46 protein-coding genes, 1 tRNA gene and 1 pseudogene (1 of these 48 running past the window's edge) are annotated in these 57,671 nt (G+C 58.0%); 22 read left to right on the top strand and 26 right to left on the bottom strand.

Translation table 11 applies throughout. The annotated features are described in order from the left end of the window. The 3 genes from LAN61_05050 to LAN61_05040 all read right to left on the bottom strand — a co-directional run. On the bottom strand, positions 1-473 hold the start of the coding sequence (locus LAN61_05050) for a carboxypeptidase-like regulatory domain-containing protein (GenBank protein ID MBZ5539872.1). It extends 3,025 nt beyond the left edge of the window; 473 of the gene's 3,498 nt are visible here — the first part of the coding sequence; it begins with the start codon at positions 471-473; the stop codon falls past the left edge of the window. Positions 474-546: 73 nt separating this feature from the next. Next, positions 547-1,224: an isochorismatase family protein gene (locus LAN61_05045; GenBank protein MBZ5539871.1), complete on the bottom strand. Its 678-nt coding sequence runs from the start codon at positions 1,222-1,224 to the stop codon at positions 547-549. Positions 1,225-1,236: 12 nt separating this feature from the next. Next, complete coding sequence (locus LAN61_05040) at positions 1,237-2,193, bottom strand: hydroxymethylglutaryl-CoA lyase (protein ID MBZ5539870.1); 957 nt, start codon at positions 2,191-2,193, stop codon at positions 1,237-1,239. Between the two features lie 252 nt (positions 2,194-2,445). Between LAN61_05040 and LAN61_05035 the strand changes: the two genes are divergently transcribed. Beyond that, positions 2,446-3,405, top strand: coding sequence for a GntR family transcriptional regulator (locus LAN61_05035; GenBank protein MBZ5539869.1), 960 nt, complete (start codon positions 2,446-2,448; stop codon positions 3,403-3,405). 15 nt (positions 3,406-3,420) lie between these two features. On the opposite strand, the gene LAN61_05030 is transcribed toward LAN61_05035, so the two are convergent. From LAN61_05030 to LAN61_05020, 3 genes are read right to left on the bottom strand one after another with little or no spacing between them, the layout of a single operon-like run. Continuing rightward, entirely contained in the window at positions 3,421-4,662 is a 1,242-nt protein-coding gene (locus LAN61_05030) for a CoA transferase (GenBank protein MBZ5539868.1), read from the bottom strand. Positions 4,663-4,701: 39 nt separating this feature from the next. Continuing rightward, a complete protein-coding gene (locus tag LAN61_05025) occupies positions 4,702-6,540 on the bottom strand; it encodes a hydantoinase B/oxoprolinase family protein (protein MBZ5539867.1) in 1,839 nt (612 codons plus the stop codon). A gap of 38 nt (positions 6,541-6,578) precedes the next feature. Next, positions 6,579-8,657, bottom strand: coding sequence for a hydantoinase/oxoprolinase family protein (locus LAN61_05020; protein MBZ5539866.1), 2,079 nt, complete (start codon positions 8,655-8,657; stop codon positions 6,579-6,581). A 515-nt stretch (positions 8,658-9,172) separates the two neighbouring features. Between LAN61_05020 and LAN61_05015 the strand changes: the two genes are divergently transcribed. The 10 genes and pseudogenes from LAN61_05015 (at position 9,173) to LAN61_04970 (ending at position 24,123) form a co-directional block, all read left to right on the top strand. Further along, positions 9,173-10,423: an FCD domain-containing protein gene (locus tag LAN61_05015; protein MBZ5539865.1), complete on the top strand. Its 1,251-nt coding sequence runs from the start codon at positions 9,173-9,175 to the stop codon at positions 10,421-10,423. 166 nt (positions 10,424-10,589) lie between these two features. Continuing rightward, entirely contained in the window at positions 10,590-13,742 is a 3,153-nt protein-coding gene (locus tag LAN61_05010; GenBank protein ID MBZ5539864.1) for a TonB-dependent receptor, read from the top strand. Between the two features lie 179 nt (positions 13,743-13,921). After that, positions 13,922-14,332 (top strand): hypothetical protein, encoded by a 411-nt coding sequence (locus LAN61_05005; GenBank protein MBZ5539863.1) that lies wholly within the window; start codon positions 13,922-13,924, stop codon positions 14,330-14,332. A gap of 216 nt (positions 14,333-14,548) precedes the next feature. Continuing rightward, positions 14,549-16,171 (top strand): NAD(P)/FAD-dependent oxidoreductase, encoded by a 1,623-nt coding sequence (locus tag LAN61_05000; GenBank protein MBZ5539862.1) that lies wholly within the window; start codon positions 14,549-14,551, stop codon positions 16,169-16,171. After that, positions 16,164-18,269 (top strand): hydantoinase/oxoprolinase family protein, encoded by a 2,106-nt coding sequence (locus tag LAN61_04995; GenBank protein ID MBZ5539861.1) that lies wholly within the window; start codon positions 16,164-16,166, stop codon positions 18,267-18,269. Before LAN61_05000 ends, LAN61_04995 begins: the two co-directional genes overlap by 8 nt. A 12-nt stretch (positions 18,270-18,281) precedes the next feature. After that, positions 18,282-20,444, top strand: coding sequence for a hydantoinase B/oxoprolinase family protein (locus tag LAN61_04990; protein ID MBZ5539860.1), 2,163 nt, complete (start codon positions 18,282-18,284; stop codon positions 20,442-20,444). Positions 20,445-20,477: 33 nt separating this feature from the next. Then, entirely contained in the window at positions 20,478-21,239 is a 762-nt protein-coding gene (locus LAN61_04985; GenBank protein MBZ5539859.1) for a glucose 1-dehydrogenase, read from the top strand. Positions 21,240-21,264: 25 nt separating this feature from the next. Next, entirely contained in the window at positions 21,265-22,050 is a 786-nt protein-coding gene (locus tag LAN61_04980) for an alpha/beta hydrolase (protein MBZ5539858.1), read from the top strand. 55 nt (positions 22,051-22,105) lie between these two features. Continuing rightward, a pseudogene (locus LAN61_04975) lies at positions 22,106-23,591 on the top strand (NAD(P)/FAD-dependent oxidoreductase). A 22-nt stretch (positions 23,592-23,613) separates the two neighbouring features. After that, complete coding sequence (locus LAN61_04970; protein MBZ5539857.1) at positions 23,614-24,123, top strand: VOC family protein; 510 nt, start codon at positions 23,614-23,616, stop codon at positions 24,121-24,123. Between the two features lie 235 nt (positions 24,124-24,358). Here LAN61_04970 and LAN61_04965 read toward each other — a convergent pair. Both LAN61_04965 and LAN61_04960 read right to left on the bottom strand, forming a co-directional pair. After that, a tRNA-Arg gene (locus tag LAN61_04965) sits at positions 24,359-24,435 on the bottom strand. 138 nt (positions 24,436-24,573) lie between these two features. Beyond that, a complete protein-coding gene (locus LAN61_04960) occupies positions 24,574-24,915 on the bottom strand; it encodes a hypothetical protein (GenBank protein MBZ5539856.1) in 342 nt (113 codons plus the stop codon). 123 nt (positions 24,916-25,038) lie between these two features. Here LAN61_04960 and LAN61_04955 point away from each other — a divergent pair, with 123 nt between their 5' ends. After that, on the top strand, positions 25,039-25,887 hold the full coding sequence (locus LAN61_04955) for a mechanosensitive ion channel family protein (protein MBZ5539855.1): 849 nt from the start codon (positions 25,039-25,041) through the stop codon (positions 25,885-25,887). Between the two features lie 26 nt (positions 25,888-25,913). Beyond that, the gene (locus LAN61_04950) at positions 25,914-26,369 is read left to right on the top strand and encodes a hypothetical protein (GenBank protein MBZ5539854.1); all 456 of its coding nucleotides are present in this window, start codon (positions 25,914-25,916) and stop codon (positions 26,367-26,369) included. 39 nt (positions 26,370-26,408) lie between these two features. Here the strand turns inward: LAN61_04950 and LAN61_04945 are convergent, their stop codons facing one another. The 8 genes from LAN61_04945 to LAN61_04910 form a co-directional block, all read right to left on the bottom strand. Continuing rightward, positions 26,409-27,347, bottom strand: a complete 939-nt coding sequence (locus tag LAN61_04945) for a diguanylate cyclase (GenBank protein MBZ5539853.1) — start codon at positions 27,345-27,347, stop codon at positions 26,409-26,411. A 4-nt stretch (positions 27,348-27,351) separates the two neighbouring features. Further along, positions 27,352-31,983: a PAS domain S-box protein gene (locus tag LAN61_04940; protein ID MBZ5539852.1), complete on the bottom strand. Its 4,632-nt coding sequence runs from the start codon at positions 31,981-31,983 to the stop codon at positions 27,352-27,354. After that, the gene (locus LAN61_04935; protein MBZ5539851.1) at positions 31,977-32,543 is read right to left on the bottom strand and encodes a YfiR family protein; all 567 of its coding nucleotides are present in this window, start codon (positions 32,541-32,543) and stop codon (positions 31,977-31,979) included. The genes LAN61_04940 and LAN61_04935 overlap by 7 nt, the downstream gene beginning before the upstream one ends. Before the next feature lie 739 nt (positions 32,544-33,282). Next, complete coding sequence (locus tag LAN61_04930; protein MBZ5539850.1) at positions 33,283-33,474, bottom strand: hypothetical protein; 192 nt, start codon at positions 33,472-33,474, stop codon at positions 33,283-33,285. Beyond that, complete coding sequence (locus LAN61_04925) at positions 33,475-34,944, bottom strand: type I restriction-modification system subunit M (protein ID MBZ5539849.1); 1,470 nt, start codon at positions 34,942-34,944, stop codon at positions 33,475-33,477. It lies immediately after the preceding gene. A 23-nt stretch (positions 34,945-34,967) separates the two neighbouring features. Further along, on the bottom strand, positions 34,968-35,195 hold the full coding sequence (locus LAN61_04920) for a hypothetical protein (GenBank protein MBZ5539848.1): 228 nt from the start codon (positions 35,193-35,195) through the stop codon (positions 34,968-34,970). 749 nt (positions 35,196-35,944) lie between these two features. After that, a complete protein-coding gene (locus LAN61_04915; GenBank protein MBZ5539847.1) occupies positions 35,945-37,501 on the bottom strand; it encodes a restriction endonuclease subunit S in 1,557 nt (518 codons plus the stop codon). Further along, a complete protein-coding gene (locus LAN61_04910) occupies positions 37,498-40,359 on the bottom strand; it encodes a DEAD/DEAH box helicase family protein (protein MBZ5539846.1) in 2,862 nt (953 codons plus the stop codon). The genes LAN61_04915 and LAN61_04910 overlap by 4 nt, the downstream gene beginning before the upstream one ends. A gap of 147 nt (positions 40,360-40,506) precedes the next feature. Here LAN61_04910 and LAN61_04905 point away from each other — a divergent pair, with 147 nt between their 5' ends. Beyond that, a complete protein-coding gene (locus LAN61_04905) occupies positions 40,507-41,508 on the top strand; it encodes a hypothetical protein (protein ID MBZ5539845.1) in 1,002 nt (333 codons plus the stop codon). Between the two features lie 512 nt (positions 41,509-42,020). Here the strand turns inward: LAN61_04905 and LAN61_04900 are convergent. Together LAN61_04900 and LAN61_04895 are read right to left on the bottom strand one after the other, a co-directional pair. After that, positions 42,021-42,989 carry a patatin-like phospholipase family protein gene (locus tag LAN61_04900; GenBank protein ID MBZ5539844.1) on the bottom strand — a complete coding sequence of 323 codons (969 nt, stop codon included), beginning with the start codon at positions 42,987-42,989 and terminating at the stop codon, positions 42,021-42,023. A gap of 499 nt (positions 42,990-43,488) precedes the next feature. Further along, entirely contained in the window at positions 43,489-44,640 is a 1,152-nt protein-coding gene (locus LAN61_04895) for a nucleotidyltransferase (GenBank protein MBZ5539843.1), read from the bottom strand. 139 nt (positions 44,641-44,779) lie between these two features. On the opposite strand from LAN61_04895, the gene LAN61_04890 reads away from it, so the two are divergent. Together LAN61_04890 and LAN61_04885 are read left to right on the top strand one after the other, a co-directional pair. Next, positions 44,780-45,190, top strand: a complete 411-nt coding sequence (locus LAN61_04890) for a helix-turn-helix transcriptional regulator (protein MBZ5539842.1) — start codon at positions 44,780-44,782, stop codon at positions 45,188-45,190. Next, entirely contained in the window at positions 45,187-46,224 is a 1,038-nt protein-coding gene (locus LAN61_04885) for a hypothetical protein (protein ID MBZ5539841.1), read from the top strand. Before LAN61_04890 ends, LAN61_04885 begins: the two co-directional genes overlap by 4 nt. Here LAN61_04885 and LAN61_04880 read toward each other — a convergent pair. The 3 genes from LAN61_04880 to LAN61_04870 form a co-directional block, all read right to left on the bottom strand. After that, positions 46,139-47,098 (bottom strand): hypothetical protein, encoded by a 960-nt coding sequence (locus LAN61_04880; GenBank protein ID MBZ5539840.1) that lies wholly within the window; start codon positions 47,096-47,098, stop codon positions 46,139-46,141. The two genes, LAN61_04885 and LAN61_04880, sit on opposite strands and share 86 nt — an antisense overlap. A 145-nt stretch (positions 47,099-47,243) precedes the next feature. Next, on the bottom strand, positions 47,244-47,609 hold the full coding sequence (locus tag LAN61_04875) for a hypothetical protein (protein ID MBZ5539839.1): 366 nt from the start codon (positions 47,607-47,609) through the stop codon (positions 47,244-47,246). 76 nt (positions 47,610-47,685) lie between these two features. Then, positions 47,686-48,345 (bottom strand): hypothetical protein, encoded by a 660-nt coding sequence (locus tag LAN61_04870; protein MBZ5539838.1) that lies wholly within the window; start codon positions 48,343-48,345, stop codon positions 47,686-47,688. A gap of 120 nt (positions 48,346-48,465) precedes the next feature. Between LAN61_04870 and LAN61_04865 the strand changes: the two genes are divergently transcribed. Together LAN61_04865 and LAN61_04860 are read left to right on the top strand one after the other, a co-directional pair. Then, positions 48,466-49,125: a helix-turn-helix domain-containing protein gene (locus tag LAN61_04865; GenBank protein ID MBZ5539837.1), complete on the top strand. Its 660-nt coding sequence runs from the start codon at positions 48,466-48,468 to the stop codon at positions 49,123-49,125. 19 nt (positions 49,126-49,144) lie between these two features. Then, complete coding sequence (locus tag LAN61_04860) at positions 49,145-49,657, top strand: hypothetical protein (protein ID MBZ5539836.1); 513 nt, start codon at positions 49,145-49,147, stop codon at positions 49,655-49,657. 188 nt (positions 49,658-49,845) lie between these two features. On the opposite strand, the gene LAN61_04855 is transcribed toward LAN61_04860, so the two are convergent. Genes LAN61_04855 through LAN61_04835 form a run of 5 tightly spaced genes read right to left on the bottom strand, consistent with a single transcriptional unit; the run spans position 49,846 to position 53,879 of the window. Continuing rightward, positions 49,846-50,385: a hypothetical protein gene (locus LAN61_04855; GenBank protein ID MBZ5539835.1), complete on the bottom strand. Its 540-nt coding sequence runs from the start codon at positions 50,383-50,385 to the stop codon at positions 49,846-49,848. After that, entirely contained in the window at positions 50,382-51,917 is a 1,536-nt protein-coding gene (locus LAN61_04850; GenBank protein ID MBZ5539834.1) for a phosphotransferase, read from the bottom strand. Before LAN61_04850 ends, LAN61_04855 begins: the two co-directional genes overlap by 4 nt. Next, entirely contained in the window at positions 51,914-53,251 is a 1,338-nt protein-coding gene (locus LAN61_04845; GenBank protein MBZ5539833.1) for a ThiF family adenylyltransferase, read from the bottom strand. Before LAN61_04845 ends, LAN61_04850 begins: the two co-directional genes overlap by 4 nt. Further along, a complete protein-coding gene (locus tag LAN61_04840) occupies positions 53,248-53,631 on the bottom strand; it encodes a hypothetical protein (protein MBZ5539832.1) in 384 nt (127 codons plus the stop codon). Before LAN61_04840 ends, LAN61_04845 begins: the two co-directional genes overlap by 4 nt. After that, positions 53,628-53,879, bottom strand: coding sequence for a hypothetical protein (locus LAN61_04835; protein MBZ5539831.1), 252 nt, complete (start codon positions 53,877-53,879; stop codon positions 53,628-53,630). Before LAN61_04835 ends, LAN61_04840 begins: the two co-directional genes overlap by 4 nt. A gap of 1,048 nt (positions 53,880-54,927) precedes the next feature. On the opposite strand from LAN61_04835, the gene LAN61_04830 reads away from it, so the two are divergent. The 4 genes from LAN61_04830 to LAN61_04815 all read left to right on the top strand — a co-directional run bounded on the left by LAN61_04830 (position 54,928) and on the right by LAN61_04815 (position 57,489). Continuing rightward, the gene (locus tag LAN61_04830) at positions 54,928-55,254 is read left to right on the top strand and encodes a hypothetical protein (protein ID MBZ5539830.1); all 327 of its coding nucleotides are present in this window, start codon (positions 54,928-54,930) and stop codon (positions 55,252-55,254) included. A 245-nt stretch (positions 55,255-55,499) separates the two neighbouring features. After that, a complete protein-coding gene (locus LAN61_04825; GenBank protein ID MBZ5539829.1) occupies positions 55,500-55,754 on the top strand; it encodes a hypothetical protein in 255 nt (84 codons plus the stop codon). After that, on the top strand, positions 55,747-55,986 hold the full coding sequence (locus tag LAN61_04820) for a hypothetical protein (GenBank protein MBZ5539828.1): 240 nt from the start codon (positions 55,747-55,749) through the stop codon (positions 55,984-55,986). The genes LAN61_04825 and LAN61_04820 overlap by 8 nt, the downstream gene beginning before the upstream one ends. 474 nt (positions 55,987-56,460) lie before the next feature. Further along, positions 56,461-57,489: a hypothetical protein gene (locus tag LAN61_04815; protein MBZ5539827.1), complete on the top strand. Its 1,029-nt coding sequence runs from the start codon at positions 56,461-56,463 to the stop codon at positions 57,487-57,489. Positions 57,490-57,671: the final 182 nt, after the last annotated feature.

The raw sequence follows: 57,671 nt of genomic DNA, 5'->3' as shown, positions 1-57,671 counted from the left end.
TGGAAGTTCCGCCCGTTCAGCGGCAGCGTCACGATGCGCTTGTTCTCGATCACGTCGCCGATCGTGGCCGTCGTCGTGTCCGCCAGCGGGGGCGCGCTGCTGACTTCGATCTGCTGGCTGACCTCGCCGAGCTGCATGGTCACGTCTATGCGCGCCTCCTGGTCGATCTGCAGCACGATCCCCGTCAACACCTGCCGGCGGAAACCCGTCTTCTCCACCGTCACCGTGTACGTTCCCGCCGGCAGCAGCTCCAGCCGGTAATAGCCGGAACTGTCGGTCGTCGCGGACCGCTCGAGGTTGGTGGCCGCGTTTTTCGCCGCCACGCTCGCTCCGCTGACCGCCCCGCCTTGCGCGTCGGCCACCGTGCCCAGAATCGTGCCCGTCGTTTTCTGCGCCTGCGCCGGCGCTGCCATCAACACCACCGCCACGAGAATCGCTATGAACCCCAGCCACCGCTTCGTGTTTCCGTGCATTGCCACCCCTCCGCTGCCCCTTGCGGGGAAGAATTTCTTGCTCACCCACCAAACTCGGTTTCCTGCCCGGACCTTACTGCGCGCCTGAACGAATCTTTTGCCCCTCTTTTTTCCCCAGCCGCCCGAGATACTCCAGCACCGCCGCCAATGCCACCACATCGCCGTATTTCGCATCCATGTCAAAAAGACTGGCCGCATGCGCCGCTTCCGCGCGGTCCCCCACGGCCTCTTCCGGCACGATCGCCCGCAATCCGTTCTGCAGCGCATCCACCACCGTGGCCCGTACGCAGCCGCTCGTCGTGCACCCCGTCACGATCACCGTATCCACTCCCAGCGCGCGCAGCCGCTCCGCCAGATCCGTCCTGAAAAATGCCGAAGCATAATGCTTTTTGATCACCGGCTCGTCCGCCCGCCGCCCCAACCGCGGATCCAGTTCCACCCATCGTGACCCCACCACCAGTATCTTCAGGCTCGGCACCTTCGCGAAAAAATGGCCGCCTTCGTGCAAATCCGCGCTGTATTCCACCACCGTGAACAGCACCGGCACATGCGCCTGCCGCGCCGCTTCCAGAATCCGCACGGTCGCCGCCAGCGGCTTCTCCAGGTCGCACCCCAGCGGCGACTGCGCATCGAGCGAGCCGCGGTAAAAATCCACCACCAGCACCGCCGGCGCGCTGCCGAAGCCCACCCGGCCCGCCAGCCCGCGCTTCTCGTAAAAGCTGCGCATCTCGTTGTAGCCGCTACCGCTCATGCGCTTCCCGCTTCAGCTCCCCTGCGCGGCCTTCCGCGCCTCGTCTTCCCGCACCCGCTGGTAGAACTGCGCCGGTGTCCCGTTGTTCAGGATGTGGCTCGGCAGCGGCCGTCCGATGATCTCCTGCGCCAGCCGCGCCGCTCCCTGCAGCTTGCCCATGTCCACGCCTGTCTCCACGCCCATCTCCTGGAACATGTTCACCAGGTCTTCCGTCGTGATGTTTCCCGTCGCTCCCGCCACCACCACAGCCGAGCCGCCCAGCCCGCCCACCGAGGCATCGAACATGTCGATACCCTCTTCCCAGGCCACTAGCACGTTGGCCAGACCCAGCCCGCGCGTATCGTGCAGATGCAGCGAAAAATGGGCCTGCGGATATTCCCGCCGCAGTCGCCGCATCATGCTCCGCACCTGTCGGGGATTTGCCAGACCCATGGAATCAGCAATGGAGATTTCCGTGTAGCCCATCTCCGCCACACGGCCCGCCAGTGCGATCACCTTATCCTCCGGCACGGGCCCTTCCAGGGGGCAGCCGAACGACAGCCCGATCACCACTTCCGCGATTTTTCCCGCTTGCCGCGCCGCCGCCAGCACCTCCACGCAGCTCTTCAGCGAATCCTCCAGCGACATCCCCACATTTCGCCGGTTGTAGGTGTCGCTCGTGCAGATGACGATCTTTACGGAGTCCGCGCCGCAGGCCAGCGCGCGCTCCGTCCCTTTCAAATTCGGCACCAGCGCCACGCAGACGCCGCCCGCCACGCGCTCGATCCCCGCCATCACCGCCGCGGCATCGCTCAACTGCGGGATCACCTTGGGGCTCACGAACGAGGTCACTTCCATGCGCCGGATCCCCGCCCGCGTCAGCGCGTTGATCAACTCAATCTTCCGCGCCGTGGGCACAAAGGACTTCTCCAGCTGCAGGCCGTCGCGCGGCCCCACTTCCACGATCGTGACTCGGGAGGATGCGCTCATGCCGGGGGGAAGAAACACTCCGTGGGTTGCGCCGTGCGGTTGGGTGCTGCGGTCATTCTAGTTCCACCCCGTTCCCTGATTGCGCCAGGCCCTGCGGCCACTCCGCAGGTTGTTCTTGACTACTGTTTGAAAATCGTGACAATTGGTGTGTATATATGTCACATGCTACGCGCTGTCAAGCTTTTTCCCGCCGTTCCCCCACCCACTTCGGGCACAATGCCCTACGCCTTTCATTCCCTGGCCGGAGTTTCCATGGAATTTATTCTTGATGCCCACAGCACCCTGCCGCCTCATCTCCAGCTCCAGGAGCAGATCAAGCTCGCCTTGCTCCTCGGCCGCCTGCGCCCCGGCGATACCCTGCCCTCCATCCGCGACGTTGAGAAACAGACCCGTCTCAGCCGCAACATCGTCCGCAAGGCCTATCTCGGCCTGCAGCGCTCCGGCATCCTTAGCCTGCGCCACGGCAAGGGCGTCCTCGTCGAAAAGGACCTCAGCTACAGCGAGCGTGGCAGCATCATGGAGCAGTGCGAAAGCCTCTCCACGGAAATTCTCTCCCGCGTCGAGCGCCTGGGCATCACTCCCTCGGCCTTCGCCCGCTACCTCTACCAGCAGGCCCGCGAGCGCGAGCGCACCCTGCCCTCGCTCGTCTTCGTCGACGCCTCCGAATCCACCGCCCGCCAGCGCGCCGCCAAGATCTCTTCCTACTGGCACGTCAACGTCCCCGGCCTCTCCATGGACGAACTGGCAGCCCTGCAATCCTCCGGTCTCAAGGGCATCCGCACCATCCTGACCAACTACCTGCGCCTCGATCAGGTGCGCCAGATCGTCGGCCGCGACCGGGCCGACGTCATTCCCCTCAGCCTGGTCTTCACCCCGGAAATGCGCGAGCAGTTCCGCAAGCTCCCCGCCAACGCAAATGTCGTCCTGGTCGTGGACGACCGCGACCACCCCTCCCTCACTCTCATCCTCGAAAGCTACCGCAAGATCCTCGTGGAATCCTCGGTGAAAATGGTCGCCATCCGCAAAAGCGAAATCCCCGATCTGGAAAAATTCGTGCGCTCCGGAAAATACCAGCTGGTCATCTTCAGCAACCGCATCTGGAATCAGGTGCCCGACAAGGTGAAGAAGCTCCCCCGCGTCACCCGCCCCTTGATGGACATGGACCTGTCCTCGCTCGAAAGCGTGCGCATCCGCGCCGGCGTGGTCCTCTGATCCCCCGCCGCGCCATCAGATGACCCCTTCGTCCTTCAACTGCTTTAACTGCTCGTCCGTATACCCCAGCATTCCGCTATACACCTCGCGGTTGTGCGCTCCCAACGCCGGCCCCACCCAGTCCATGCCCCCAGGCGTTTCGCTCAACTTGGGCACCAGCGTCGGCAGCTTCACCGTGTCCCCGTCGCCCAAGTCCACGTCCTCGAACAGCCCGCGCGCCTGGAAGTGCGGATCCTTCAGCATGTCCGCCACGGAATAGATCGGCCCCACCGGCACCGTGGCTCCCTCGAGGATACGCACCACCTCTTCTGAAGGATGCTGCCGCGTCCAGTTCTCGATGGCCTGATCGATCTCCTCCACATGCTGCGCCCTGTCGTTGTTGTGCTCGAAGCGCGGGTCCGCGGCCATATCCGGCCGCCCCATGGCCAGCATCATGCGTTTGAAGATGCTGTCGCTGTTTCCGCCGATGATGATGTAGATGTCGTCCTTGCAAGGATACGTCCCCGTCGGCACGATCCCGCTCAGTCGCGTGCCCTCGCGCTGCCGGATCACGCCGGCCTTGTCGTACTCCGGCACTATTCCTTCCATCATGTTGTACACAGCTTCGTAGATGGCCACGTCCACCATCTGCCCCTGCCCCGTGCCCTTCACGTCCCGGTGATACACCGCCATCAGGATCCCCAGCGCTGCGTGCAACCCCGCCAGCGAATCCCCAAGGCTCAGATTCGGCCGCACCGGCGGCCGGTCCGGGAACCCGTTCACATACCGCAGCCCGCCCACGCCTTCCGCCACCGACGCAAACCCCGGCTTGTGCGAATACGGCCCCGTCTGTCCCCAGCCGGAAATCCGCGCCATGATGATCTTCGGGTTGATCTTCTTCAGGTCCTCATAGCCCAGGCCCCACTTCTCCATCGTTCCCGGCTTGAAATTCTCCAGGACCACGTCCATGTCCTTCACTAGCTCGCGCACGATGTCGTGGCCCTTGGGCGTGCGCAGATTCAGCGTCACGCACTTCTTATTCCGCCCCAGGATGTACCACCACAGCGCCGTGCCCTTGTGCATCGCCCGCCACGTGCGCAGCGGATCCCCGATGCCCGGCGGCTCGATCTTGATCACCTCGGCCCCGAACCACGCCAGCATCACCGAGGCGAACGGCCCCGCCAGCAACTGGCCCATCTCCAGCACTTTCAGGCCTTCCAGCGGCTTCGCCTTGTGTTTCGCGCCCCCGCTTTTCGGATTGCTTGTCGTATCGTCCATGAACTCGAGCCTGCTCTCCTTTCCCGCTCTGCCCGTCTCTTACTTCGCCGCCTGATTCCCGGCGCCGGCTTTGCGCACGCCGATCGCCTCGGGTACCGGCCCGAACGTGAACTTCTCCACCGCACCGCGTTCCCTGCGCATCTTTTCCCGCAGTTGCTTTGTTCCGCTGGCATCCGGCGCCAGCGTTTTCGCATCGAGGATCACCCCGTAATCGCTGCGCGCCTTTTCGTGCGACACCAGCCGCCGCTGCACGTCCGCCTGCACCCGCTCCGCCGGCCGCTCCAGCGGGTCCTTCCACCCGCCTCCACCCGCCGTGCGGTAGATCAGCCGGTCGCCCTTCGCAACCTTCACCCCGGTGATCTTCGACGGCAGGTTGACCTTTTCCCCGTTCGTCCGCAGCAGCACCTTCGTGCTCGTCTGCCCCGGCTGTCCGCCGAGAATCCCCCACGGCTGCGAGCGCTCCCGGTCATCATGAATCGCGATCTCCCCGTCGGCCTCGAAGCGGTAGACCTTGTGCACCCCGTTGCCCCCGCGGTAAAAACCAGCTCCACCGGAATCCATGAGCGAGCCGTACTCCAGGACCGTGATCGGGTAATAGGTCTCCAGATACTCGCTGGGAATGTTTTCGAACAGCGGCCACCAGGAGTGCGCGTCCATCCCGTCGCCAAACGGGCGGCCCGGGATCCCCCCGAAACTGATCTCCATCAGGTGGAAGAATTCGCCGCGCTCGTCCGTGCCGTTATAGAGCAGGTACGGCGATGTGCCGTACCCGGCCGCCGTGGTCAGGTCCGGCGCCTGCTGCCCCAGCGCCCCGCCCAGCACGTCGAAGAGCCGCGTCAGCGCGTGCGTCCGGCAGCCCAGCGCCGCCGGAAACTTCGGCTGAATGAGGCTGCCCGCGGGCTGCGTGACGTGCAGCAGCGGGTAAAACCCGTCGTTGAAAAGAATCTGCGGGTCGAAGACCATGATCAGGTACACGCCGATGAACATCTTGAACATCTCTTCGTTCAGGAAGAAGTTGATCGGGCCGGGCGCTTGCGGGTCCGTGCCGGTCCAGTCGAAGTGCCCGTGTTCGCCTTCCCGCCAGATCGTCAGCTTCATCTTGTACGGCCCGTTACCCCGGCCGTCGTCGTCAATGTAATCCTCGAAGCTGATCTTCTTCTCCGGCAGGTTCTTGACGATCAGCTGCGCCATCGCCCGGTGCGTGCGCTCCAGCAGCGCCTCGCAGGCCGAGAGATACAGCGTTGTGCCGAAGCGCTCGCACAGCTCCTTCACCCGCTTGTCCGCCGTGCGGCACGCCGCCACGATGGCCATCAGGTCGAAATAGTTCATCGTCGGCATGCGCGAGTTGTTCAGCAGCAGGTCCAGCACGTCCTCGTTCAGCTTGCCGCGCTCGAACAGCTTCACCGCCGGTATGCGCATGCCTTCGCCGAAGATCGTCGTCGCGTCCGTCGGCAAACTCCCCGAAACCGGCCCGCCCACGTCGATCGTGTGCCCGAACTGCGAGCTCCACCCCACCTGCTCCCCGCCATGGAAAATCGGGATGAGCACCATCCAGTCGTTGATGTGCGAGATCGCGCCCTTGCACTGGTACGGGTCGCTCATCAGGAAGACGTCGCCGTCAAAGATCCCGCGCTTCCACCCCTCGATGAACCCACTGATGTACGACCCGAACTGCCCCACAACCATGCGCCCGTCCGGCGTGCAGATCATCGGGAAGCCGTCGTGCTGCTCGCGGATCACCGGGGACATCGCCGAACGGAACAGCACTGTGTCCATCTCGAAGCGCGCGTTGCGCAGCGCGTTTTCCACGATGTCCAGCGTGATCTTGTCCACCGGCACAAGCTTGCGCTTGCCCGCCCCGCCCGCCTTCTTCTTCATGCTTTTCGCCATGGCTCGCTCCTGCGCACGAATTTCGTCTAACGTTTCCCGCGGGAAGCTGCGCGCTTGCCCTTCGGCCAGATCAGAATGTTGAGGTACTGGTCCACCTCGCCGATGTGCCCCGGGAGGATGAGCGTCGTGGTGTCGCTCTGCGTGACGATCGCCGGCCCTTCGATCTTGCAGCCCGCCCCGAGCCCGGCGCGGTCATACACCGCCGCGTTGATCCACTTCCCCCGGAAGTAGATCTTCCGCGAGCCGCTGCGCGCTTTGGCCGCCGTCTGCCCCGACTTCTTGTGTTTGCGGATCTCCACCTTGGGCACCACCCCGATGGCCACCGCCCGCAGGTTCACCACTTCCACTTCGTGATCGATATTGAAGGAGTAGTTCTGGTAATGAATCTGGCGGAACTTCTCGATCATCCGCTGCACGCCGGCGGGAGAATCCAGCCAGCCCGGTTCGACGTCGATGGAAAATTCGTAGCCTTGCCGGTAGTAGCGCATGTCGATCTGAAACTGGATCTTCTGGTGTTTCGTGGCGATGTGCTCGGAATTCAGCCATTCGCGGGCCTGCTCACCCAGGGTTTCCAGCGTCGCGCGCATCTGCTTGAGGTCGATCTGGCTCACCGGCCGGATCACCGTCCGCGAAAACTCGCTCTTGATGTCCGAGTGCAGGAAGCCCTGCGCGGAGAGCACGCCGGGCATGGGCGGAATGATCGACGGCCACGATCCGATCAGAATCGACAGCGCGTTGGCATGCAGCGGGCCCGCGCCTCCCAGTCCGACCAACGCGAATTCCCGCGGGTCATAGCCGCGCTGCACGCTCACCAGACGCAGCGCCCCGAACATGTTCTCGTTGACGATGTTGTAGATGCCTTCGGCCGCGACGTGCAGCGAAAGCCCCATGGCGTCGGCGATCTTCTGCACGGCTTTGCCGGAGAGGCTTTCGTCCAGCGTCATTTCCCCGCCCAGCAGCGTGGGCGGGAGATAACCCAAAACGATGTTGGCGTCGGTCACCGTCGGCTCGCTGCCGCCCTTGCCGTAGGCCGCCGGGCCCGGTTCCGCGCCGGCCGATTGCGGGCCCACGCGCAACGCTCCGGTGAGCGGCACGTGCGCGATCGATCCGCCGCCCGCGCCTACCGTGTGCACGTCCAGGCTGGGAACTTTGATCGGGTACTGCCCGACCCGGGTGTCGCGCACCACGTTGGGTTTGCCGCCGCGCGAGAGCGCCACGTCCGTGGACGTGCCGCCCATGTCGAACGACAGCACGTTGGAAAAGCCGGCCAGCGCTCCGAGGTACGCCGAAGCCACGCCGCCGCCTGAAGGGCCGGAGAGCAGCGTGTTCGCGGGCCGCTCGGCAGCCGCCTCGATACTCATCACCCCGCCATCAGAGCGCACGATGTGCATCGGTGCCTTCAGCTTGCTTTCTTTCAGCTTCTGCTTCATGCCGTCGAGGTACACGCGCATCTTCGGACGCAGATAGGAGTTCATCACCGTCGTCAGCGTCCGTTCGTATTCGCGGAATTCCGGCAGGATGTCCGTCGAAGCCGTCACCGGCAAGTCCGGGTACATCTCCTGAACGATCTTCTTCACCTGCTGCTCGTGCGTGTGGTTGGCGTAGGAGTTGATCAGCGAAACGGTCAGGGCTTCGATTCCGGCTTTGTGCAGCTCGCTGATGTGCGCGCGCACTTCCTTCTCGTCCACCGGCGTCTGCACTTCGCCCCGCGCGCTCATTCGCGCGCTGAGGCCCCGCGTCAGCTCCAGCGGCGCCAGCGGGTCCGGCTTGATCATGATGATCCACCCGGCCAGCGGCCCGGGCGTCTGCCCGCGCGCCACGTGCAGGATCTGTTCGAAGCCTTTGTTGGTGAGGAGGCCGACGCGTGCGCCCTTGCCTTCCAGGACGGCGTTGGTAGCCACGGTGGTGCCGTGGAGGATCAGCATGATTTCGTTGGGGTCAATCCCGGCCTTCGCCGCGATCTTGTGGATGCCTGTGAGCACGCCCACTGAGGGATCGGCAGGGGTCGAGGGCGTCTTGGCGAGGACGAGTTCGCCCGCCTTTTCATTGAATAGCAACAGGTCGGTAAAGGTGCCGCCCACATCCACGGCGAGGCGATAGCTCATGGCAACGCTCCAGAAAATCGGATGCCGAAGGGAAATCCCGGCCTCCGCCGGCCAGGGCCGGAGAGTAGAATTGGCGATATTAAATCAATTGTTTGCAAAATCAAACAGAATCTTGCGGCGCACAGGACAATCTACATCTTGGATTGCTCAACCGGAAGATCCAAGCAGCGGTAAGTGGGTCCAGTAAAAGCGCCGACGGAAGGTTCACGCCGAATGGTCCACGAGTAGCTTTGTATTTACCGAAAATTCCGGAGCGTCAATCCGAGATTTTGGTCGGAGAACGACGCACTCAGGCCGCAGCGGTCCCTAAGGGATCCGGCACGGTGATAGGAGAAGAGATGTGAATACATGCCAGCTTCATTCGCCTCTTTTTAATGGATTCGAGGCTGCAACTTGCACTAGAATCGCAATTGAATCCGAAGCGCGGCGCGCAGTCTAGTGCAAATGCACGGGATTAAAAGAGGAAATAAGCGGCAGATCTATGACAATTAACCTATCAGTAGGATATCACTGATATGTCAGCATATAGAAAAGCGAATGGCGGGGAGCGTCTGAGTGATGTAGCCTTCGAGCGCATCAAGCGGGACATCGTAAGCGCCGCGCTGCAGCCAGGCATCGAGGTGACGGAGGCCGAGCTGGCGCGGCGATACAAGCTAGGCAAGGCCCCGGTGCGGGCTGCGCTGTTGCGGCTCTGCCAGGAGGATTGGGTCCGGGCCATACCGCGAAAAGGATATCTCATTGCTCCGGTCACCGTCCGGGATGTGCAAGCCATCTTCCAGCTTCGACAACTGGTGGAGCCCACAGCGGTCCGGCTCGCGGCCGGACACGTGGACGGGGAACATCTGAAGCGGCTGAATGCCTTGTGCACAGCGCATCCGGGTTCACGCAAAGCGCATGTTGCGGCTCTTCTCAGAGCGAATCGACAGTTTCATGTCACACTGGCGCGGGCCTGTGCCAATGACCGACTCGCCGGCATACTGGAAAAGCTGCATGATCAACTGGAGCGCCTGTTCCACTTGGGGCTGTCTTCCTGGAGCATGGGGGAAGAGTTGCCGTTTGGGCACGATGCCTTGATTGAAGCGCTCCTTGCAGGGGATGGGGAGGCGGCCGCGCGAATTTCAGCAGCAGAGATTGAGACGGGCCGGAAGATCGTCATGAATGCAATTCTTTCCTACCCCGGACCGATGCAGGTGCACTTCGGCGGCGGCATGCGGTGGGAGAGCATTACCCTGCGGGAGTTTGCGGAGGAAGTGGCACAGATCGTCACGACCGGTAAGGGGATGGAGGCTCCAGTCCGTGTGGCCGAGAAGATGCCACGGCTGTTGGCGAATCCAAACCTGCTCACCGCGGAACAGGTGGCTTCGGCAACGAACGCGTACAGACAGTACCTCTTGTACCGCCACCCGGACGGGTGGTTCTCGATTCTGGCGTTGGTGCGTGAGGCGGGGCATTCCAGCCCCATTCATGACCATACCTGCTGGGGGGTCGTGGGTGTGTACCAGGGAGAAGAGCGGGAACAGCGGTACCTTTTGGCCGGGGGGGCAGATGGCCATTATGGGTTAATTCCTTCTGGTGTGACGCATCATCGCCGGGGAGATGTAAGTTATTTTGATCCCAACAGTCCGAATATCCATTCCGTCGATAACCCCTCGCGCGAGACGGCCATTTCGATCCACGTGTACGGGGCGGATATCCGCGAGCTGGGGGGCAGTATCCGCAAATGCTATTCGCAGGACGGGCAGACCGTGCCCGAGGCGCACCCGTAAACCCCCTCTCTCCGGGCCTCCCGTTTTTCTTTTCCACGCTTGCTAACATGTTGATGTGTTTCTACTGAACTGTCACTGACATTTTAGTGCTTGACAGGAATTTAGGTCCTGGTGTATTAGCTTTCCGCTGTACATGTCTTCCGAGAGTGAGAAACAGGAGGGGCCCATGACGCGGTTGCGCCCAATTTCCCTCATGGTTGTCTGTAGTTTGCTGGCTTTGTTCGTTCTCCAGGTCAAAAGTTACGGGCAAGGCGTCACGGCCACGCTCACGGGGTATGTGTACGACGTGAGCGGGGGGGCTGTGACGGGAGCAAAGGTAACGGTGGTGAACGTGGCGACCGGCTTTGCCCGCACGGCACTTACCACGGCCGATGGCAATTATGCCCTGACAGGACTGCCGACCGGTACGTACCGAATTCGGGCTGAGCAGCCCGGGTTTGGTGTCGAAAACGCGCAGGTAACACTGCAAGTGGGCCAGGAGGCGAGTCTGAACTTCACGGTTCGGCCGGGGACGGTGGCAGAAAGCGTGGCCGTTTCCGGCGAATCACCGCTGGTGGAGACCACGAAAACCCAAGTGAGTTCGGTCATCGTGGAAAAGCAGATCGCAGATTTGCCGGTCAATGGGCGTGACTTCATCAGCTTTACGCTGTTATCCCCGGCAGTGCAAATCGGCAATTCGACATCGGGTTCCACGGACGCCGTGGTGGAGTCCGGCACGCATATCTCGTTTGCGGGGCAGAGCATTCACTTTAATTTTGTGGCCGTAGACGGGGCTGACAATATTTCCACAGCTTCACAAAACCAGCGGGCCACGCCGTCGCAGGAGGCGGTGCAGGAATTTCGGGTGATCAACACCGACTACAGCGCGGAATTTGGACGCTCCAACGCCGGGATTGTGAACATCATTACGAAAAGCGGGACGAACGACTGGCACGGCTCGCTCTATGAGTACTTCCGGAACAACGTAATGGACGCAACGGGATTGCTGGATGCGCCCGGACTGCACACGTTGCGGCAAAACCAGTTCGGCGCGGTCATCGGGGGGCCGCTGCGGAAGGATCAGACATTTTTCTTGGCGAACTATGAAGGTCAGCGGCGCGGGGAATCACCCTTTTATAATAAGATCGTGCTGGCTAATATCGACGCGATCAATCAGGTGAAGGTGAACATTTTTGGGCTGCCGGCGGAGCCTGCAAGGCTGGACGTGCTGCGCACGAATAACAACGACAACGGTTTCGTCCGTTTCGATCACAATTTTGGAAAAAACTATCTATACACGCGCTATTTCGTTACGGACGCGCGAATGACGAACCTATCGCCACTTAATAATGGCTTCGATCTTCCCTCGGCGTTCAAGCATAACTTCATCCGGGATCAATCCCTTGTCATCAGCCTAGCCACGAATTTGTCGGCACACTGGGGAAATGAGTTGCGCGGCCAGTTTGCGCGGCGTTCCTTTGACTTTCCCACCGCTACCACGCAGCCGCATCTTGAGGTAGCGAATGAATTTGCAATCGGGGTGAACCGGGGGAATCCCGACTATTACAGAGAGCAGCGCTTTGAGCTGCAAGATAGCGCAACTTGGACTTCAGGGCATCATACGGTCAGTTTCGGCGGCGATTTCAATTTCGTGAAGACGGATGAGAAGTTTGTACTGTGGTACCCGTTTGAAGCGGACTTCCCTAGCGTGGACGCATTGCTGGGGACAGGGGCGTACGCGGGGTTAGGGCCGACGCCATCCGTGCTGTTCTTCATGAGACTGCAGGCTCCGAATTACACAGAGCCGAGCTTCAATCCTACGATTTTTCAGGGAAGCAGTTTTCCCGATAGCATCAAGAACCAAGTGCAGTGGAATCCCAGCCATACCTACGAGGGATTCTATGTGCAGGATAAATGGCGAGCGGGGAAGCGACTGACATTGAATGGCGGAGTGCGCTGGGATTTTGAAACCTGGCCGTCGGGAGTGTTTAACACGAAATACAAGAACTTTGATCCGCGGATTGGACTCGCCTACGATCTCGGGACTTCGCGAAAGATCGTTGTTCGCGCAGGTTTCGGACTGTATCACGGCATCATCCTCTCCGAAGGCTTGTATCCCCAAGGGACATGCTGCGGCGGGCAGGCAAAATACTCGGCCACCGGAAGCAATCTGAACGCCCCGTCACAGCTGTATGCCTTCGCGAGTTCCCCGCAAATCATGAACATTGCGCTGGGCACCATGCTGCAAGGCCTGTATCCGGACGGAACCCCAATGGGCTTTTGCCCGGGAGGGGTGCTAGCGGGTTGCGGATACCAGGGACTGGTGACGGTCACGAGGTGGGATGCGAATACCCAGAAGCCGTATGGTTTACAAACCAGCCTAGGCGTAGATTTCGAGCCAATCAAGAATACCGCGGTGAACGTCACCTTCCTGCACGTCCGGGGCGTCCATTTAGGGAATTTCTATAATGTGAACCAGCCGGATCCCAGCGGACAAGTTCTGGTGCACGACTCCAAGGGCAACGCGGGGTACAAGAACATGTACTTCGTGAACTGGATGCAGGCTTGCGGAAGTTTTCAGTGCCCCGGCTATTCCGCGCCGCCGCCGGTTGGACCGCCGCTATTTCCAGGTGAACGAAATCCGGTCTATGCGATTTACTTCGAATATAACTCGCGCTTTGACTCGCAGTACGACGCCTTGCTCTTGAACGTGCAGAAGCGCACGGCGAAGTACTTGTCCTACGGTTTCAGTTACACGTATTCGAAGACGATCGACGATGATGCGAATCCAACGTTCGCCGCTTTCCCGCAGGATACCGGAAATTTCCGGGCCGAGCGCGCGCTGTCGCCCGATGACGTTCGCCATCGGGCAGTGCTCAATGTCCTGCTCACGACACCTTCCGAGTGGCCGGTTTTGCTGCGCGATTTTACCTTCAGCACGATCACGACACTTCAATCGCCGCACCACTTCAACATTTATGCTGGATCCGATGTCAATGGAGATGTCTTCAACCTCAACGACAGGGCAGGTCTCGAAGGCCGGAGTACTTTCCAAGGCGACTCGTTACGCACTGTGGACGTGGGAGTGTCGCGGAGTTTCCACTTGACTGAAAGGATTAAAGGGCAATTCCGTGCCGAGGCCTTCAATGTTTTAAACACATTGAATATTGTGTACTTCAACACGGTCTACGGTGCTGCGGACTTCTGCCCGGCTGGAGGGCCAAATGTTTGCGGGAGCGGGCCGCTGCACTTTCAAGGTTCGCCCGATCCCGTTTACGGAACACCGTCGGCCGTGGCCAATCCACGTCAGCTTCAATTCTCATTGCGATTTAGTTTCTGAGTTAATCACAAGAGGAGGAAATGAGAGGAGCTAGATGGGGAATTGGACCTTGCAAAAATCGCGAAAGTGAATGAGGAGCGCCACCTCGGGGCGGCGCTCCATTCGAAGAACAGCTCTAACCATACGGGAGAAGCGGCCAAGTCAATCGAATGAACTTCAAATTTAGCGGAAATTTCCAAGTGTTGAAGAATCGCGAAACGGTCTATGGGCTGCTCACAGACCCGAGGAAATTCGCGCCGTTGTTTCCCAATCTCCAGTATCTGGAGATACACAACGACCGGGAATTCACCGTGCAGGTGAAAGTTGGTCTGGGCTTCATCAAGTCGAAGGCCACGATCCGGCTGGCGCTGAGCGGGGAACAGCCGCACAGCCATGCGACGTACAAGGGCAGCGGCAGCGTGGCGGGCGAACCGATTGCCGTGACCGCGGCATTCGACCTGGAAGAGAAAGGCGGCCAGACGCAGGTTAACTGGGTGGGCGAATCAAGCCTGAATATGAAGCTACCTGCGGCCGCGGCGAATTTGCTGGAGCCTGTGGCAAGGCAGAGCATCAAGGTTCTGGTGGATTCGATCAAAACCGCCCTCGCGTAGCGGCGGTTACTGGCGTTCCAGATTTGGCCGCCGGGTATCACGCGGGAAGAAATCCAGCGAGCAGCTCAGGCAGGAAAGCCGCAGGAGGCAGTTATTTATGAGGCAGAGCGCATCCGGACACAGGCTGCGGAAGAAAATGAGGCGTTCAGAACGATATGGGACGCAGCAAGCGGTGCGGGAAAAAAGAGGCTTTGAGTTGTAAATTCCGGAGGAACGATGGGAAACGCGGAAACGAATCGCAAGCAAGCCGGCGGTAAATATGATGTGGTCCTCGTCGGGGCAGGCCATAACGGATTGACCTGCGCAGGCTATCTCTCGAAGAAAGGGTTGAAAGTCGCCGTCGTCGAGAAGAACGCAAAGGTGGGCGGAGCAACCGCCACGGAAGAATTTTTTCCCGGACACTTCAGCGACCCGTACAGCACGGTGCACATCTACACGCAGTTTTCGCCCGCTATGGTGGACCTGGAGCTCGCCAGGTTCGGCTTGGAGTATATCGAGGCGGATCCGTTCATGTTCTGTCCGTATCCGGACGGAAAGTATCTTATGTTTTACCGGGATCTGGACAAGACCGCAGCCGAAATCAGCCGGCTTTCCAAGCACGACGGACAGGCCTATTCCAAGTTTATCAAGTGGGCTTTGGGGCTGCGCGAACTCATGTCCACGTTGAGCTTCAGCGAACCGCCGCCGCTCGATCAGATGCTGTCGCTGATGAAGTTTGTGGATTCGCCGGAGATCGCCGCGGAGTTCGTCTGGTCCACGCTGACGAGCGCGCGGCAAGTCTTCGATCACTGGTTCGAGAGTGACTACGTCAAGGGAGCGCTATCGTATTGGGCCATCCAGCTGGGCCTGGCTCCTTCCAGTCCCGGGTCCGGGCTGAATGCCGGCATGATTGCCCGTTTCCATAAGGTGGGGTGCCGTTTTCCCAAGGGCGGGTCGGGCATGCTGGGTGTGGCGCTGGAGCGGGCGGTAAAGCATTTCGGCGGGACGGTGTTCACCAACAATGGCGCCAAGCGAATCCTGCTCGAAAATGGCAGAGCCGCAGGAGTCGAGTTATCGGACGGAACCGTACTGCAAAGTAACATCGTCATCTCCAGCCTGGATCCCAAGGCCACATTCCTGCGGTTGATCGGGCGCGAGCACCTCGACGAAGAGTTCGTGCGCAAGGTGAAGCGCGTGAAGTCCACGGCGGTATTGCTGACCATGCATGTTCCTCTCGATGGTCTGCCAGAATATGCATGCTATCCCAGCAAGGGGCCCGCACCCTGTCATAATGGATGCGCGGTCATATCGCCTTCGGCCGAATATGTCGACCAAGCCTACATGGACGGGGCGCAGGGGAAACCTTCCCACAACCCAACGGTGATGATGCTCATCCATTCCGTGCTGGATCCCACACGGGCGCCGGCGGGCAAACACACGATGCACCTCGCTGTACAGAACGCCCCGTATGACCTGGCCAATGGTCAGCACTGGGACCAGATCAAGGACGCCTATGCCGAGCGTGTCTTCGAAGTTGTGAGCCAGTATGTGCCGAACTTCCGTAAAATTGCGAAAGGCCGGCACGTGGTCACGCCCCTGGACTTGGAGCGCCGCCTGGGGCTGCCGCGCGGCTGCGATTTCTATATCGATATGACCCTGGACCAGATGTACGGACTCCGGCCGATGCCGGGTTTGGCCAACTACCGCACACAGTTCGCCAATCTATACTTGACAGGTGCCGCGACACATCCCGGAGGGGGCGTGACCACGGCTCCTGGCATTAACACCGCCAACGCTGTGCTACACGACCTGGGCATGGAGAAAATCGAAGTGGGAGCGGCCACGCGCACGGATGAGTGAAGGGACCCAGCGGATGCGTTACATCGTAGGCATCGACACAGGCGGAACGTTTACAGACTGTGTGGCCATCGACGATGCAGGAACTGTCACGGTCGGCAAGGTTCCTTCCTCCACGGGAAGCTCCCAGAGCGTCCTGGACGCACTGGAGGCGGTCGCCCTGCAGTTGGAATTGAAACTCGGCGACTTCCTCCAGCAGGTCACCGTTCTGGCCCACGGGGTAACGGTTGGTCTGAACGCACTCCTGACACGGCGTGGGGCCAAGACCGGTCTCATCGCAACCGTTGGCCATGGCGACGCGATTCTCATCGGGAGGGCCCATCAGAAGACGGCGGGTCTGGGGGAAAGCGAGCTCACGTTTCCGGCGCGGTTCAGCAAGCCGAAACCGCTGGTCCCCCGGGATCGCATCGTGGAAGTAAACGAGCGCGTGGATTACAAGGGCGCGGTCCTGGTGCCCCTGGCCGAAGAGGAAGCGCGCCGCGCCGTTGCTAAGTTGGTAGCGCAAGGAGTGCAGGCGATCGCCATTTCCCTGCTCTGGTCATTCAAGATGCCGGAGCATGAGCTGCTTCTCCGTAAACTGATCGAGCAGCAGCACCCGGAAATTTTTGTGACCGTGTCGAGCGAGCTGGTTCCGGTGATCGGCGAGTATGAGCGGACCGCCACCACCGTAATCAACTGCTACATCGGGCCCACGATGCTTACGTATTTCGAAGGCCTGACAAAGCAATTGCAGGCCGCGGGACTGCGCAGCGCGCCCTTGATCATGCAAAGCGCGGGCGGTGTGCTTACCTCGACCCAGGCTGCGCGCACCAGCGTGCGCACCCTGAATTCCGGGCCCATCGGCGGGGTCATCGCCGCCAAACATCTCGGGGAACTCCTGGGCCTGGAGAACGTTATTACCACCGATATGGGCGGCACCAGCTTCGATGTGGGGCTGATCGCCCGCGGACAGGCTCTTTATGCCCGCGAACCGGTCATCGACAAATACAATCTGGCGATTCCCACCATCGATATACGGTCCATCGGCGCAGGGGGAGGAAGCATCGCCTGGGTGGAGCCGGACAATGGCGTTTTGCATGTCGGCCCGGACGGCGCCGGCGCGATTCCTGGACCGGCCTGCTATGGGAAAGGCGGGGCCCGCCCGACGGTGACCGACGCCGATCTGGTCCTGGGTTATCTCAATCCGGATTTTTTCCTGGGCGGGCGCATGAAGCTCTACCCCGAGAAAGCACGTCAGGCGATTCGAGAGCATATCTGCGCGTATACCAAACAGAGTGTAGAGGAAGCGGCGGCGGCGATCTTCCGCATCGTCAACTCGCATATGGCCGATCTGATCCGCAAGAGCACGGTGGAGAAGGGATATCTGCCAAGCCAGTTTTCTCTGTTTCTGTTTGGCGGCGCCGGGCCGGTGCACGGCGTGGCCTTTGGAAGCGATCTGGGAGCGCGCGGGATGGTTGTGCCGGCGATGGCAGCGGCGTTTTCCGCGTTGGGAATTGCATCCTGCGACGTGTTGCAGACGTGCTCTCGTTCGGATCCCATGCCTCTGCCGGTAGCTGCCGGCACGGTCAACAAGATACTGGACTCCCTCAGGCATACAGCCGTGGATGGCCTGCGGAGCGGAAAACTCGGCGCAGGCGAGATCACGGTGGTTCAGCTCGTGAGCATGCGTTACCGGAGGCAGATCCACAACGAGGTCTGGCTGACGCTGCCGGAGGGAACGATTACCACCGAAGATCTCGAGCGGATCCATGAAGCTTTCAAGGTTCGGTATGAGGAACTGTACGGGAAGGGTTCCGCATACGAACAGGCGGGGAAAGAAATCGTCACATTCCGCGTCGATGCCTATGGACGAACGCACAAACCGAAGCTGATTCGGCGCGTTTGTGGGGATACGGATTCCTCCGGCGCGGTCAAACACGAGCGAAGCATTTTCTTTCAAGGTCCCGGGTTTATACCAACGCCCGTCTATGACTATGGACGCCTGAACCCTGGGAACAAGGTTCCGGGTCCGGCGGTGATCGAAGGTCCCACGACTACGGTGGTAATTCCGCCGCAGCGCGAGGGGTATTTGGACGGCTACCGGAACATTATCGTGCAGTAGCACAGGACTAAAGTGGCTACGACAAAACAACTCGATCCCGTCACGTTCGAAGTATTGCGGCACAAGCTCTGGCAGGTCAATGACGAAGCCGGGCATACGATCCGGCTGGTCTCCGGGTCACCGATCGCAACGGAGGCCTACGACTTCAATACCGCCATTCTGGACCGGGATGGTGATCTGCTCTTCATCGGCCCGTATGTCGTCTTGCAGGCGGCCGTGCAAACTCCCATCGTGCAGACAATTCTGCAGGAGTACCGGGAAAATCCCGGCATCCACGCGGATGACATGTTCATCTGCTCCGATCCGTATTCCGGCGCGCTGCATCAGAACGACGTCACCTGTGTGGCGCCCATTTATTACGGCAGCGAACTCATTGCCTGGGCGGGCGCGACCACGCACCAGGTGGATGTGGGAGGACCCGTCGCGGGCGGGTATGCGGTGGGTGCCTGCGACATTTTTCAAGAGCCTCCTCCAATACCGCCGCTGAAAATTGTGGAACGCGGGACAATCCGCAAGGATATCGAGCGCGAGTATCTGCGACGCTCCCGACAGCCATACCTGCTGGGGCTGGACCTGCGCGCCATGATTGCCGCCAACAATGCAGTGAAGTCGCGCGTCGTGCAATTGGCGAGCGAGTTCGGGGAAGAGACGCTGCTGCTGGTGTTCCGCGAGTTGAAGAACTACGCGGAAAGCCGGTTTCGTGCGCGCTTGCGGGAGCTGCCGGACGGCACCTGGCGGCATATCGCGTTCCTAGATCACGACGGCCTGGAAGACAAGGTGTACACAGGCGTCCTGGAGATGACCAAGGAAGCGGACACGCTGAGCTTCGACTTTAACAAATCGTCCGCACAGGCGCCCGCCCTGATCAATTGCACCCACTCGGGTCTGAATGGCGGCGTGCTGAATGCCGTGCTGCCTCTGATGTGCTTCGACATCCCGTGGGCGGCGGGAGGAATCTCCAAGGCCATTCGCATCGTGTGCGACACCGGAAAGATCTATAACGCAAGCTGGCCTGCCGGCGTGTGTATGGGATCGGTGGAGGCGGCGCGTTCGGTGCTTAATCTGGCCAGTGTATGCATCGGCAAGATGCTGGCGGCCAGCGACAAGTATCGCGATGTGGCCATGGCTTCCTGGTGCGTACCGGGAGCCCAGGTTCTCTTTGGCACGGATCAACGAAAGGAACCGTTTGGAACGATGCTCCTGGATTCCATGGCGGGCGGCGGAGGAGCGCGCTGCGGCGCGGATGGTCTGGATTCGGGGAGCTACCTGTCCTCCATGGATAAGATCATTCCCAATGTGGAGCTCAACGAGTATCTCTTTCCCATCCTTTACCTGTACCGCAAAATTGCCGTCGATTCGGGCGGAGCGGGGAAGCATCGCGGCGGAGCGGGCGGCGAGCATGCCTTCGTTGCCCACGACACGGAAAGACCGCTGCAGACCGTCTATTTTTCGCACGGGACCGAGCAACCGGAATCGGTCGGCCTGTTTGGCGGGCACCCAGCGACGACCAACCAATGGGTCGTCGTACGAGGCTCTGACGTCCGGGAACTCTTTTCCCAGGGGAGGATCCCCGTTTCCTGGACGGAACTGAAGGGAACCGTCGAATTTCCGCCCGCAAAAAGCAATTTCCAGCTTCGCCCCGCCGATGTCTCGGTTGCGATCTATTCGGGGGGTGGAGGCTATGGCGACCCATTCGATCGCGACTCCGAGCGGGTGAGCGAGGACGTGCGACAGGGATACATTTCGCGGGAAATGGCACAGCAGGCCTATGCGGTGGTTCTGCAGGCGGATGGATCGGTCGACGGACCGGCTACGCGTGCACGACGTGCGGAATTGCGGGATCCCCACAAGACCGGAAAATCCACGATATGCGAAGGGACCCGCATTTCCGAACATCTTATCCTGTGTGCAGCGACGATCGTAAAAGGGCGCCTCATTCGATGCGTCCACTGTGGATACGAATTCGGGCCACCCAGCCAGAACCCCAAGCTCAAGGCGCGCCGGGTCGAACTGCCGTTGAGTAAAGTGAACTGGATGGCGAACCCCCACAATCGGAAAAACGACCGGTTCGTGTGGCGGGAATTTTACTGTCCGGGCTGTTCCGTGCTTTTGGATGTCGAAATCATGCTGAAAGAGATGCCTCCGCTCTGGGACATGCAGTTGAAAGTCGACTGACCGCGGGGAGACAGCGAGGAAACCAATCCAACTATGCAATTAAAGGGCAAAAGCGCAATTGTCACGGGCGGCGGGAAAGGGATCGGGAAGGTATTTTGCGAAGCGCTGGCCCGCGAAGGCGCCAGCGTGGTCGTGGCGGATATTGATGCAGCGGCCGCCATCCAGACCGCCGAACGGCTTTGTAGTGCCGGCGCCAGGGCGGTTGCGTGCAAGGTGGACGTCTCCGACGCGGCCAGCACCGTGGCCATGGCCAAGTGCGCACTGGAGGCTTTTCAGCGTATCGATATTTTGGTGAACAACGCCGCTTTGTTCGCCGTCCTGCCGCATCAGCCGCTGTGGGAGATTCAGGAAGCCGAGTGGGACCGCGTGATGACGGTCAACATCAAGGGCATGTTTCTTTCTCTCCGCGCCGTATTGCCGCAGATGAAGGAACAAGGGTCCGGCAAGGTCATCAATCTCACGTCCGCCACGGTGTTTCGAGGTACTCCCATGCTGCTGCATTACGTTACCTCGAAAGCAGCCGTGATCGGTTTCACCCGCTGCACCAGCCGGGAGCTGGGTCCATTCGGCATCTGTGTCAATGCCATCGCCCCGGGTTTGACGGAGAGCGAGACTGCGGTTGGCGCCAAGACTACTCCCGCGGTACTGTTTGAGCGCTTGCCCAAGGAACGGGCCATTGCCCGGCCGGAGTTGCCGTCCGATCTGACCGGCACGCTCGTCTACCTTGCATCGCCGGCCAGCGATTTTGTGACCGGGCAGACAATCGTCGTTGACGGTGGCGGAGTGATGCACTGATCCGGCCCTGCCAGGCGCTTTCGCAATGAGTGTCCCCATACGCATCGCCTGCGGCAACGACGCTTCGCAATTTGGCGATCTGCGCTTGCCGTCCGGGACAGGCCCGCATCCGGTCCTGATCGTTATTCATGGCGGATTCTGGCGCGCACGCTACAGCCTCGAAGAAACCACAAAAATCGCATCCGACCTTACACGCTCTGGTTTTGCCACCTGGAACATCGAATACAGAAGAGTAGGGCAGGCCGGTGGCGGGTGGCCCGGCACCCTGCAGGACGTCGCTCTGGCTGCGGATCATCTTCTGTCGCTGGGAGAAACCTATCCTCTTGACCTCAAGCGTGTAGTCAGTCTTGGACATTCGGCTGGCGGGCACTTGGCGCTGTGGCTGGCAGCCCGGCGGCGGTTGGCCCCGCCCAGCATTTTTGTGCACGGAAAATCGATCGCGGTTTGCGGCGTAATCAGCCTCGCAGGCGTCTGTGATCTGGTTCAGATGGCGCAGGTCGAACGAGAAGAAAACCCCGTCCTGGCATTTCTGGGAGGCACGCCTTCCGACTTTCCGGAGCGTTATGCGGTTGCCTCTCCCGCAGCCCTCTTGCCGCTGTTGGTTCCGCAAGTTTTGCTGCACGGTGACGCCGATGATCGCGTGCCGGCGTCCATCAGCCAGGACTATGCCCACTCTGCCCGCGCTGCGGGAGACTATGTCAGCTACATAGAGTTGCCGGGAGTGGGGCATTTCGAGTTTATGAATCCTGATTCCGTGCCGTGGGCCAGGACCATGGATGCGCTGAGAACTCTGATCCAGCCCCGTTTCTGAGGCAGTTTCTCGGGAGCCGCTGCTTGTGTCCCGTACGTCTGACGAAGGGAAGATTATGGACACGTTTGATGCGATCTTTGTAGGCAGCGGAATCAACTCACTGGTCGGTGCCGCGCTCCTTAGCAAATCGGGCTGGAAAGTGTGTGTGCTGGAGCGCAATGCCTGGCTCGGAGGAAACATCCGTACCGCTGAGGTGACCGAACCCGGTTTCCTCCATGACCTTTACGCGGGTTGGCATCCGTTGTTTACCGGCTCAGAGGCTTACGCCTTACTGAAGGCGGACCTGACCGAGCGCGGTCTGGAATACCTGAATACGGAATACCCGACCGCATCGTATTTTCCCGATGGCAGCGCAGCCTTCCTCTCCACCTTGCAGGACCACAATAAGAAACACTTCGAGGAACTGGCTCCTGGATGGCGCGCTGGAATTCGGCGCGGAGCTTCTCAGTTCCAGCCGGCATTGGCTGACCGAGACTTTCTCCTCACCACGGGTCCACGGCCTGCTGGCCCCATGGGTTTTGCACACAGGCCTGGGACCGGACCAGACGGGATCGGGATTTATGAACAAGCTGATCGCCGTTGCGCTGCAGTTGGGCGGCATGCCTGTGCCGCGCGGCGGCGGGGCGCGCCTGATCGAGGCCCTTGCCAGCCTGATTCGCGACCAAGGCGGAAGATTGGAAACTGAATGTCACGTCGATTCGGTCGAAGTAAACGGCGGCCAGGCAGTTGGTGTCCGCGTCCGCGGCCAGCTTATCCGGGCCAGGCGGGCTGTCATCTGTAACGTTACGCCTCAGCAGCTTTACTTGCAGTTGCTGGATCGAAACGTGGTGCCCGAACGGTTTGCAGGCCGGGCGCGCCGATTCCGTTATGGCCGGGGCGATATGCAGATTCACATCGCCATGTCCGAACCGCCGCGCTGGCGAGGCAATGACCCGCGGCTGCTTCGCACGGCGATGGTGCATATTACCAGTGGCATGGATGGTGTCTCGCGCGCGGTGAATGAGGCGGAGCGCGGGTTGCTTCCAGCCGAGCCAACCATCGTGCTGGGTCAGCCGGTCGCCGTGGATCCCTCGCGGGCGCCGCAAGGCAAGTGGATTCTGTGGATTCAGTTGCAGGAGCTGCCCAGCCGTCCAGCTGGAGATGCTGCCGGTAAGATCGAGACCGGGGACGGAATCTGGACGGAATCTCTGCGCGAACAGTTCGCGGATCGGGTGGTAGAGAGACTCTGCGAGTGCATTCCGAACCTCGGCAGCGCGATACGGAAGCGGCACGTGATTTCACCCGGAGACCTGGCGCGCACGAACATCAACCTCGTGGGAGGAGATCCCTATGCGGGCGCTTCCACGGCAGACCAATTCTTTCTCCTGCGCCCGCTGCCGGGACTGCCACGGCACCGGACACCGATCGCAAAGCTCTACCATATCGGCGCATCGACGCACCCCGGAGCGGGACTGCACGGCGCATCCGGATTGATGGTCGCCAAGGAACTGCTTGGTCCTGCGGGCTGCCGCAAGTTGCGCACCCGCGCTGGTTTGCGTTGAAAGTTGCAGTGCGGAGGCGTGAATGCTGCGCAGGAACAAGGAAATGCTGCCTGGCTTCTCGAACGTCGATCATGTGGGGCTTACGGTCCCCGATCTGGAGGACGCTGCCCGCTTCTATTGCGATGTGTTCGGTTGCGCCGAGCTCTTTCGTATGGGCCCTTTTGATGCGCAGCTCCTTCCCTCCATGCCGGGCGGCCGCGACTGGAGCGATGCCCATGTGAATGTCGCCGACGCGAAATTCAGCTTTGTCATGCTGCAGCTCGGTCCAAACTTGATGCTCGAGCTGTTTCAATACGACCGCCCGGCAGATCGCCGGACGCAACTGCCGCGCAACTGCGATCTGGGCAGTCATCATCTGGCCTTGAAGGTTCATAACCTCGACAAGGCCATCCAATACTTGAAGCGGCAACCGGGGGTCACGATGCTGGAAGGTCCCATCGTGGTTACCGATGGCCCTTGTGCGGGGATGCGCGTCATCTACTTTCTAGATCCTTGGGGCAATCAGATGGAGCTTGTGGAGTTCAATCCCTAGTCCTGCCGCCCGAGCGTGCTTTGCATCGATTGACCAAAGCGTCGAGCCGAGAATCCTGCAAGCCCAGCTCGGACATGCAGACGCGGCAATGACGCTCAATCTCTACACGCAGGTTCTGCCGAAGTCGCAGCGACGCGCAGTCGAGGGTCTTGAGCGCTTATTGTTCCGAAATGTTCCGAAGTTGGGGGCCGACGGGCGTGTGCAGTGAATTCTCTGATTGATTCCAGGAGAGTTATGGCGCGCCTGAGAGGGTTCGAACCTCCGACCTCTGGTTCCGGAGACCAGCGCTCTATCCATCTGAGCTACAGGCGCGCAGTGCGCGGCGAATGGCACCGCACTTATTCATTGTAACCTGATCGAAAGCGGCGCGCCAGAGCGTGCGCAGGGACCGTGCCCGGAGCGCGAGGCGCCCGCCTCTGGCTGCAGCTTCACGCCAACCGCCACACGGACTCAGCCCTTGGCGTGGCTGCGGATCTGCCGGGCCAGCTTCTCGATCTCTTCGGTTTTTTTCAGCAGGCTCAGGGAGAGCACCGCTGTGGAATCGGTTTTCTCCACCTCGGCCTTGAGCTCCGCGGCAAGCTCGTAAAGACGCGTTACTTTTTTCTTAATCTCCTTCTGCTCCTCTTTAAGCGCCGCTTTGGCGGCTTTGCGCGGGGAAATGGCCGGAGGCTCTTCTTCCTGCTCCCTCGGATCCAGGCCCGGATTCTGCGCCCGCAGCAGGCGCGGACCGGCCAGCGCCGAACCCGCAAGTCCAGCCAGGGCCAAAACGAAACGCCGCCGGGAATCCGTCATGCGTACCTCCTCCGGGCCGGGGCGTGGCGCGTTCCGCGCGCCCGCCCGGCTCATTCCAATGCTATACTTTCCCTCCTTGTAACCATGATGTCCAGTTCCCATATCCATTGGCTGGAATTCACCGTGGCAAATGCCCTGCACCTCGCGGGCATCTTCCTCTTCGCTTTGATCCTCAACCGCCTGCTGCGCGTGATGACCAATCTGCTCATCAAGCCCGCCGTGGCGCCGACGCGCGTAGCGCAGATCCGCGAGCAACAGACGCGCACCCTGGCCACTGTGCTCTACAGCGCGGGCAGCAAGGCCGTTTGGGGCATCGCCCTCCTGACGGCGCTGCCGGAGTTCGGCATCAACGTCACACCGGTGGCGGCACTGGCCGGCCTGGCCAGCCTGGCGCTGGGCTTCGGCGCGCAAAACGTGGTGCGCGACCTTATCAGCGGCTTCTACATCGTTCTCGAAGACCAGTACGTGGTCGGGGACACTATCCAGTTCGGCACCACAGTCGGGCGCGTGGAATACCTCACGCTGCGGCGCACCGTGGTGCGCGATCCGGCCGGCGGCCTGGTGACCATCGCCAACGGCGAGATCCGCATGGTCAGCAACCTGAGCCGCGACTGGTCGCAGGCTTTCGTGGACGTGACGCTCTCCGCGCAATACCCGCAGGAAGAAGTTCTGGCGGCTTTCGAAAGCGCCGCCGCTGCGCTGCGCGGCGATGCCGCGTGGGCTCCGGTGCTGGTGGACGGGCCGCGCGTTCTCGGCGTGCAGTCCTTCGACCGCAAAGGCTGCACCGTGCGCCTGCAGGTGCGCACCGCGCCTACCCGGCAGGACGAAGTGGCCTGCGAACTGCGCCGCAGGATCCAGCTCGAATTTCAGCGGCAGGCGATACCCCTGGCCGACGTGCAGCGCGTGGAGTGGAGCACGCCCGCGAGCACCCAGCCCGAGGGCGCTGCGCCGCCCGGTTCCACGCTGAATTGATCCCCATCGCGACCCGGAGGATGCCTATGGCAACCGTCACCTACGATGAAGTGAACCTGATGCTGCGGCTGTACGATCTGCGGCGCGAGGCCAAGTTGCGCGAAGCGCGCACCTGGTTCCTCGAACATTTCCATCCCGCCTCGGCAGAAGAGATGATGCAGAAATATCCGCAGGGCAGCGCGGAGAACGCCTACGTGCGCATGGTCATCAGCTACTGGGACATGGTGGCCAGCATCGTCAACCGCGGGCTGATCAATGACGACCTCTTTTTCGAAAGCAACGGGGAGATTTGGGTGGTGTGGGACCGCATCCGCAACATCGTGCCCCCCTGGCGGGCGGCCTTCAAGAATCCCACGGTCTTCGCCAACCTGGAAGAGGCCTGCAAGCGCCTGGAAGCCTGGCGCGAGAAAAAGGCGCCCGGCTCAAGCGCCGCAATACGCCAGATGATAGAACAGATGCGCCAGAAACCGAAGAGCGCCTGAGCCTTCTCGCCGCTGCGGCGGCAATCCGGCTCCTGTCGCTCAGCGCCGCAAGAGCGCGGAGCCGGCGGGGTGCTTGGCGGGGATGGGCAGCCTGTCGGGCCGGACGAGGACGACGGTATTGCGGCCCGCGGCCTTGGCCTGGTACAGCGCCTTGTCCACTTCCTGCAGCAGGCGCTCCGCATCGGCGTGCTCCCAATCGCAGCTGGCCACGATGCCGATGCTCATGGTCACCGGGACGGGGCCCCGTTCGGTGGCCACCGGCTGGCCGGCGATGACCGCGCGGATGTGCTCCGCGCGCTTCTTGCCCTGCTCCGCGTCGCATCCCATCAGCACCAGCAGGAACTCCTCGCCGCCGTAGCGCCCTACGGCATCGTAGGGGCGCACCACGCTGGCCATACGGCGCGCCGTCTCCCGCAGCACTTCGTCGCCCACGGCATGCCCGTGCTCATCGTTGATCTTCTTGAAGTGATCCAGATCGCCGAGCAGCAGGGCGATGCTCGTGGGAACGCGGAGAGAGCGTTCCAGCTCCCGCTGCAGCAGCTCCAGGATGAAGCCGCGGTTCAAGAGCGAAGTGAGCGCGTCGTGCGTAGCCTTGTGGCGCATCTCCTCGCGAGCTTCGATGAGCCTGTCTTCCAGCTGCAGGATGCGTCTTCCGCAGCGCAGCCGCGCGCGCAGCTCCGCGGGATAGACCGGCTTGGTCAGGTAGTCGTCCGCGCCGGCCTCCAGACCAGCGATGATGTCGGCCTTGGCGTCGCGCGTGGTCAGCAGCACCATATAGACGTAGGGCTGTTCGCGCGTGCGGCGCACTTCGTGGCAGACGCTCGGCCCGTCCTTCCCGGGCATCATCCAGTCCAGCAGCGCCAGCCGCGGTCCGCCCTCGGCGCACAGCAGGGCTGCCGCGCCTTCGCCGTCCACAACGGTCACCACTTCATACCCCTCCGCGCCCAGCGCGGACTCCATCATCCGGCGGGAGATCATGTCGTCATCGGCTACGAGAATTTTCAACCTGCACCCCCTGCGCCAAGAACTCCAGCGCCGTCTCCACCCGCCGCAGTTCCTGCTCCAGTGCGGCAAGGGCCGCCGCGGCCCCGCTGGTCTCCCGGCGCTTCCCCATCTCTTCAAGCTCCGCAGCAAGCTTGCAGGCCTTCTGTGCGGCCAGATTCGCCAGCATGCCCTTCAGCGCGTGCCCGCCGCTCTCGATCTCCTCCGCGGCGCCCCGCGCCTGCGCATCGCGCAGCGCCTGCAGATGCTTCGGATAGTCCTGGCGGAACATCCCCAACAGATCTGCGACCAGGGCGCGGTCGCCATCCACACGGTCGAGCAGATCTCCCGCATTGACGGAGTCGCCTGGATGCCCCGTCCCGGGTGCGCGCGGGTCGACCGCCTCGAGTACGCGCCTCATTTCGGCCTCCATATCCATCGGCCGGATGGGTTTCGAAGTGTATCCGTCCATTCCTGCCTCCCGGCACCGCTCTTTGTCTTTCTTCAGGACATGCGCGGTCATGGCCACGATCGGCACATGCAAGCCGCTGCGTTGTTCCCGCTCGCGGATGCGCTGGGTGGCTTCCAAGCCGCCCATGACGGGCATTTGCATGTCCATCAGCACCAGATCGAACTCCTCTGCCGCAGTTCGCGCCACGGCCTCGCGGCCGTTATTCGCCACCGCGACGCGATGTCCGGATTTCTCCAGGATGCGCACAGCAAGCTTCTGATTCACAGGATTGTCTTCGACCAGAAGGATTCGCAGACCGCTGCCGGCGGCGACATGGCTCTTCCCCGTTGGCAAACGTTGCTCCGGCAAACGCGGCCGGAGCGCGTCATTCAATGCCGTGCACAGTACGCACATGCGAATCGGCTTGCACATCGTGTACTGGATTCCGGCTTGCTCACATTCGCGCCGCACGCCGGAAAGGTCCGATGACGCCAACATGAGCAAGACGGGTGGTTTGTTCCGGGCGATTTCCCGAATGCGTGCGGCCAGTTGGAGCCCGTCCATTCCCGGCATGTGAAAATCCAGCACGCAGACGTCGAAGGGCGCACCCTCTTCTTCCGCCTGGCGGAAGAGTTCGAGTGCCTCCCTGCCGCTCTCCGCGAGACGCGCATCCATCTTCCAGCGCTTGAACAATTGCTCCAGCAGCCTCCGGTTGACCGCGGAATCGTCCGCGGCAAGAACTCGTTTTCCGGGGAGGATGGCCTCATCCGGAGTGCAGGACCCCGTCCGCGCCCGGTTGCATGTTTTCCCGAAATGCGCGGTAAAGAAAAACCGGCTCCCCTTCCCCGGCTCGCTCTCGACCTCAATCTTGCCCCCCATCAGATGGACCAACCGCGTGGAAATCGACAGCCCCAGCCCCGTCCCGCCATACTCCCGGGTGGTGGACATATCGGCCTGCGCAAACGCTTCGAATACTTTTCTCTGCTTTTCGGGCAGGATGCCCACGCCGGTATCCGCTACCGTGAACTTCACGGCCAGGCCATTCGGATCGTTTACAACCAGTTGCGCCTGAATGCTCACTTCTCCGCGCTTCGTAAATTTCACCCCGTTTCCCGCCAGGTTCAAGAGCACCTGGCGCAAGCGCGTCGGATCCCCGACCATCTCGTCGGGGATTTCCGCCCCCACTTCCCAGCCGAGGTCCAGTCCCTTTTCCTGGGCGCGGATGCTCAGCGGCTGGAGGGCGTCCTCGATGCACTCGTGCAGCGAGAAAGGGATGTGCTCGAGTTCGATCTTGCCGGCCTCGATCTTCGAAAAATCCAGAATGTCGTTGATGATATTCAGGAGTGCGTCCGCGGAAGACTTCACCATGCTCAGGTAATCGTGCTGTTCGCTGGAAAGATCCGTCTCCAGCGCGAGCTCCGTCATCCCCAGGATGCCGTTCATCGGCGTGCGAATCTCGTGACTCATGTGCGCGAGAAAATCGCTCTTGGCGCGGTTCGCCGCCTCCGCCGCCTCCTTCGCTTCGCGCAGTTCTTTCTCGGCTTGGCGCCGCTCGGTAACATCCTGCACGATCCCCACATATCCGCTGCTCAAGCCGTCTTCCGCGAAAAGCGCCTTCATGTAGCCTTCTGCCCAGCCTTCTCTTCCGTCGGGCGTGCGGTAGCGGTGCGCCTCCAGCGCAACCGTGTCTTGTCCCGGGGTACCGCTGACGCGGCGGGCGATCCGCTCGCGGTCCTCGAGATGAATCGACTTCTCCCAGCCGTGCCCCAGAGCCTCTTCCAGGCTCAGGCCCATCATCTCGCGCAGCCGCTCATTGAGGTAAATGCAATGGCCGTCCTCATCGGTGCGAAAAATGCCTACCGGCGCCGCGGCACTGAGCGTCCGGAAAAGCTCTTCGCTCTGCCGCAGCGCCTTTTCCGCGGCCGCCTGCTGCGTAATATCCTTATAGATGGAGAACTGCCCGTGCATTTCTCCGTCCAAAACGAGCGGAACGCCGTACGCTTCTACGTCGACGAGCTGCCCGTCTTTTCTCCGCCGCGGCAGTCTGGCGTGCACCGTTTGCCCCGCAAGCACCGCACCGGTGAGCTGCCCGGCCTTCTCCCGCAAGATTCCCGGCGCCACCAGATCGTCCAGGGATTTCCCCTGCACTTCGTCCTTCTCGTAACCGAAAAGTTTGTGGAAGGCGGCGTTACTCATCTCGATTTCCCCGCGTGCGTCCGTGACGACGATCGCCAGGGGATTCGACGTGATCAAAGTGTCCAGGTAGGCGGTGCGTTCCCGCAGCTGTTCCTCCGCCTGGCGGCGCTCCGTCACTTCCTGAAGCATTACAATGAAGCCCTCGAGAGCGCCGTCCTCGGCAAACAAGGCCTTCAGGTAGGCATCCACCCAGCCAATTTCGCCTCTGCTGTTCACATACCGGGAAGTGTCTTGCAGGATTCCGCGCGATTCGGCAACTCTTGGCCAGATGTTCGCGACCCTCTCGCGATCCTCCGGATGCACGGATTCGAGCCACCCGGAACCTAGGCCTTCTTCGCGCGGGCGCCCCACCATCTCGACGATTCGGTCATTTGCGTAGAGCAAATGCCCCTTTGCGTCCATCCGGATAATGCCCACCGGCGCCGCAGCACTGAGTGTCCGGAAAAGCTCTTCGCTCTGCCGCAGCGCCTTTTCTGCGGCCACTTGCTGCCGGATGTCCTTGTACATCCCGAACTGCCCACGGCTGACTCCGTTCACAACCAGCGGCACCCCGTAGGCCTCCACGTCCACCAGCTGCCCATCCTTTCTCCGGCGCTGTATTGTGGAGTGGAATGGTTTTCCCGTCAGAACGGTGCCTGTAATTTCATCCGCCTCTTTCCGCAGTTCTCCCGGCGCCACCAGGGCGTCCAGCAACCTCCCGCTCAGCTCTTCGTTTTCGTAGCCGAAGAGCTTCCGGAAAGCCGGATTGGCCATCTCAATGGCACCCTGCGCATTCGCGACCACGATGCCGATGGGATTCTCCGTAATCAGCGTATTCAGGAAGGTCGTTCGCTCCCGCAAATCCTCCTCCGCTCGCCTGCGGGCGGTGATGTCCTCGACGGTTCCCACGTAGTAGGCCAAGGCACCGCCGGCATCGCAGACGGCGCGCGCATTCTCGGAAAACCAGATCCTGCTGCCGTCCTTGCGAATCACCTCGTATTCAAAACCCTCCACAATCCTCTGCACTTCCATCAACTGCTTGAACTCTTCGCGCCGCCGCGGATCGACGTACCCCTGGCCACCGATGTCCATGCGGGTGGCCATCAGATCCTGCGGCGAATCAAAGCCGTACAGTCGCGCCAGCGCGGAATTCGCACTGAGGTATCTTCCATCCGGCGTGGTTTGAAAGATGCCCACGATCGCATCTTCAAAAATGCCGCGGTATTTCTCTTCCGCTTCCCGCAGCGCCGCCGTGCGCTCCGCCACGCGGACTTCCAGCGAGTCCCGGATTTCGCGGAGCGCCGCGTCGCGCCGTTCCATCTCCTCCAGCATGTAATTGAAATCCGCGCCGAGCTGCCCGAGCTCTTCACCCCCCAAATCCGGTGAACGCAGTGAATAGTTCTTGCCAGAAGCGACGAGCCGCGCGATCCACGCCAGGTCGTAGATCGGCCTCGAGATCTTCCGCGAAAGCCGCGCCGACAGCGGATAAACGATCAGCAGACAGATCAGGCCCATCACTCCCGCTGTCCAGATGTAAAGGACCACGGCCTCGCGCAGATCGGAATTGTCCGCTTCTAGGTACAGCGTGCCGACGGGCTTTGCTTCGACATACACAGTCTGCCAGATCATGACGGAGTCACGGCCCCACTCGACGCCCTCCGCCGGCTGCATCGGCAGTGTCCGTTTTCCCGTCAGATCTTTGCGGAGATAGGAGGCCAGCAGTTGGCCGTCGGAATGGTACAGGGCCGCGGCCCGGATTTCCGGCTGCGTGCGCAGCGCACTCAGCAATTCGGCTCCCGCATCCGGGTCGTCGAACAGAAGCGCGGCATCGGAATTGGCCCGTACCATATCGGCCGTGGACCGCAGGCCGCTTACTTTCTTCACACGATATTGTTGGAGGTCATAGACCAGGAACCCGGCGCACACCAATACGACACCGAGGCCCCCCGTGAACAGCGAGTGCAGCAGGAGGCTGCGGCGAAGCGAAAGTTTGCGCAGGTTCAACATGTCTGGCAGGTTCTCTTCAGTTCCCCGTTGTCCGAAAGGACGCGGCGCGCGAGAACGAGCAGCCGCGCGCTGAGCTTGAGGCGGCCCCGCTGTACCGCGGACAGATTCACTTCAAACCGCAGCGCATCGTTTTCCGGATAGATATAGACGTCTCCTCCCGCCTCCAGAAACGCGGGCGTCTCTCCGATGGTGAAGATGCTTGCGCCGCGCAATCCATCCAGGATTTGCACATAATGTTTTTCTTCCGAGCGGCTTACGAATAGAAGCTGGCAGCCGCGCAGCTCCTTCACCTTGCGCACCCACTGGAGTTCCATCCGCCGGCCATGCACCGTGGTGCTCCGCAGCGCTTCCGCCAGCGAAGTGCCGAAGCGAAAATCCCCGTATACGCAGAAACGAAATGAGCTGTCGGTCGTATCGCTGGCGTTGGCGGGCCATTCGACAAAGTAGGGAAACTGGGCCAGGTAGTTGGCCTTGGCGCGGTATTCGTCCTCCTCGGAATTCAGCGTCACGGCTCCCAGCGAGGAGGCCATCGCACAGACCAGCGTAAAAAGAATCGCCAAACCGCGCAGCCTCAGCTTCCACGAAGCCACTCCTCTGCGCCGGCTTCTGGCGAACGCGTTGGAACCCCGCTTCGCCAGGCATACCCCCGCCGCATCCCTTGTCCCAGGTGCCGCAGGCGCGTACCTCTCTCCTAAGCGCAAAACATTACCCCCTAGAGATAAGGGGCAACTCAGGAGCCAATCGGGACCGCGAGGCCGCGCAGAACGCTCACAAAATCAATTACTTAGGCCATGATGAAGGGGCGGGGATGCGAACCGTCTTCCGGAGAATGCCCCAAAGCTCATCCGCTGTTCCAGACTGGAACGATCCGCGTTGCCTTTTGATATGAGCTTTGCGACCTCATTTCACGCACTTCATCGCCCTGACCGGGCAAGCTTGCTCTAGAGAAGCGGGGCCTTGGCGCAAAAATACGGCTGGAAAGGCATTCTGGGTGAGAGTGGAGGCGCGGGTGGGATTCGAACTCCTAAGGTGGATTGAGAACACGTAAGTTATTGATTTCATTAGACGCGAAAAGCGGCAAATACAGCGAATTCGCCCAAGTGAGGTACACGGCGGGTACACGGAACACCTGAGAGAATTCGCCCCGTCCGGATTAAATAGCTAGATGCGTACAGGTCGGAATTTCAATCGTCCAGCCAAGGTTCACCCTCGGATTGGGTCGTCGCGCTGTCGGCATAGAGATCGAAGAGTTTCAATCCACGCGCCCGCGTCGGACCTGCTGGCAAACCGCCCAGGGTACTATTCGTGGGAGTTGGTTTCAATCCCCACCGCCCCTACCCTTTCCAGCTGAGCATCGTAGATGGCGTGGAATGTCTCATCGTAAAGCCTATCCAGGGCTTTGGCAGGCAAGCTGGCGAGCTTAATAAGGCCCGGCGGACCGATGATGTCGTGGCGTTCAATGGCCGCAAAGAGTTCGTCTGCCGAGCGCATCTATGAAGACCTTGGCTTCAAATCGGCGGCGATGAGGCAGAATTGATCAAGGGCCGCTTGCAAATCTTCGGCGATTTCGGTGGCGATCACGTCAGGATCAGGCAGGTTGGCAGAGTCCTCTAGGCTGTCGTCTTTCAGCCAGAAGATGTCCAGGTTGACCTTATCGCGCTTGAGCAGGTCTTCGTAAGAGAAGGACTTGAAGCGTTCGGTTTCCTTGCGTGTGTGGCGGTTCTCCGGGTGGTAGCGGGCGACGAAATCGTCCAGATCTTCGCGCTTGAGCGAATTCGTTTTCAGGGTGAAATGCTCATTGGTGCGAAAGTCGTAGATCCAGAGCTTCTTGGTCCAGGGCTTCTCGCTGGCGGGTTTGCGGTCGAAAAAGAGGACGTTTGCTTTCACTCCTTGCGCGTAGAAAATCCCGGTCGGCAGGCGAAGCAGAGTGTGCACATCGCATTCGTGGAGGAGCTTACGCCGCACCGTTTCGCCCGCGCCGCCCTCGAAAAGGACGTTGTCCGGCACCACAATCGCCACACGGCCATGAATCTTTACCAGGGACTTCACGTGCTGTAGGAAATTGAGCTGCTTGTTGCTGGTCGTGGCCCAGAAATCGTCTCGGTAGTAGGTAAGAGCTTCCTTTGTCTCTTCCCCCTCTTCGCTGATCACGGTAATGCTGGACTTTTTACCGAAGGGCGGATTGGTCAGAACGACGTCGTAAAAAACAGAGGGAGTCTGCGCAAGAGCATCAACGCCATCTCGAATTGGGGACTCTTCGCCGCCGATGCCGTGGAGGAAGAGGTTCATTACGCACAGGCGAGCGACCGAAGCGACCAACTCGGTGCCGGATAGGGCCTTGTGGCGAAGCGCCCGTTTCTGGGTCTTGTCCAGTTCGTAGCTTTGGCTCACGTAGTCATAAGCGGCCAGGAGGAATCCACCCGTTCCACAGGCAGGATCGTTCACCGTCTCACCGGGAGCGGGGCGCACCACGTCCACAACGGCCCTGATGAGCGCACGAGGGGTGAAATACTGTCCCGCCCCGCCCTTTACGTCCGCCGCGTTCTTCTCCAGCAAACCTTCGTAGGCATCGCCCTTCACGTCCACTTCCAGAGTCATCCACTGCTCTTTGCCAATCAGATCGGTGATAAGGCGTTTCAGCTTGGCGGGGTCCTGAATCTTGTTTTGGGCCTTCCGGAAGATCACGCCCAGCATCCCCTCCTTCTTGCCAAGCTCGGTGAGGATATGACGGTAATGGGTTTCCAGGTCGTCTCCGTCAAGCCGCTCCAAGCTGGACCAATCCAGGCTGCTTGGGATGAGGCGCGGGCGACTGTATGGCGGTTTCATCTGCTCGTCGGCCATCTTCAAGAACAGGAGAAACGTCAACTGCTCGACGTAATCCCCGTAGGACAGGCCGTCATCCCTGAGGATGTTGCAATAGTTCCAGAGCTTTTGAACAATGGCAGATGATCCGTTTGGCATACGTTTTTCCTATCTTCCGTGGTTCACAGCACAAGGCCTGTGCGACCGCCCTGACAATTGGGGCACTTACGTTCGAAGATGTCGCTGCCGTTCGCACCGTAGACGTGGCCGCAGTGCGAACAGGCAAGCTGGTACACGTATTGATTGTGGTCCGTGCCCGGCGTTCCCGTTTTGCGAATGGTGATTTGCCCATGTGGGTTGGCAAAGCCAGGTTCCGTGGTCGCTCGGAATTTCCCATTCCCTAGCCCCAGATCCTCATAGTCAAAGGCCGCCGCATCCAGTTCGCAGGGTAATACTCCGGCTTTCTCACAAATCGCTTGAACGTAATCCAAAACCGATTCGTAGTACTTGAGATTGTTGAGGCGCTTTGGATCGATCTTGTTCGTAAGATTGCCATTCACCCAATCCGTCACGCGGCTGTCGAGGGGAATTTCATAACGGGTCAGACCCAGCCATTGCCAAAGATTGCGGCTCTGCTTTGGCCCAAGGCCCGCAAAACTGGCGTCCGCCCAATGGGCTGTCTTGCGCTCCAAGATTCGATCCTCTTGCTGTGGTGCTCGTGATCGCTGCGCCTTTAGAAGATTAAACGATTCCTCAGCTTTCTTCCAAAACCCTCCGTCCAAGCGTTTCCAATTCTCGGCTGCCTGGCTAGAGATGGTGACGCCTCTCCTTATACCTCCGAAATTTGTTATGGCATCCGACACGAATTGCCGAACCGATTCTTCGCTCATGCAGGCGTCGAACGCCAAGGGAAAGGTTTTTAGATCAAGGAAACGATCCACGGGACTTCCCTTCGTGGAACGCTGCTGTGTCGTAAGAAGGCAGCCCACGAGGACATGCCAGAATCGTTCGCAGGAAAATTCGGGAGGCGGCGGAGCCACATTGCGTGCCCATCGGTCCCGGAAAAACTCGGTATCCTTAGCTCGTTCGATCACGCTGCGTATGGCAGCCACATCACTATCGGTGATGGCGCGATTCAAATTAGAATCCGTCGCAGGTTTCACAGTACGACCACCTCTCCCGCTTGTTTCTTCGACCTCACGCTGCGAGAGTTTGCGTCGCGCTCAGCGCGGATGCGTTCGAGCAGCATGCTTGCAGGCTCGTCCTTTGGGTCTTGAGGCACGAGACGCCCGCCAAATGCGTTCTTAAGGATCGATTGCCGGAGCCGCGCGGCCCGTTTTAAGTCAGCATCTATTTGCGTCACGAGTTCGTCAATGATAGAGAGACGTCTCTCTACTTCAACTACGATTCTCCCCTGTTCTGGATATGAAGGGATTGGGATTGGGCACAACCTAACATCTGCGATGTTAACGCCCTTCACGGCTACTCCCCGTGCCACTCTCTCGAAATAGCTCTGTGCGATGGGACTTCTGAGGCAAGTCGCAATGTATCGATGATCAACCAATTCTGAGACTTCCAGGCGAGCAGTATCCTGAGTAATGTTCCCGCCCTCCAATGCGAATGGTACTTCGGCAACACGACCATAACTTCCGCGTATCGCGAGTAGTACATCTCCCCCCTTGAGTGAAGCCCTCGCATAGACTTGAGCTATGGCTGGCGATGTCCTCTTCAAACTCTCCATGTCTATCCTGTCGCCCCTCAGATCGAGAACTCGAACGTATGGGACACCGTCAGGCATGTCTTCCTTGGGCATCAGGATTCCATAGCAAATGACTCGGACCGCGCTCGTTAGCTGCTCCAGGCTTCCGACGGCCCAACCTTCCGGTACCGCTGGCGCATTTCCACTAGCGGGAGAACCGGGAACCTTGTATTTCTCTTTCCAACGAAAATCCTTTGGGGCTTTTCCGGAAGATTTCAGTTTGGAAAGCTCGTTTGCTTCCCAGCGGGAGCGGCGTTCGGCCAGGATGCGTTCGAGGAGGACGGAGGCGGGTTCGTAGGAGCGGCCTTCGCGGCGGGCGAGTTCAGCTTCGGTCGGGACGAGGCGTCCTTCGCAGGCTGCTTTGAGGACGGCGGCGCGGTATCGCTTCAGGTTGGCTTGGACGCGCTTAAGCGCAGCGACCGCCGCATCCAGCCGCGTGAATTGCCTCTCAATCTCAGCGACTATTGCATCTTGCGTCTTGCGAGGAGCTACAGGTATCTCAAGTAACGCTAGCTTGTTGGCGTTCACATTGGGCTGAGCAATGCCTGCTGATTTCAAGGAGACGAGGCTCTTATATGAGGGGCTTTTCAAAAAACATGCAACGTACTTGGCGCTCACAGCGGCGTGAGGCCTGAATCTTATCAGGTAGGATGCGAAGACCGCGAGCGGACAGTCCTCCAGTAGGAGGCTATTTCCTACCCCGGCTCCGGTCCGAGTAATAACAATGTCACCGCTGTGCAACTGATATTTTTCGATTACAGGGGGGAGCGACTCACAGAAGGGCACTGTGTCCCAATCGACTGTCCCTCGGGAAATGTCAGTAGAGCGAAGAAGCTTGGCCCCAGTGCCCTCAACGGTTGCGCTCGTCGTCCATCCATACTGTGGTTTTTCACAAAGGATACCCAGTGTCGCCATTATCCAACCAGGAGGCGTGTTCTTCTGCGTAGGTTCCGTCACGCTGCAAGTGCCTCATTGAGTTGATCTAAGATGGGCTGCAAATCATCACCGAAAACTTTGTACGCTTTGCCGAGTCCGCCCCACTGGGAAAATGGCGACAGTTCGAAATCATCCGGCTCTATCGAGACGCTGGCAGCAATGTGGTCCCGTATTGCGGTGAGCCACTGCCGCTGCTCCTCCGTGAACTTTCGGCCCTGCGTTTCTTGGTCCGAGAGCCATTTTTCGAAGCGAGTGAAAACAACGTCCTTAAACGGTCGAAGCTCATTTTCCTGGTGCACCGCGTACCGGACGAGCGAGACCAAATCGGTCATCAATTTCGTTGCGCTGCCCCGGACCTTGGATTTGTCCAAGACCTCGTAGGCTTGCCAGACTCTTTCCGGTGCAATCGGAGCAATGCCGGGCTGCTTGGGCCGCTGAACCGCTCGGGCCAATTCCCTCAGCTGCTCGTGGGTCAGACGCTGCTTGTAAGGGCGGCTATAGAGAATCTGCAACGCGGTGATCTCATCCTTGTTCTCTTCGATGAATTGCTCGAAGGATTTTACCAGATTGGCAGCGCGGTCCCGGCCATCCTTGGAAACCCGCGCCGAAAGAAGCTGGTCCTTGCTGACGGTATCAATAACCTGTTCAAAGGATTTCTTGAGGTCAACTAGCCGTTGGCGGAGCTTAGGATTCGTAACGATTGGCTGGGCTGCCTGGGTCAAGAGACCCTGCGAAACTTTGGCAATCTCTTCCGGCGTGGGTTCTTCTTTCCCGCTTGCCTTCTGAGTGGCCTTGAATTGCTCGTCGGGGTCCAATGCCCGAACGAGACCGTTCGCTATGTTGGCGATGGATTGATCGCCAGTTATTTTCTTAATTTCGTCTCTGTCTTCCTGGCTCATTTGCCGATCAAGCCGGGCCAGCCGCGAGGCAATCGAACTCAGGACGTCGGGTTCACGGTTCCCGAAAGCGACAAGCTCCAGGAGCTTTTCGAGGGAGACATTCCGCTTTCGCTCCAACGGTTTTGTCTCGTTCATTTCGTTGGGGTCAATCCCGATGGCATCCACGATGACAAAGCGGTCTTTGGCCGGAGCGTCCGGTGTGACCTGCTTTAACTCCGTCTCCGTGACGACGCGAGCGCCACGCCCCTTCATTTGCTCGAACAGGGAGCGGCTCTTCACTGCCCGCATAAAGAAGACGATTTCAAGGGGGCGAACGTCGGTCCCGGTGGCAATCATGTCCACGGTGACGGCGATGCGCGGGAAATAACTATTGCGGAACGCGGAGAGCAAATCCTCGGCCTTGATTCCGGTGTTTACCCAGGCGACCTCTTCGTATTCCGTTCCGTCTTGTCGCTGCTTCTTCGTCGCTACACGGGCAGCGCCCGTTCGGTAGGTGATCTTCTGAGCGAAGTCATTCCCCTTGCCAAACTCCTCGCGGACGATCTGGACAATGTCCTCGGCGTGCGAGTCATCTTTGGCGAAGATCAGCGTCTTCGGAACGTCGGTGCGGCCAGGAAAAATCTCCGTGAACAGGCGGTCCTTGAACGTGCGAATGATCGTGCGGATTTGATCCCTGGCGACGACCCGACGATCCAGTTCGTCGGCATTGTACTGGATGTCCTGATCGGCCTTGGCGAAGCGGACGCGGCGGGTCTCGCGGTCGCGGAAGTCCACGTAATACCCGGCATTGATGGTGGAGCCGTGCTCGCTGATCAGCGTGCGGATGGTGTAGAGGTCGAAATCCACGTTCACGCCGTCGGCGACGGCCTGCTCGAAATTGTATTCCATGACCAGATTTTGGTTGAAAAAGCCGAGGGTCTGCTTCGAGGGCGTGGCCGTAAGGCCGATGATGGAGGCGTCAAAATAGTCCAACACCTGCCGCCAGAGATTGTAGATGGAGCGATGGCACTCGTCGGTGACGATGACATCGAAGGTCTCGATGGGGATGGTTGGGTTGTAGGCGACGGGCGCTGGCTCGCGTTGAAGAGCTTCCAGTGTGAATCCGGCTTGTTCTTCCAGCGCTGGGTCTAGCTCCTCCTGGCCTTGCAGCATCGAGTAGAGGCGCTGAATGGTGGAGATGCAGACCTTGCTGACCTTGTCCAGCTTGTTGGATTGAAGATGCTGGACGTTGTAAAGCTCGGTGAAGAGGCGCTGCTCCTCTGGAGTGCGGAAGTTCTGAAACTCTTTGAGCGTTTGACGGCCCAGGTTGCTGCGATCTACCAGGAAGAGCACGCGGCGGGCACCGCCGTACTTGATGAGCCTGTAGATGAAGTTACAGGCCGTGAAGGTCTTGCCGCCGCCTGAGGCCATTTGAATCAAGGCGCGGGGCTTTCCTTGCCCGAGGGATAACTCCAGATTCTTGATCGCCCGAATTTGGGCTGGGCGTAGACCCTGTTCCGCCAAAGGGGGCACCTGCCGGATGCGGGCCTTGACGGTTGAGCCGGGCTGGCTGAGTTCATCGCCCAGCCACTCCGCCAGTGTCTCTGGCCGATGGAAGGAGAAGACATTTCGGCTGGCGGCGTCAGGTTCCAGAAGATTTGTGAAGCGGGTTTCGATCCCGGTGCTCTGATAACAGAACGGCAGCGGACGCCGGGGAGCAGGCAGCGAGTCAGGAAGCCCCTCGCTGTATTTTGCCGTTTGCCCTTCGAACCCGGTCAGAGTGCTGCCCTCTTTCTTGGCTTCCACGACGCCAACCGCCTGGCTGTCCACGTAGAGAAGGTAGTCAGCCTCGCCGAATCCGGGCTTCATGGGAAACTCGCGGATGGCGACGCCGCGCCCAGCAGCTACGTTTGCCTCATCACGAGATTGCACGACCCAACCAGCGTCGGTAAGAAGCTGGTCGATATTCTGCCGTGCTCGGGCTTCAGGGGTATCTGGCATGGCTTGGACACGCCGATTATAGCCGGAACAACGCGAGAGGCCCTACGGCAATAATGGACGATTTAACTCTGATGATTAACTCCTGCGGATAAGATACACTTGCGATAATTTACGGGGTCGGACAGAAGATGTAAAGGCGATTCGCATATGAATCTCAGACCGCTGACGGATAAAAAAGAAACTAGGAAAGCGTTTAAGCTGCTCTCCCAGAATCTTACTCAGGGATGTTTGAAATTAACCCGATTCGTTGGCTGGCAAGGTGGGAGGGGAAAGTATCCAGTCTACTGGAATCCTCGCCTGAGGTTCTGGACGCTCCTGCGCGTACGCGCAAAGGATGCGCGATATTGGTGCTGCTTCGGGTTAAAAGATGCAACTAAGCATCGGGCGTTCTCGATCACAGGTCAGGTCAATCCGACCGTGAAGGGCTTTAATCGGAGGACGGGCGGAGCCTTCGTTTGCGACAGCCAAGGCCAAGTCTATGTCGCGCACAGCGGCAAGATAGGAGGAGGGCGTTCCGGTATTGGGAAATCGGCCTTTGTGGCCGCATATCGCGGGAAGAACTGGAACACGGTGATCTGGCCGGACAAGAAAGAGACGGAGATGATTGTAATCGGGCGGGTTGATGGCGCTCATCTTCAAGGACAGATCGCCCACTTTGTTAGCGAAATCGACCGATTCAAGAAAAGTGCGATGGGAAGGAAGAGTCCAACCAAATCCCAAAAGCAAAAGTCCACATTCAGCCTGGAATTTATGGGCCGCCGAAAGGCTTACGCAATTCACAATGAAATCGAGGGCGAGTGCGACCACGGTCCGGTAATCTCTGCTTTGGCCGACGCGCTGCAAAAGCGTGGACTCCGCTGTGCGAATGACATTCCTCGCGACCTCTATACCTTTTCATCCACAGGTCATATCCAGATGCTCTTCGAGGCAAAGACAGATCTATCTACGGCAAGCGTTTACTGCGCAATCGGACAACTGATGTTTCATGCTGCGGCTGAGCCAAAGGAACCGAGGCGAGTGTTTGTTGCCCCTGGCACGCCGACGCCCAAAACCAAGTTCGCGTTGAAGAAACTGGGAATCGAAATACTCTCTTACAAATGGGATGGCGGTCGGCTGCGATTTCTGAATTTAGGGGAATTGCTTGCGTGAGAGCATGAAGTGGACTTATAGAGCTACGTGAATGAGGTCAACTTTGTAAGAGGTGACGAATAGTGGAAGCCAATGCCTAACACGTGACCTATCCTTGCTCGATAGGAGTTAGCTCGAGGTTTGAGCCGGGTTCCTTTCTTTCGCCGGACTTTGTTTCAATCGCGGGCCAATACTCCCCGAGCGGTCCCATCTCATCCGAAGTTTGTTTAACAACACCATTGATACCAGGTATCAGGATTCGGACCTTGGCTCCGACTTTGAATCGCTTTTTATTTTTCATGGCAAGAGACCTGTGACACGAAGAATCGCACCGCACTGAGGACAACGCTTGCTGAGTTCCTGGTCTATGTAGTGCCCAACCATCAACCCAGCCACTACGCAAATAGCTGTGACCAGAGGATTCTTAACAGCCCGTGTACCCAGCGCAGCAGCGGCCAAACCGAAAGTGATCTTTCCTCCGATTTGCTGAGCAACCGTTCGCTCTATAACACCACATTGCGGACAGATTACATTCATCTTGCCTCCTTTTGTTCACTTACCACGTGGTATGGAACGAAATCTTCCCCCACGGGGGCAGTGAAAAACATAGGGCGAAGTTGAGGAAGAGCTTTGCGGGCCTCAAAATCGCCCAAGCCTTTGAGCGAAGGAATCTCCCGAACACGATCAAGCTCAAAGCGGTTCTTGCCGACCATGGGACTAATTCTCACAAGATTGTTGGGGTCGGGAAGTAGATGTTGCGTCATCCCGGTTGCCGAAACGGATTGCGCCGTCATGAAGAGGTCCGTGACTTTTGTCGCCCAGCCGAACACACCGAGAGAGTGCCTACGCCCCCAGTCAATGCTGAAAGGGGTGGTTGTACAACCAAGGCTAAGAATCCGCAGTTCAAACGCTTGCCAGCCGAGTACCCCGATGGCCTCAACCGCCGCAATCGCAACCGGGTTGTTCGCCCACACCCCACCATCAATCAACGGTGTGCCAGATAGAGCTTTGTACGTTGGAAAGTAGGTAGGGGCAGCACCCGTTGAAAGGGCAACCTCAACGGCGGAGTGAAGGTAATCTCGTTCCAAACGGGGGTGATGGGCTGTTTTCCAAACATGAACTTCGCCAGTCTCAACGTTAAATGAGGGGATGACAAGACGCTTACGACTATCCCCCAATCGCCGGGAGCCGAACGCCTCAGACAAAGATTGTCTCAATGGTTCGGGATTGTATTTTGCTCGGAACCACTGACGAAGCCACCGAACTTCCCCGTTTCCATTGAAGATTGCGGGGCCGCGTTCTTGATAAAAGCGCAGCAGATCATTCGCACTCAATCCAAGTCCGAGACCCAGGGCAATTATTCCGCCCGTTGACGTTCCCACAATCAGGTCAAAGTAATCTGCTACTGGCTTTCCCACTGATTCCTCAATCGTGGAGAGGAAGGATGCGGGGAATACCCCCTTGATACCACCGCCATCAATACAGAGCACTCGCCTTGTCATGTCTGTGTCACCTTCTCCTTCCTGACGAGTGATGTCCCACGTACGGTTCGCCCCTCTCCATGCTTGGCATCACTCACTCCGATGCTCCGGTTTGTCCGGATGGGTCCCGCCCCCATGCCAGTTACCTGTGGCGTACCAGACTTCATAGAAGTAGAGCCACGTACTGACCCATGGAGGGATGAAATCTGCGACGTACATCCAGGGCTGCCAATCTCCCATCACGTGAAGGCATAGGCTGCCGTCTGGGTTGATATGGGGTAGATCGCGGAATCTGTCTCGAATTTTCAGTTCTGGTGATAACACGCGTGTTTCTGGATTCCGACCAGGGCGGAAGCGAAGGGTGATCAAATAATTCTCGCTCAGGGGCGAGGGTTGCAGAAATCCTTTCCAGACTGCTTCGACCTGTCTCCTTGTCTTGTCCAAAACAAACTTCGGCCACAACACACCCATTCTGTAGATTTGCTGATCGAAACTGGGTGCGCGTTGACGGAGACTACTTTTACCATTTGCCATGAAATGTGTTTGACCTCACAGGAACTCCAATCGCAGGGGCTGAGCTTAACAATCCGGCCTGCGCTACCCTCAAGGACGATTTCTCGCGCAAGTCCTGCAAAGTCCGGGCTTGCTTTTTGATTGCGGCCTTCACAGGTTCCCCAAAAAACCCTTCGAGTTGTTCGGAAACGTTGTGTATCCCACTGGTTGCCAACACACGGTCCCATTGCTCGTGGAATTCTCGAATCCCATCAACGAATACACGGTATTGGGCTGCATCGCCCCAACGCTCACTAAGGTCCTCCTTGCGGTTGGCGGGATTTAGGACATACACGCGGGAATTGGTTGAGGCGATTTGGGTGACGAAACTGTTCAGCACCGAAGTCATCGCCTCTGTAACTGTGCGCTCTCCTCCGTATGCTTGGGCAGCCATAGTCGTGAGCACCATCGAAATCGGGGCGAGTTTTGGTTCCCGCTGGTAGCGGACATCGCGCCACCGCTTCAATAACTGGACCACTCTCTTGAGGATTGCCTTCTCTTCCGTTGCTTCTTGCGGGGGAATTGGTTCAGCTTTTGTCATCAATCTCCGGCTTTCAATCAGCATCTTCAGCGCCAACTCACAGCGCGATTCGAACCAATCGGCGTAACCTTTGGGATTCGAAGGCTTCCAAGTCTGCGATTTCCGGTCAGGAACGAAGAGACAGGTACCACCGACGCTGAGGTCGGGGCAGGCGGGAAGGATGTCCAGATGGAACTCGTTAGCGTAATTCAGCCGTACACAGCGGTTTTTCATTTCCAGGATGGAGCGATAGAGTTCGTGCTCGCGCATCCGCGCCTCAAGGAGCTTCAGGAGTTGGAGCGGTGACTGAAGTTTATCCACCGAGATTCGGAACTCGCAGACGAGATCTAAGTCATACTCGTCCCGACCGAATGGCTTCACTGTCGTCCCAATTTTCATTGACCCTTGCGGATAGATCGTCGGGTTGAAAACAGCTACAGCGCTCCCGTCGGCTTCTAACCAGTTGCAGACGGCGGTGTATCGGTTCACGGCTTGGTCGTATGCCGTTGGGCTGACTTGGAGTTCCTCGCAGATGCTCCGCAGCAAATCGTTCATTTGCCCAAACCTGCTATCCCAAATTCCCAGTTTCGCTGTCGCCATTCCGGCCCTCCGCAACATCGCCGATAGTGTAATTCACATACAGTATAGCGAACATCGAACCCCATGTCAAGAAGAGGCGGAATCGCCTTTACAAGGTCACGCCAGCTCGCTAAAATCCAACAATCTGGGGGGAAGCAGAATGCCGACTGTTGGAGACCGCGTTAAGGAGATAAGGGAGGCGAAGAAGTGGACCCAGGATCAACTGGCGACCAAGAGTGGCGTCAGTAAGGGCTTCCTCAGCGATATAGAGAATAACAAGCGAAATCCGAGTTCGGAATATGTTCTGAAGATCGCGAACGCGCTCGGAGCTTCGATTGATTATTTGTTGCGAGGGGACGAGCCACTTCCCGCCTCACAGAGGGAACCGACCGTGATCCCGCAAGCGCTCGCGTCCGCTGCGGAACAATTGAGTCTTTCATACTCTGATACCGTGGAATTGTTAGAAGCGCATCGCTCAGTGATTGCACGTCGCAGTAACAAAACGATTAAACCTTTCGAGGTCAAGGATTGGATTGAACTCTACAGGGCAATAAAGAAAGTGTTCGGATGACACGGTCAGGAATAAAACTAAACGACAGCACTTCGATTCATGTGCTCGCTTCGGATTTGGGTCTTCATCTGACCACAAATCCCGTCGGGGACATTGTTGCTCTTTGTCACCGCAAGGTGAAACGATTTCTCACTGACCTAGAAAATTGTTCAAGGCCTTCCGACCTGCTTTCGCTGGTCGCGAATAAGCTCGGCACGATATTTGTCGAAATTCGATCGGATGCTGATTTGGAGCAAGTCGTGAGGGAATACGCTGATAAGGGGGAATTAGCCTTTGCCACACTCCCTCAGGAGCTAACAGACGAAGTCTTCGGCATCACCTTGAAGCTCGTGAATCCGGGGCGGTTTGATTTGCCGTATGTCTCAATCATAGATTGTCGCGGCGCGAAAGCATCCAGAGTTTATTTCACAAAGTGGCACGAACTGGGCCATCTGTTGATTCTTACGGACCAACGTCGTTTCGCCTTCAAGCGGACACACACGCTGCATGAATACAAGAGTCCCGAGGAGTCACTCGTGGATGTCTTAGCTGGCGAGTTCGCCTACTACGCCCCAATGGTCAAGCCGTTTGCGCTTGGAGAGATTTCTTTCGAAGTCATCGAAGCGATCCGAGACGAACTGTGTCCTGACGGTAGCCTGACCTCGGCAATTATCGGAATTGCGAAGGCGTGGCCCAGACCATGCATCCTCATGGAGGCAGCGCTGGCATATAAGAAGGGAGATGGCAACCCGGCGCAGACAGCGTTCGGATTTACGACAGCTCCGACCCCAACTCTGCGCGCCGTCAACGTAACAATCAACGAAGCTGCTCGGCTTCAAGGAATGCAGATGTTTCGTAATTTCCGGGTACCAGAAGCATCGATCATCTCGAAAGTCTTTTCGGCGGACTCTCGGCGCGGCGAGGCACAGGAAAATCTCAACTGGTGGAAGGCCAGCGACGGAACTCAACTCACCGATCTGCCCGTCCTGGTACGCGCTCGTCGCCTCGGCGAGTCAGTTCACGCCTTGGTCGTACCAATCTCCGTCCCGCAGTGATCGTTGTACTGCGAATGGTAGAAGGAGTGGAGGATGCGTGAACTTTGCCGCGTTTCCTGTAAGGCTTGCGCTGCTTTGGAATCGGACCACCGTCTATAAAAGCGTCCTTCAACTGAATGATTCGTGTTAGGTCGCGGGTGAGTGCCGTTTCGTCCACTCGCAAAAGCTCCTGGGCATCACGGAGTGTTCGGGTCTCCGAGATGGCGAGCACGGTGCCATAAAGACGCGGCTCTTTTTCCAACACAAAATCTATGAATTGGTTCGCCAAGAGACGCTTCTCGACGGCGGAAGATTGCTCTGCGCTCTTGCGCCGCAGAGTTTCCGAATGACTATGGAGATATTCCTCGTCAACGGTCACACCTTCCGAATCAACGTCAAATGGCATGTTGTTCTTTCGGCTCAGCGCGTCTTTCTTTTGGCGCTGATAGATCGTAGAGGCGCGATTACTGAGGCACAGATTCAGCCAACAGCGCCAGCGGCGTTCGCTTGCGCCATACTGACGCCAGGGATTGAAACACTGGATTACGTCCGTGCAGCCGTGGGGATGCTGTTCACTCGGTTCGCGAAACTTGGATGTCTTCGGTAAGGAGAACAGGAAAACAAGCATATCCTGTTCAAGGTCCCGGATGGCATCGGTATACCCCACCCGCCCGAGGCGCTTGATTGCCCAGCGGCGGACGTACTTGGGATACTTCGCGTAAAACTCGCCGAAGTTCTTAGGAACAATGAAGCCGTCTTGGCCGATAAAATTGCCGTCCCGACTAACACTGAATGGGTCTGATTTGTTGCTGTATTGCGGCGGGCTTACCGCCGACCCCACCGCAGTCATCGCCTCTATCTGCTCGCATGTATGAAGTTCACCGAAGTTTGTCATTTTCGTACCCCTGGTACGGCCAGCATCTTCGCCGACACTGACAGTTGGCAGGTACGATTGGGAAGAGTTGAAAGCGCCGAAATCAGTCGCCCCGGCTTGAGGCTACCGGGGTGAAGATTGCGCCAGATGATTTGGTTCCATTTTCCTAGACACGTGCGCGTAAACCAGCACGGACAAGTTGCTCGACGATTGCACTGTTGAAAACGTGAACCCGACCGTCGCGTGAAAGATGCCCAACAGCGTCGTGTTTGTCGTGTGTTCCCATTGGCACAATCGGAAACGGATACGGGTAGGCGGTGACGTCCGCAATGACAACAGTTGCAGCCCAAATCTGCTTCCAGATGTCATTGATTATTGGTCCGGTCCCGTATACCTCGTCTGCCTTTCGAACTTCAAGGCCGACCGATTTGGCGGCTGGTCTGATGATTTCATCGTAGTAACTATCGAAAGGAGGCTTAAACGGCATAAGGACGAAAGCCAGATTAGGATCGATGTTTGGTCGGTGAACCATCACTCTTTCACACCTAATTAAGACTGGACCTGCAATCGGTATCGCCGACAGCGGGCGCGAGGTTGTTCAGTCAGGACTACTTAATCTTACATAAATCCGGCGCTGCAATGCACTTTTTAGCTGTTGCCTTTCTAACCCGCTTCCCTTTACGAATATCCTTGACGGTCCTCGCACTTACTCCCGCCGTCCTGGCTAGGTTCCGATTCGACACCCGACGAGCTTCAAGCTGGAGGATCGGGTCGGCGACTAGGTGCTCGGTCTCATTTGGCGTGTACTCCACGGTAAGGGGCTCAATCAAGCTGATGTCTTCTTCTCGTTCCCACCGTCGGTCCGTTTCCTTGCCGATGGATCGGAATGGAATGGCTGCAAACACCGGTGTGCGACGCAGTAAGCCGGCGGTGTGCGAGGCGCAGGGCTTTCCGTCTGGTGCCAAGCTCTTTGCCTCCTTGTGCCAGCGATATCGACTGACTATATCGCCGTAGGTACTTGGTTCTGCTTCATGAGGCAAGCGTTTCCCAGGCTGCGCCAACTTATACGATTTCTCATCGTGGATATTAACGAAGGTTTTGCCATACCAAAGGGAACTGTCGGAAGCAAACGGAGTGATCAGCGTGAATTTGTCTGGGTCCGCACCGACCGGACGCCCGCCGGTTAGGGCGTTGATGATCGGGCTAAGGACAAAATTGAAGGGCTTCGTTTGGTCGGAATACGGCAGTCCCTTTTGATGACACTGCAATGCCCTTCGTCGCCAATCCAATCCATTCAGGCATGGCAGAGAGTCTAGCACACAACAACCGTCCCTCGGTTCTGCTAAAATGTTCTTGACACTTATAACACTTGGTGTTATAAATTTTGCATGAGTTCAGAACAACTAAAACAGGCTAGACTACAGCTTGGCTACAACCAACAGCAGGCCGCTGACCGTCTGGGTGTGACCCAAGCCTATCTTTCGATGCTGGAGAGAGGTGAGAGAAATCCTTCTCCTGAGCTTGCTCGAAAACTGATGCACGTATACGGGCTGCCGCCTACGGTACTCTCTGTTTCTGAGGTTCCTAAGAACGTGACTCCTGATTTCTTGGCTTTCGAGCTTGCTTCCCTGGGATACCCTGGTTTCGCACATTTTCGCCGAGGAACAAGGAAAGTGAACCCGGTTGAGTTTTTGCTGGCGGCTTTGGCCCAACGTAATCTTGAGGCCCGCGTTGTCGAAGGTCTCCCCTGGCTCGTTTCTCGCTATCCAGACATGGACTTTGACTGGCTAGTTCCACAGGCTCGAATGAGAAACCTGCAAAATCGCCTAGGATTCACTGTGACTCTGACAAGACTGGCAAGCGGGAACGACGTTCTTCGAGAACCTGAAAAAGCACTTGCCGAGAGCAAACTCGAAAGGGAAGATTCCTTCTGCAAGGAACTCAACGAACCAGAGCGCCGCTGGCTTCGAGAGCATAGCTCAGAAGAAGCACGGCAATGGAATCTTCTGAGCGATCTGCGGCCCGATATGTTGCGCTATGCCGTCTGACCTTCCTTCACCGTGGGCCATGTTTCTAGAAGAACTTGACGGCCTCCTCAGTGAGCCTTTCGAGTTTCACTGCATCGGCGGATTTGCGATTGTCGCTGCCTACGGACTGCCGCGAAGCACAAATGACTTGGATTATTTTTCCCTCGTTCCCTACAATCGCGCACGTGATTTACAAGAGATAGCAGGGGAAGGTTCACCCTTGGCGCGAAAGTATAAGGTCCATGTGCAACATGCGGCGGTCGCATCCGTACCAGAGAGCTACGAAGAGCGGATGAAAGAGCTATTCCCCGAACGCTTCAAAAACATGCGGCTCTTCGTTCTCGACCCTTACGATTTGGTTCTCTCAAAGATAAGCCGGAATGGACCGCGAGACCGGGAGGATGTTGAGTATCTGGCGAAGACACTGCATCTCGACCAAGAGGTTTTGCGGGAGCGGTACGCAATGGAACTACGGCCAGCCCTAACAGGCTCCCTCGATTGGCACGACAAGACCCTTGAGTTCTGGGTAGAAGCCTATTTTCGCAAAGGTTAGACGATTCAAAAAATACTGTATTCCGAACATGGAAAATCACGGCTATTCCGTGAGCGGATTCAATAAGTTAAACGTCAGAGTAGAACAGGGATTCAAGAACGGCCAATCTTACGGATGAGCAGGTCAATAGCAGTCCGACAGCCAAGCGCGACGGGATATTGCCACTAACCCAGACTCGTCATCATGCCCTATCTGTCAACGAGCTTAAATCTCCCTCGCTCTTTAATGCGCCCTTCTTCGATTAGACCTTCGCGAACCAAACGATGACAAAGCGTGAGAATCTCCCATGGAATCGCGTTGAGACGTGTCGCGATTTCCTCATAAGAAATATACGTTTGACTTTCGCCGATGATTTTTAGAACGGAGGCAGACTTGTCAGCATCAATTGCCTCGCCGACATCCAGGAGTGCTTCATCATAGTCGCACCAGATAACACGATTCTTCCAGACGATAAAATGGCTCCCACACCCCGTATCCCTCCAGATTGAAGGGTATATCGAGACCCGCTTGCCAGACTCTCTATAAAGAGACCAGGCTCGTCCGGTTCTGCGATCCAGATTCAACAGAACATCATCACCACATCCGCTCGGACAACGTAATACGATCCAACGAGGCATTTTCTCCCTACTGATGACGGCAAGGTCGCCCGGTTTCTTTAGTACCGCACCGGCTTCAATTCGATCAGCGACGAAGCCCTTAAACCTGACCGCATTCGCCCTCATGTTCATATACCCGCTTCACTTGCGAGGTTCAGAAGTAGACTCTCCGCGATCAGATATCCAACTGCGAATCTGGATTCGGGATAGCGCTTATCGGAAGGGTATATCATCCTGCGGAGTAGAACGAAGGTGATCGCAGTTTGATATTCACGAGTGCCATCGGGTTCTTCCCGAGACAGGGCAATCGTTCGCAGCTGCCTCACGCAATTCCACAACCATTCACGCTTATGCTGTTGCAGCGCGGGCTCAGGGGGTTTAAGGAAAGTGGAAGGATCATAGAGCCTAGCTATCGTGTCTTTCCAGTCAGAATCGACGTCGCCATTCTCATATTTTGCAAATGCCAAGCTCACTTCAAGAGTTGCAGGGTCAAAAGCTAGCGGTGCTCCGCTGTTCACTGAGTAGAAATCAATGAGCACGGCATCGTTTCCGCGGGCCCGAACATTGCCGACGTGAAGATCGCCGTGAATAACACCCTTGCGATGAGGAAGAGCCGGAAGTCGCTTGAGGACTGACAAGAGCTCATTCGGAGTTGTCTTGGCTCCCAATGCTTTGACATGTTCAATTCTCCTCTCATCAATCCGATCGACTTCGATGCGAATATTGGCTGCGTCCAAATCTTGGAATATAGACTGATGGGTTTCTCGCTGAGAGTTAAGTCGCCAACTCTTGAACGCTTGATCAAAAAGCGAATATATAGGGCCAGCGCCATGACCCCTCCGAGCAGCTTCCCAAAGAGGCTCTGAGTATTCAACAAAATTGCCCACGATTAAGCCATGGGTGTAACCTCGCCGAATGCATCGACTGGGGTCCAGATTTGGTCGCAGATTGAAAGGCACAGCCGCTTCAACCAGGTCTTCATAGTTCTGTAGTTCCTGATTGATTTTGAAGAGAAGATCGTACTTGGCATAGAACGGTAGGGGCCTGTTAACAAGTCGGCGTTGCTCAAAGCTTGCGTGCACTTTGAAAACTTTGGCTGAATATCCGCCACTCAGTTCTTCAAGCTCAATCTGGACGCAATCATTAAACGAGCGTCTCAAGAGTTCCGCGAGGGTTGGACCGTACTTTCGAGTAATTACTGTTGGTTTCGGACTCAGCTTCAAGTCGGCTTTTGGGCGTGGCCCTGGCCTGTAGCGTGCGCAAGCTTCAGGAATTAAATGGGGAGCAGCTTTGAGCTCCTCGAAGTGCGGAGCGAGCCGAAATTGTAGACTCACTTCTCTGCCACTAAAAAATCTCTTAAAGGCAGTGTACATTTCTTCCTGCACTTTTTTTCCTACAGCCTCGTCTTCAGGGAGGATCCACAGATCCAATCCGTGTACAACTACTGATTCCGCGCACGCAAGCAGAATGGCGGTGACACCTTGCTGGTTAAGTGTGGGAACACAAAATACTAAGGCACGCGAAAGAGGGAGATGCGCCCGAACCTCGTTCGCATTGGAAACAATCCTTAGTTCAAGTCCTCTTCGCTGAAATTCAGTCTCGATTACATCAGACGGCGGCGCTCCGGACCAGAGAACTATAAGGCGAGGTGCGTGGTCGTTCATGGCGACTTCCGGGTCGGCAGCGGCCAGGTGTCTCCCCTAGCTAGTGCGCCTGATTCGGAGCAAACAATACAATTCGGTCTTGGACGATGCTCAACACTTCTGACAATTCCGGCGATGGCGTCATAGTGCTGGAATCGGGCATTCAAGGGCGCATGGGTGATCGTGCCTAGAAACATAGTTACAGCAAGTGATGACACGGTTGAATTCAAGGAGATCACGGCCGGTTGAGGTTCAGCTTGACCAAGGAAGTAGGGGTCCCGCCGCCGCTCATGCTCTCTCATCAAGTCTACGCGAACCTCTCCCGCGTCCAAAAGTCCACCGCAGGTCAGACATCCAAGACCAGGAGCAAGCAATTGAATCCGCCCGACTATATATGAGATCTTTTCATCCGTAGTCGAGATGCTGATCGCCATATCGATGCATGGGATGACATACTGATAAGCAAACTGATTCATAACGGCACGACTACCGTGAGAGTCGGTACAGCAGAATAAGAGATCGCGGTCCAACAATTTTCGGACCGAGACATCTTCAAGAACACTCTCATCATAAATGCGCACCCTTGCAGCAGGGGCTATCCGCCTGATGAGATCTTCAGTAACTTTCGTCTTCGGTCGATTCACATCGGTCTGACTTGCGCCCACAACACGATTGAGATTTGTCAATTCAATCACGTCGTCATCCATCAGGACAAAATCACGAACTCCCAAATAAGCAAGCTGCTGGGCGGTTAGTGAACCCGTGCCTCCCAGTCCAACGATTCCGATTTTTAGATTTTGGAGGATCGGTACGGCAGATCTGCCGAGGGCTCTAATATGACGATCACTGCGCTCGAATTCTGATTCCTCTGCGTCAAGTTTAGAAAGAAAAGTGAACTCACTACTTGCTTCAACGATTCGCAAAGGTGCTCCGCAAGGGATAATCCTTCCAGCGCAGCCGCCTGCAGCGAGGATCAAACTGAGGGCCAACTCGGTCTGAAAGTATTGTTTAAGGAACGGAGCTAGGACAGCTTCCCCTTTATCATCAGCTGTTGAGAATTGCGGAAAACCGTGGACACCCGGATGGGTGTGAACGAAAACGACAGATTGATTTTGCCTCTTTGCCTTTTGCGCTATGGTAAAGACAGTTTCTGATCGCAGGGAAGATCTTAAGCCCGACCTTTCAACGTAATCGCCTTCTCCAAAGTAAATCTCCTCTTTGACTATAAATTTTGTGCCTCTCCCAACCTGCAAAGGCAGAGCAAGAAGCACCGCACACGTTTCACGATCGCTTGCAAGCAGTTGGCTTCGAAGGCGCTGAAATGTCGCGCCGGGGAATACAACTGTATCGTTCACTTTGGCTCCTTAAATCTTTGTCGCACAACATTGAGGTACGTCGTCAAGCTATCTCGATTGGGATCCCAATGCATCGTGTGCCACGAAAACCACAAGTTGCTCAAGTCTGTTCCAGGTATAGGTGTGATGTTTGTAGCTTGTGGCATCGCATTACTCTGCAATCGAAGGTCAGTGTCTGCCCAAAAACAGTCGGGCTTTGCATGTGGGTATCCAACTGGAGCCACGAATCGGATTGTCGTAGCAGATTTAGACCATCCAGTCGGGAGCGTGACATTGGGGATCGTTATGATGGCAGAACCATCGGGCACTAACTGGACCTCTGCATCGGCACAGCCAGGTTGTGCCTTGAGATCTGCAAGTTGCGTTTCCAGAATACTCATTTTCTGCCGAAGGAGGCTGGAGGAACAGTATGGAAACGATTGGGGCCGTGTTCGAGTGGGACAGAATCGGTGTCGGTAATTAGCTTATCCGGTTCGCCCCCTTGCCCTTCCAAATATAGGCTGTAACTTGGATTAAAGTTTGGAATCTTGGCCTTGATCTCGGCTCCCGTGATCGAAGACATTTGCGTTTCGTATTTCACTCCATCAACAAAATAGTGATATGTTCGCTCTTTTTTCGGTTCATCCATTTATATTCTCCTCCAAGCAGCCTGAATTATGTGCCAGCGAGCGGCACGTGTCATCATCGATCTTTGCTTCTCTCGCATTTTTGTCCATCGAACCTCGTTTGATGTAATTAAGTTTACTATGCCTTGAACGACAGCAGCAATAATACCACCTCTCCTCCTGAGACCGATGCAAACGCGCAATTCATTAGCCAAATAATTAGTGGTACTAACCTAATCCACATTTCGGTCGAGGATCGACAGATGGCTGGGCTCCATATGGTCAAGTCGATCAACTTGAGCCTCAGCACTTGCCAGAGCTTCTGGGATTCGAGCTTTATAGATGCCAGAACAATTGATTTCAATAGCGGAGGGATGCTCGCAGGGGCTTTCGATTCGGGTGAGGATTGCGGTACTCTTCAAGGCGGGCCGGATGGGGCTATGAGGGGTTGTCCTGCCGGGTGTGATTTTGTGCTTGACAAATAGTAATGCATTTAGGATTCTATGAATGAAGACCTACTCTACGGTAAAGGTCGCAAAGCTTCTGGGGATCGGAAATGACACACTGCATCGATGGATACATACGAATAAGGTCCCCGCACCTCCTGTTCAATCTGTTGGGGGCCTCAGTATTCGACTCTGGACCGAAGCCGAGATAGAGCAGGTCAGAAAATATAAGGACAAGCATTATTGGGGTAAAGGAAGTCGTAGAAGGAAAGGCAAGAAGTAATCCAATTAAGCAAACGGGACGCGCCGGTGTTTGAGCACCGACACGCCCCTGACCAGCATCACCTCGGATAAGGAGGCAACGATGGCTATCGAAGAAGGTAGCGGGTTCCTGTTTTTGGCGCAACCCGCTTTGTTCCAGCATGGCACACCGCAGCAGTTCATTCCCCTGAGCATCCCTCCGCGCATCGCGCATCCCCCGCCGTAAACCTGTGACGTAGTCCTATTAGGCTGATTTCCTCTCTCTCTCCGTGCCGGCAACCGGCTCCGTCAGGTGTCGTGTGTCCCGGCGGTTCCATCCACCGCCCAACTTGCGGCCACCACGCCGCGGAAAGGATTTATTGCCATGACGAAGAAGCCGAAGGTCATGCGGGTCGGAGGCACGTCCGTAACCCCGATTAGCGCCGAGGAAAACAGGCAACTCGACGAGCGGATAAAGAAGCGGCACGAACGGCTGCGCAGGAGATATCCCGAGGTCCATGGCAAGGTCGTGGATTTCATCAACAATTCCATCGAGGACGGGACGATCTATATCTCTGTCCGCTTCACCGATAAGACAGAGTTCTCGCTCCGCTACGCCTGCAACATGTTCATCGCCGGGGCCGACATCTGCGACGCGAAGACTTTCGACTTCGACATCATCCGCGAATACATGAAGCCGATTCCGAGGTAACGACGATGGGCATATGGAAAATGTCAGTCACTATGCGTATTCGGCCAGAACTCCGCGCTGAACTGGTGGAGTTTGCCGCTGGCGAGCAACGCTCCCTGGGCAATCTGGGAGCGATTCTCCTGGAATGGGGCTACGAGCAGCTTAAAGCGGCTGGCTCGACGGAGCGCTTGCTGCGGAGGGGAAATCATTCCAAAGGGGCTACCCAACAACGGGATACTGCCTGGATAGTGAAAAGGGGGTGAGCTATGGGCGAATGGAAAGTACCGCTTAGTTTGCGCGTCCGCCAAGAACTGCGAGCGGGACTGGAGGAATTTGCTGAGCGGGAAAAGCGCGTGCTCGGCAACCTTGGGGTGCTGTTGGTGGAGTGGGGCTTCGAGCAGCTCAAGGTTGCTGGCTCAACGGACCGCTTGCTTCAGTGCGGCATTCGGCTGACGGGAACTACCCCCACCGCAACCGGGGGACTTCCGGGCAACAAAAAGAAGGAGGTGAGTCGTGGGTGACTGGAAAGCACAAATCAGTGTGCGGGTCCGGCAAGCCTTACGCGCCGAACTTGAGGAGATTGCCGCCCGGGAGCACCGGAAACTCGGCAATCTCACGGAGTTGCTGATCGAGTGGAGTTCCAAGCACCTTAAGGAAGCTGGCTGCACGGAGGAGTTACTGCGGTCCGAGATTCGGCTGCGGGATGATCTGGCGAGGCTGCGCCCGGCGATCCACGCGCCGAAGGGGAAGTGAGCAATGGACTGGTCCAGGGTGCCGCTCTGCGTATCCATACGCGAAAGCCTGCTCAAGGAGATCGAGGCGTTTGCCGCAGGGGAGCGGAAACAGTCCAAGGAGATCGTGGAATTGATCCTGGAATGGAGCGTGGTGCGGCTCCGGGAGGCAGGCTCAGTCAACCAGCTGCTGCGCTACCGGATTCGACCGCCGGAGGGTCCCTTGAGCGGTCCCCGGAGACCTTCAGTACCGCGCTGAAACCAGCCCGTAGCGAGCACGGGCATGATTAGAAGAGACCTTTCCGTCCCATGCAGCACTGCCCACCCCCGTGTCGTCCCCGGCCACCGTGATGCCATACGGAACCTCCTGCGAAAAGTTTTATTAAAGAGCGACACATTTTCCTTTTTCGCCGCTGATTAGGTAGATAGAGGAGTTGTTCTCGACTCATTTTCCTGCGAGGAGCGTCGCTTCATTAGAAAACGACATTTGGTCTCCATGAACCTTCCAACCTCCCATATCGAGCAGATTACCGTCCTGGGCTACACGGAATCCGAGGCGCGCTTCCTCTATATCGTCGCCACCCACTCGGGCTACTTCACCATGCGTCAGTTCCTCGCCTTTGCTGGTGCCCGCCGGGGGAAGCGTACTACCACGTTCACGCTGAAGCTTCTGAAACACGCGCACGCCACCGTTCGCGATTACATGGGCACCGGTTCGATTTTTCATCTCTTTTCCCGGACCATCTACAAGCCCATCGAAAAGGATAACTTCCGCAACCGCCGCCGGCATTCCTTTGATTACATCCGCACGCGCCTCGTGCTCCTGGACTTTATCCTGGAGAACCCCGAATATGACTTCCTCGAAACCGAGCAAGAAAAGGTTCATTTCTTCTGCGACTCTCTGTGTGTCCCCAAAGAGGCTCTTCCGGCCAAGGTTTATGAAGGCCTTCCCGGAAGCCACCCGACAATCCGGTTTTTTGTCGACAAGTTTCCTCTCTTTCTGGCTCCCCCATTCCCAGGTCTCCCGCCTGTGGTCACATTCACCTATGTCGACCACGGCTGCGCCAGCCTCACGAACTTCACCTCGCATCTCGGCGCTTACCAGTCCCTGTTCCGCCACTTGCAATCCTTCCGCTTTCTTTACATAGCCCCGAGGTTGACCCAATTTGGCCACGCCGAGGCCAGTTTTCGGAACGCCATCAAACGGCCCATCGAAGCCGACGTTTCGAGTGAGATCTTCCGCTACTTCGAAATCCGGCGCAAATGGGAGAGCCACAAATACATCGTCCCGGTAACCGAAGATTTCGAGTTTCTGGCGGAAGCCCGCCGCAGGTTTCGCGGCGAGCGCTTCGAAGAGCTATATCGGGACTGGTATGCCAGGCGGCTTGATGAACGGCAGTTGCGAATTGAGTTCTCGCAACCCATCCCGGACCGGACGGTGTTCTTCGATACCTATCTCGTAGGCAACGAACACACGCCTCTCGACGACAGACTTATATCGCGGGTGAACATGCATGAAAACTAGACCGCACTACCCCATTCACAGTTCCGTTCACCGCCGCGGTGAACGGAACTTAACCAAAATACGAAGGTTGCGCCGAGCGCGGCAGTTGCAATTGGTCACCGGCAAGACACCCATCGGGGCTGGAGCGACCCCAAAATCTTGCCACCGAAACCGTGGCGGTCGCTCCAGCCCCGACAGAAATT

The sequence above is a fragment of the Terriglobia bacterium genome (assembly GCA_020072785.1).
In the GTDB taxonomy this organism is placed as follows: domain Bacteria; phylum Acidobacteriota; class Terriglobia; order Acidiferrales; family UBA7541; genus Acidiferrum.
Note: the sequence above shows the minus strand (reverse complement) of the source record. Positions and strands in the feature narration are given on the sequence as shown.

Excerpts from the sequence above, each read along its gene's own strand:
- LAN61_05015 (MBZ5539865.1), top strand. The coding sequence starts at position 9,173 with ATGTCAGCATATAGAAAAGCGAATGGCGGGGAGCGTCTGAGTGATGTA.
- LAN61_05040 (MBZ5539870.1), bottom strand. The coding sequence starts at position 2,193 with ATGAGCGCATCCTCCCGAGTCACGATCGTGGAAGTGGGGCCGCGCGAC.
- LAN61_04830 (MBZ5539830.1), top strand. The coding sequence starts at position 54,928 with ATGACGAAGAAGCCGAAGGTCATGCGGGTCGGAGGCACGTCCGTAACC.
- LAN61_04875 (MBZ5539839.1), bottom strand. The coding sequence starts at position 47,609 with ATGGTTCACCGACCAAACATCGATCCTAATCTGGCTTTCGTCCTTATG.
- LAN61_05020 (MBZ5539866.1), bottom strand. The coding sequence starts at position 8,657 with ATGAGCTATCGCCTCGCCGTGGATGTGGGCGGCACCTTTACCGACCTG.
- LAN61_04960 (MBZ5539856.1), bottom strand. The coding sequence starts at position 24,915 with ATGACGGATTCCCGGCGGCGTTTCGTTTTGGCCCTGGCTGGACTTGCG.
- LAN61_04970 (MBZ5539857.1), top strand. The coding sequence starts at position 23,614 with ATGCTGCGCAGGAACAAGGAAATGCTGCCTGGCTTCTCGAACGTCGAT.
- LAN61_04890 (MBZ5539842.1), top strand. The coding sequence starts at position 44,780 with ATGCCGACTGTTGGAGACCGCGTTAAGGAGATAAGGGAGGCGAAGAAG.
- LAN61_04840 (MBZ5539832.1), bottom strand. The coding sequence starts at position 53,631 with ATGAGTATTCTGGAAACGCAACTTGCAGATCTCAAGGCACAACCTGGC.
- LAN61_05010 (MBZ5539864.1), top strand. The coding sequence starts at position 10,590 with ATGACGCGGTTGCGCCCAATTTCCCTCATGGTTGTCTGTAGTTTGCTG.
- LAN61_04950 (MBZ5539854.1), top strand. The coding sequence starts at position 25,914 with ATGGCAACCGTCACCTACGATGAAGTGAACCTGATGCTGCGGCTGTAC.
- LAN61_05025 (MBZ5539867.1), bottom strand. The coding sequence starts at position 6,540 with ATGAAGAAGAAGGCGGGCGGGGCGGGCAAGCGCAAGCTTGTGCCGGTG.
- LAN61_05030 (MBZ5539868.1), bottom strand. The coding sequence starts at position 4,662 with ATGGACGATACGACAAGCAATCCGAAAAGCGGGGGCGCGAAACACAAG.
- LAN61_04825 (MBZ5539829.1), top strand. The coding sequence starts at position 55,500 with ATGGGCGAATGGAAAGTACCGCTTAGTTTGCGCGTCCGCCAAGAACTG.
- LAN61_04855 (MBZ5539835.1), bottom strand. The coding sequence starts at position 50,385 with ATGAACATGAGGGCGAATGCGGTCAGGTTTAAGGGCTTCGTCGCTGAT.
- LAN61_04980 (MBZ5539858.1), top strand. The coding sequence starts at position 21,265 with ATGAGTGTCCCCATACGCATCGCCTGCGGCAACGACGCTTCGCAATTT.
- LAN61_04895 (MBZ5539843.1), bottom strand. The coding sequence starts at position 44,640 with ATGGCGACAGCGAAACTGGGAATTTGGGATAGCAGGTTTGGGCAAATG.
- LAN61_04930 (MBZ5539850.1), bottom strand. The coding sequence starts at position 33,474 with ATGCGCTCGGCAGACGAACTCTTTGCGGCCATTGAACGCCACGACATC.
- LAN61_05000 (MBZ5539862.1), top strand. The coding sequence starts at position 14,549 with ATGGGAAACGCGGAAACGAATCGCAAGCAAGCCGGCGGTAAATATGAT.
- LAN61_04985 (MBZ5539859.1), top strand. The coding sequence starts at position 20,478 with ATGCAATTAAAGGGCAAAAGCGCAATTGTCACGGGCGGCGGGAAAGGG.
- LAN61_04885 (MBZ5539841.1), top strand. The coding sequence starts at position 45,187 with ATGACACGGTCAGGAATAAAACTAAACGACAGCACTTCGATTCATGTG.
- LAN61_04880 (MBZ5539840.1), bottom strand. The coding sequence starts at position 47,098 with ATGACAAACTTCGGTGAACTTCATACATGCGAGCAGATAGAGGCGATG.
- LAN61_04860 (MBZ5539836.1), top strand. The coding sequence starts at position 49,145 with ATGTTTCTAGAAGAACTTGACGGCCTCCTCAGTGAGCCTTTCGAGTTT.
- LAN61_04815 (MBZ5539827.1), top strand. The coding sequence starts at position 56,461 with ATGAACCTTCCAACCTCCCATATCGAGCAGATTACCGTCCTGGGCTAC.
- LAN61_04865 (MBZ5539837.1), top strand. The coding sequence starts at position 48,466 with ATGAGTTCAGAACAACTAAAACAGGCTAGACTACAGCTTGGCTACAAC.
- LAN61_04925 (MBZ5539849.1), bottom strand. The coding sequence starts at position 34,944 with ATGCCAAACGGATCATCTGCCATTGTTCAAAAGCTCTGGAACTATTGC.
- LAN61_04900 (MBZ5539844.1), bottom strand. The coding sequence starts at position 42,989 with ATGACAAGGCGAGTGCTCTGTATTGATGGCGGTGGTATCAAGGGGGTA.
- LAN61_05045 (MBZ5539871.1), bottom strand. The coding sequence starts at position 1,224 with ATGAGCGGTAGCGGCTACAACGAGATGCGCAGCTTTTACGAGAAGCGC.
- LAN61_04910 (MBZ5539846.1), bottom strand. The coding sequence starts at position 40,359 with ATGCCAGATACCCCTGAAGCCCGAGCACGGCAGAATATCGACCAGCTT.
- LAN61_04945 (MBZ5539853.1), bottom strand. The coding sequence starts at position 27,347 with ATGATCTCCCGCCGGATGATGGAGTCCGCGCTGGGCGCGGAGGGGTAT.
- LAN61_04940 (MBZ5539852.1), bottom strand. The coding sequence starts at position 31,983 with ATGTTGAACCTGCGCAAACTTTCGCTTCGCCGCAGCCTCCTGCTGCAC.
- LAN61_04905 (MBZ5539845.1), top strand. The coding sequence starts at position 40,507 with ATGAATCTCAGACCGCTGACGGATAAAAAAGAAACTAGGAAAGCGTTT.
- LAN61_04835 (MBZ5539831.1), bottom strand. The coding sequence starts at position 53,879 with ATGGATGAACCGAAAAAAGAGCGAACATATCACTATTTTGTTGATGGA.
- LAN61_04850 (MBZ5539834.1), bottom strand. The coding sequence starts at position 51,917 with ATGAACGACCACGCACCTCGCCTTATAGTTCTCTGGTCCGGAGCGCCG.
- LAN61_05035 (MBZ5539869.1), top strand. The coding sequence starts at position 2,446 with ATGGAATTTATTCTTGATGCCCACAGCACCCTGCCGCCTCATCTCCAG.
- LAN61_04995 (MBZ5539861.1), top strand. The coding sequence starts at position 16,164 with ATGAGTGAAGGGACCCAGCGGATGCGTTACATCGTAGGCATCGACACA.